The sequence below is a fragment of the Pseudoalteromonas carrageenovora IAM 12662 genome, from assembly GCF_900239935.1.
Classification (GTDB): domain Bacteria; phylum Pseudomonadota; class Gammaproteobacteria; order Enterobacterales; family Alteromonadaceae; genus Pseudoalteromonas; species Pseudoalteromonas carrageenovora.
The window spans coordinates 171,358-229,028 of record NZ_LT965928.1; the positions used below are offsets into that span (position 1 = coordinate 171,358).

The 57,671-nt window shown below is 39.6% G+C and carries 52 protein-coding genes and 1 pseudogene (2 of these 53 only partly in view); 37 read left to right on the forward strand and 16 right to left on the reverse strand.

Features of this window, described 5'->3' with window-relative positions:
- The 10 genes and pseudogenes from cyoE to ALFOR1_RS00905 form a co-directional block, all read left to right on the forward strand.
- A protein-coding gene (gene cyoE, locus ALFOR1_RS00860) for a heme o synthase (RefSeq protein ID WP_104641769.1) crosses the window boundary here: on the forward strand, positions 1–212 show its 3' end. It extends 718 nt beyond the left edge of the window; only the last 212 of its 930 coding nucleotides appear in the window; its start codon lies off the left edge, out of view; it ends in the stop codon at positions 210–212.
- Positions 209–826, forward strand: a complete 618-nt coding sequence (locus tag ALFOR1_RS00865; RefSeq protein ID WP_104641770.1) for an SCO family protein — start codon at positions 209–211, stop codon at positions 824–826. Before cyoE ends, ALFOR1_RS00865 begins: the two co-directional genes overlap by 4 nt.
- A gap of 315 nt (positions 827–1,141) precedes the next feature.
- Positions 1,142–1,414, forward strand: coding sequence for an STAS domain-containing protein (locus tag ALFOR1_RS00870; RefSeq protein ID WP_104641771.1), 273 nt, complete (start codon positions 1,142–1,144; stop codon positions 1,412–1,414).
- Between the two features lie 8 nt (positions 1,415–1,422).
- Positions 1,423–1,785: a response regulator gene (locus tag ALFOR1_RS00875; protein WP_058547942.1), complete on the forward strand. Its 363-nt coding sequence runs from the start codon at positions 1,423–1,425 to the stop codon at positions 1,783–1,785.
- 10 nt (positions 1,786–1,795) lie between these two features.
- Positions 1,796–3,889: pseudogene (locus tag ALFOR1_RS00880) on the forward strand (chemotaxis protein CheA).
- Positions 3,886–4,371: a chemotaxis protein CheW gene (locus ALFOR1_RS00885; protein ID WP_058547940.1), complete on the forward strand. Its 486-nt coding sequence runs from the start codon at positions 3,886–3,888 to the stop codon at positions 4,369–4,371. The pseudogene ALFOR1_RS00880 and the gene ALFOR1_RS00885 overlap by 4 nt, the downstream one beginning before the upstream one ends.
- A 52-nt stretch (positions 4,372–4,423) precedes the next feature.
- The gene (locus ALFOR1_RS00890) at positions 4,424–7,123 is read left to right on the forward strand and encodes a methyl-accepting chemotaxis protein (protein WP_104643594.1); all 2,700 of its coding nucleotides are present in this window, start codon (positions 4,424–4,426) and stop codon (positions 7,121–7,123) included.
- Positions 7,124–7,238: 115 nt separating this feature from the next.
- Positions 7,239–8,069 carry a CheR family methyltransferase gene (locus tag ALFOR1_RS00895; RefSeq protein ID WP_104641772.1) on the forward strand — a complete coding sequence of 277 codons (831 nt, stop codon included), beginning with the start codon at positions 7,239–7,241 and terminating at the stop codon, positions 8,067–8,069.
- Entirely contained in the window at positions 8,053–8,670 is a 618-nt protein-coding gene (cheD, locus tag ALFOR1_RS00900) for a chemoreceptor glutamine deamidase CheD (protein WP_058547938.1), read from the forward strand. Before ALFOR1_RS00895 ends, cheD begins: the two co-directional genes overlap by 17 nt.
- Positions 8,671–8,678: 8 nt before the next feature.
- On the forward strand, positions 8,679–9,707 hold the full coding sequence (locus ALFOR1_RS00905; RefSeq protein ID WP_104641773.1) for a protein-glutamate methylesterase/protein-glutamine glutaminase: 1,029 nt from the start codon (positions 8,679–8,681) through the stop codon (positions 9,705–9,707).
- Here the strand turns inward: ALFOR1_RS00905 and ALFOR1_RS00910 are convergent.
- Positions 9,697–10,734, reverse strand: a complete 1,038-nt coding sequence (locus ALFOR1_RS00910) for a polysaccharide deacetylase family protein (protein ID WP_104641774.1) — start codon at positions 10,732–10,734, stop codon at positions 9,697–9,699. The two genes, ALFOR1_RS00905 and ALFOR1_RS00910, sit on opposite strands and share 11 nt — an antisense overlap.
- On the opposite strand from ALFOR1_RS00910, the gene ALFOR1_RS00915 reads away from it, so the two are divergent.
- Positions 10,714–12,048, forward strand: coding sequence for an MATE family efflux transporter (locus ALFOR1_RS00915; RefSeq protein ID WP_173827027.1), 1,335 nt, complete (start codon positions 10,714–10,716; stop codon positions 12,046–12,048). The genes ALFOR1_RS00910 and ALFOR1_RS00915 overlap by 21 nt on opposite strands.
- A gap of 2 nt (positions 12,049–12,050) precedes the next feature.
- Here ALFOR1_RS00915 and ALFOR1_RS00920 read toward each other — a convergent pair whose 3' ends face one another.
- Complete coding sequence (locus ALFOR1_RS00920) at positions 12,051–12,320, reverse strand: hypothetical protein (RefSeq protein WP_104641775.1); 270 nt, start codon at positions 12,318–12,320, stop codon at positions 12,051–12,053.
- A gap of 9 nt (positions 12,321–12,329) precedes the next feature.
- Positions 12,330–12,905 carry a Fe-S biogenesis protein NfuA gene (nfuA, locus tag ALFOR1_RS00925; RefSeq protein WP_058547934.1) on the reverse strand — a complete coding sequence of 192 codons (576 nt, stop codon included), beginning with the start codon at positions 12,903–12,905 and terminating at the stop codon, positions 12,330–12,332.
- Positions 12,906–13,051: 146 nt separating this feature from the next.
- Here nfuA and ALFOR1_RS00930 point away from each other — a divergent pair, with 146 nt between their 5' ends.
- The 4 genes from ALFOR1_RS00930 (at position 13,052) to ALFOR1_RS00945 (ending at position 19,887) form a co-directional block, all read left to right on the forward strand.
- On the forward strand, positions 13,052–15,610 hold the full coding sequence (locus tag ALFOR1_RS00930; protein WP_104643596.1) for a M14 metallopeptidase family protein: 2,559 nt from the start codon (positions 13,052–13,054) through the stop codon (positions 15,608–15,610).
- A gap of 178 nt (positions 15,611–15,788) precedes the next feature.
- Positions 15,789–17,156, forward strand: coding sequence for an alkaline phosphatase PhoX (locus ALFOR1_RS00935; RefSeq protein WP_104641776.1), 1,368 nt, complete (start codon positions 15,789–15,791; stop codon positions 17,154–17,156).
- 112 nt (positions 17,157–17,268) lie between these two features.
- On the forward strand, positions 17,269–17,574 hold the full coding sequence (locus ALFOR1_RS00940; RefSeq protein WP_058547932.1) for a hypothetical protein: 306 nt from the start codon (positions 17,269–17,271) through the stop codon (positions 17,572–17,574).
- 192 nt (positions 17,575–17,766) lie between these two features.
- On the forward strand, positions 17,767–19,887 hold the full coding sequence (locus ALFOR1_RS00945; protein ID WP_104641777.1) for a TonB-dependent receptor: 2,121 nt from the start codon (positions 17,767–17,769) through the stop codon (positions 19,885–19,887).
- Positions 19,888–19,896: 9 nt separating this feature from the next.
- Here the strand turns inward: ALFOR1_RS00945 and ALFOR1_RS00950 are convergent, their stop codons facing one another.
- Complete coding sequence (locus tag ALFOR1_RS00950; RefSeq protein ID WP_104641778.1) at positions 19,897–20,574, reverse strand: ComF family protein; 678 nt, start codon at positions 20,572–20,574, stop codon at positions 19,897–19,899.
- Positions 20,575–20,648: 74 nt separating this feature from the next.
- Here ALFOR1_RS00950 and bioH point away from each other — a divergent pair, with 74 nt between their 5' ends.
- The 3 genes from bioH to ALFOR1_RS00965 all read left to right on the forward strand — a co-directional run bounded on the left by bioH (position 20,649) and on the right by ALFOR1_RS00965 (position 22,651).
- Positions 20,649–21,386: a pimeloyl-ACP methyl ester esterase BioH gene (bioH, locus tag ALFOR1_RS00955; RefSeq protein ID WP_104643597.1), complete on the forward strand. Its 738-nt coding sequence runs from the start codon at positions 20,649–20,651 to the stop codon at positions 21,384–21,386.
- A 90-nt stretch (positions 21,387–21,476) separates the two neighbouring features.
- On the forward strand, positions 21,477–21,785 hold the full coding sequence (locus tag ALFOR1_RS00960) for a hypothetical protein (protein WP_104641779.1): 309 nt from the start codon (positions 21,477–21,479) through the stop codon (positions 21,783–21,785).
- 5 nt (positions 21,786–21,790) lie between these two features.
- A complete protein-coding gene (locus ALFOR1_RS00965; protein WP_058547929.1) occupies positions 21,791–22,651 on the forward strand; it encodes a putative metalloprotease CJM1_0395 family protein in 861 nt (286 codons plus the stop codon).
- A gap of 250 nt (positions 22,652–22,901) precedes the next feature.
- Here the strand turns inward: ALFOR1_RS00965 and ALFOR1_RS00970 are convergent, their stop codons facing one another.
- From ALFOR1_RS00970 to greB, 4 genes are all read right to left on the reverse strand, one after another.
- A complete protein-coding gene (locus ALFOR1_RS00970) occupies positions 22,902–25,223 on the reverse strand; it encodes a Tex family protein (protein ID WP_104641780.1) in 2,322 nt (773 codons plus the stop codon).
- Between the two features lie 168 nt (positions 25,224–25,391).
- Positions 25,392–25,973, reverse strand: a complete 582-nt coding sequence (locus ALFOR1_RS00975; protein ID WP_058547927.1) for a CBS domain-containing protein — start codon at positions 25,971–25,973, stop codon at positions 25,392–25,394.
- A 50-nt stretch (positions 25,974–26,023) separates the two neighbouring features.
- A complete protein-coding gene (locus ALFOR1_RS00980) occupies positions 26,024–26,335 on the reverse strand; it encodes a hypothetical protein (RefSeq protein WP_104641781.1) in 312 nt (103 codons plus the stop codon).
- A gap of 135 nt (positions 26,336–26,470) precedes the next feature.
- The gene (gene greB, locus ALFOR1_RS00985) at positions 26,471–26,944 is read right to left on the reverse strand and encodes a transcription elongation factor GreB (RefSeq protein WP_058547925.1); all 474 of its coding nucleotides are present in this window, start codon (positions 26,942–26,944) and stop codon (positions 26,471–26,473) included.
- Between the two features lie 184 nt (positions 26,945–27,128).
- Between greB and ompR the strand changes: the two genes are divergently transcribed.
- Together ompR and envZ are read left to right on the forward strand one after the other, a co-directional pair.
- Positions 27,129–27,848 (forward strand): osmolarity response regulator transcription factor OmpR, encoded by a 720-nt coding sequence (ompR, locus tag ALFOR1_RS00990; RefSeq protein WP_058547924.1) that lies wholly within the window; start codon positions 27,129–27,131, stop codon positions 27,846–27,848.
- Between the two features lie 5 nt (positions 27,849–27,853).
- Entirely contained in the window at positions 27,854–29,170 is a 1,317-nt protein-coding gene (envZ, locus tag ALFOR1_RS00995; protein WP_104641782.1) for a two-component system sensor histidine kinase EnvZ, read from the forward strand.
- A gap of 27 nt (positions 29,171–29,197) precedes the next feature.
- Here envZ and ALFOR1_RS01000 read toward each other — a convergent pair whose 3' ends face one another.
- Entirely contained in the window at positions 29,198–31,240 is a 2,043-nt protein-coding gene (locus ALFOR1_RS01000) for a glycoside hydrolase family 97 protein (protein ID WP_104641783.1), read from the reverse strand.
- A 159-nt stretch (positions 31,241–31,399) separates the two neighbouring features.
- On the opposite strand from ALFOR1_RS01000, the gene ALFOR1_RS01005 reads away from it, so the two are divergent.
- The 3 genes from ALFOR1_RS01005 to ALFOR1_RS01015 all read left to right on the forward strand — a co-directional run bounded on the left by ALFOR1_RS01005 (position 31,400) and on the right by ALFOR1_RS01015 (position 34,912).
- Positions 31,400–32,023, forward strand: a complete 624-nt coding sequence (locus ALFOR1_RS01005; protein ID WP_104641784.1) for a cupredoxin domain-containing protein — start codon at positions 31,400–31,402, stop codon at positions 32,021–32,023.
- Positions 32,013–33,245 carry a hypothetical protein gene (locus ALFOR1_RS01010; protein ID WP_104641785.1) on the forward strand — a complete coding sequence of 411 codons (1,233 nt, stop codon included), beginning with the start codon at positions 32,013–32,015 and terminating at the stop codon, positions 33,243–33,245. Before ALFOR1_RS01005 ends, ALFOR1_RS01010 begins: the two co-directional genes overlap by 11 nt.
- A 65-nt stretch (positions 33,246–33,310) precedes the next feature.
- The gene (locus tag ALFOR1_RS01015; protein WP_104641786.1) at positions 33,311–34,912 is read left to right on the forward strand and encodes a methyl-accepting chemotaxis protein; all 1,602 of its coding nucleotides are present in this window, start codon (positions 33,311–33,313) and stop codon (positions 34,910–34,912) included.
- 180 nt (positions 34,913–35,092) lie between these two features.
- Here ALFOR1_RS01015 and speE read toward each other — a convergent pair whose 3' ends face one another.
- A complete protein-coding gene (gene speE, locus ALFOR1_RS01020; protein WP_058547918.1) occupies positions 35,093–35,956 on the reverse strand; it encodes a polyamine aminopropyltransferase in 864 nt (287 codons plus the stop codon).
- A gap of 199 nt (positions 35,957–36,155) precedes the next feature.
- Here speE and speA point away from each other — a divergent pair, with 199 nt between their 5' ends.
- From speA to ALFOR1_RS01040, 4 genes are read left to right on the forward strand one after another with little or no spacing between them, the layout of a single operon-like run.
- Positions 36,156–38,036 (forward strand): biosynthetic arginine decarboxylase, encoded by a 1,881-nt coding sequence (gene speA, locus ALFOR1_RS01025; protein ID WP_104641787.1) that lies wholly within the window; start codon positions 36,156–36,158, stop codon positions 38,034–38,036.
- Between the two features lie 60 nt (positions 38,037–38,096).
- A complete protein-coding gene (locus ALFOR1_RS01030) occupies positions 38,097–38,975 on the forward strand; it encodes an acyltransferase (protein WP_058547916.1) in 879 nt (292 codons plus the stop codon).
- A gap of 27 nt (positions 38,976–39,002) precedes the next feature.
- Positions 39,003–39,923 carry an acetyltransferase gene (locus tag ALFOR1_RS01035; protein WP_104641788.1) on the forward strand — a complete coding sequence of 307 codons (921 nt, stop codon included), beginning with the start codon at positions 39,003–39,005 and terminating at the stop codon, positions 39,921–39,923.
- Positions 39,920–41,179, forward strand: coding sequence for a mechanosensitive ion channel family protein (locus ALFOR1_RS01040; protein WP_058547914.1), 1,260 nt, complete (start codon positions 39,920–39,922; stop codon positions 41,177–41,179). The genes ALFOR1_RS01035 and ALFOR1_RS01040 overlap by 4 nt, the downstream gene beginning before the upstream one ends.
- Here ALFOR1_RS01040 and chrA read toward each other — a convergent pair.
- Positions 41,136–42,290: a chromate efflux transporter gene (gene chrA / locus ALFOR1_RS01045; RefSeq protein WP_104641789.1), complete on the reverse strand. Its 1,155-nt coding sequence runs from the start codon at positions 42,288–42,290 to the stop codon at positions 41,136–41,138. The two genes, ALFOR1_RS01040 and chrA, sit on opposite strands and share 44 nt — an antisense overlap.
- A gap of 196 nt (positions 42,291–42,486) precedes the next feature.
- Between chrA and ALFOR1_RS01050 the strand changes: the two genes are divergently transcribed.
- On the forward strand, positions 42,487–43,119 hold the full coding sequence (locus ALFOR1_RS01050; protein WP_058547912.1) for an OmpA family protein: 633 nt from the start codon (positions 42,487–42,489) through the stop codon (positions 43,117–43,119).
- Here the strand turns inward: ALFOR1_RS01050 and ALFOR1_RS01055 are convergent.
- The gene (locus ALFOR1_RS01055) at positions 43,116–44,894 is read right to left on the reverse strand and encodes an ABC transporter transmembrane domain-containing protein (protein ID WP_104641790.1); all 1,779 of its coding nucleotides are present in this window, start codon (positions 44,892–44,894) and stop codon (positions 43,116–43,118) included. The two genes, ALFOR1_RS01050 and ALFOR1_RS01055, sit on opposite strands and share 4 nt — an antisense overlap.
- A gap of 91 nt (positions 44,895–44,985) precedes the next feature.
- Here ALFOR1_RS01055 and ALFOR1_RS01060 point away from each other — a divergent pair, with 91 nt between their 5' ends.
- Genes ALFOR1_RS01060 through ALFOR1_RS01070 form a run of 3 tightly spaced genes read left to right on the forward strand, consistent with a single transcriptional unit; the run spans position 44,986 to position 46,202 of the window.
- Positions 44,986–45,384, forward strand: coding sequence for a DUF3224 domain-containing protein (locus tag ALFOR1_RS01060; RefSeq protein ID WP_104641791.1), 399 nt, complete (start codon positions 44,986–44,988; stop codon positions 45,382–45,384).
- Between the two features lie 17 nt (positions 45,385–45,401).
- Positions 45,402–45,584: a hypothetical protein gene (locus tag ALFOR1_RS01065; protein ID WP_058547909.1), complete on the forward strand. Its 183-nt coding sequence runs from the start codon at positions 45,402–45,404 to the stop codon at positions 45,582–45,584.
- Positions 45,585–46,202 (forward strand): LysE family translocator, encoded by a 618-nt coding sequence (locus tag ALFOR1_RS01070; protein ID WP_104641792.1) that lies wholly within the window; start codon positions 45,585–45,587, stop codon positions 46,200–46,202.
- 23 nt (positions 46,203–46,225) lie between these two features.
- On the opposite strand, the gene ALFOR1_RS01075 is transcribed toward ALFOR1_RS01070, so the two are convergent.
- A complete protein-coding gene (locus tag ALFOR1_RS01075) occupies positions 46,226–46,975 on the reverse strand; it encodes a MipA/OmpV family protein (protein WP_104641793.1) in 750 nt (249 codons plus the stop codon).
- A 260-nt stretch (positions 46,976–47,235) separates the two neighbouring features.
- Here ALFOR1_RS01075 and ALFOR1_RS01080 point away from each other — a divergent pair, with 260 nt between their 5' ends.
- The gene (locus ALFOR1_RS01080) at positions 47,236–47,781 is read left to right on the forward strand and encodes a PH domain-containing protein (protein ID WP_058547906.1); all 546 of its coding nucleotides are present in this window, start codon (positions 47,236–47,238) and stop codon (positions 47,779–47,781) included.
- Between the two features lie 116 nt (positions 47,782–47,897).
- Here the strand turns inward: ALFOR1_RS01080 and ALFOR1_RS01085 are convergent, their stop codons facing one another.
- The gene (locus ALFOR1_RS01085; protein WP_104641794.1) at positions 47,898–48,932 is read right to left on the reverse strand and encodes a hypothetical protein; all 1,035 of its coding nucleotides are present in this window, start codon (positions 48,930–48,932) and stop codon (positions 47,898–47,900) included.
- A 305-nt stretch (positions 48,933–49,237) separates the two neighbouring features.
- Positions 49,238–49,582, reverse strand: coding sequence for a rhodanese-like domain-containing protein (locus ALFOR1_RS01090; protein WP_058547904.1), 345 nt, complete (start codon positions 49,580–49,582; stop codon positions 49,238–49,240).
- A 273-nt stretch (positions 49,583–49,855) separates the two neighbouring features.
- Here ALFOR1_RS01090 and ALFOR1_RS01095 point away from each other — a divergent pair, with 273 nt between their 5' ends.
- From ALFOR1_RS01095 to ALFOR1_RS01105, 3 genes are read left to right on the forward strand one after another with little or no spacing between them, the layout of a single operon-like run.
- Complete coding sequence (locus ALFOR1_RS01095) at positions 49,856–50,158, forward strand: ArsR/SmtB family transcription factor (protein WP_058547903.1); 303 nt, start codon at positions 49,856–49,858, stop codon at positions 50,156–50,158.
- Positions 50,159–50,163: 5 nt separating this feature from the next.
- Complete coding sequence (locus ALFOR1_RS01100; protein WP_104641795.1) at positions 50,164–53,436, forward strand: efflux RND transporter permease subunit; 3,273 nt, start codon at positions 50,164–50,166, stop codon at positions 53,434–53,436.
- On the forward strand, positions 53,426–54,487 hold the full coding sequence (locus ALFOR1_RS01105) for an efflux RND transporter periplasmic adaptor subunit (RefSeq protein ID WP_104641796.1): 1,062 nt from the start codon (positions 53,426–53,428) through the stop codon (positions 54,485–54,487). The genes ALFOR1_RS01100 and ALFOR1_RS01105 overlap by 11 nt, the downstream gene beginning before the upstream one ends.
- On the opposite strand, the gene ALFOR1_RS01110 is transcribed toward ALFOR1_RS01105, so the two are convergent.
- Entirely contained in the window at positions 54,480–55,157 is a 678-nt protein-coding gene (locus tag ALFOR1_RS01110) for a nitroreductase family protein (RefSeq protein WP_104641797.1), read from the reverse strand. The two genes, ALFOR1_RS01105 and ALFOR1_RS01110, sit on opposite strands and share 8 nt — an antisense overlap.
- A gap of 184 nt (positions 55,158–55,341) precedes the next feature.
- Between ALFOR1_RS01110 and ALFOR1_RS01115 the strand changes: the two genes are divergently transcribed.
- Together ALFOR1_RS01115 and ALFOR1_RS01120 are read left to right on the forward strand one after the other, a co-directional pair.
- On the forward strand, positions 55,342–56,223 hold the full coding sequence (locus tag ALFOR1_RS01115) for an ABC transporter ATP-binding protein (protein WP_104643598.1): 882 nt from the start codon (positions 55,342–55,344) through the stop codon (positions 56,221–56,223).
- Between the two features lie 9 nt (positions 56,224–56,232).
- Positions 56,233–57,671: the 5' end (the start) of an ABC transporter permease/M1 family aminopeptidase gene (locus ALFOR1_RS01120; protein WP_104641798.1), read on the forward strand. Its footprint extends 2,140 nt past the window's final position; only the first 1,439 of its 3,579 coding nucleotides appear in the window; the start codon lies at positions 56,233–56,235; its stop codon lies off the right edge, out of view.

The window sequence follows — 57,671 nt, forward strand, 5'->3', positions numbered from 1 at the left end:
CCGTTGTATGTGTATTACCTTACTTAATTGGTATGTCGGGATTAATATATTTAATTGGAGCTTGTGCATTAAATGCAGTATTCATATACAAAGCCGTTAAGTTAAAAATTGCCGGAAACGATGAAACTGCTATGGACTTATTTCGTTTTTCAATCATTCATTTAATGGTACTCTTTGTCGTATTATTTATAGATAAATGGCTCCCTTTATGATGCGATTAAAGCTCTGTTTTAGTATTGTTTTAATGCTATTTTTATCAGCCTGTTCAGATAAAAATAGCCCCCCTGATGTAGATGCGTTAGTTTACGAAACCGCAAAACCACTGTCGGACTTTAAGCTCAATAATCAAAATGGAGAGTTAGTTACTAAAGCGCAGTTTTTAGGGCAATGGAATTTAGTATTTTTAGGTTATACAAGTTGCCCCGATATTTGCCCATTGACCCTTGTGAAGCTAAACAATGTTTATAAAAATTTGCACAACGATTACCCGCTACAAATTTGGTTTATGTCGGTCGACCCTAAGCGAGATACAGCACAAAAACGAAAAGCTTATATAGATTATTTTAATCCTGACTTTTTAGCTGTATCAGGTCCCCATAAAGACCTATTTCCTTTAGTAAGGGAGCTTGGCTTAATTTACGCTATAAGCGATTCTAACGAATCAGAATATGCAGTTGATCATAGCGCATCTGTGGCACTGGTTGATCAAAACGGTGCTGTAAGAGCTATTTTTAAGCCTGAATTTAAACAAGGCAGCGTACCGTTAATCAATGCCTCACAATTAACAGAAGAGTTTATAAAAATAGCTGACGACTCTAAAAACTAGTTTTTAACTTTTAATGAATTTTAAAGGAGCTTTATGCTCCTTTTTTGTATTTTTAATGCATTTATACCAATCCGCAATAATACTTAATCATTTTGCGGGGCTAAACGTATCGCTATCTGCGTTAAAAAACTCTCATTTAGAACAACTAAATAGCGAATTTTTTGCCTACCTATCAACACGTTTTTCCACCCTCAAAATAGATCACTTAATTAAGCGAATTGGTATTATAATTTTTTTTTACCCTTTTATGGCAATTTCAATAACTAGGTCTAAGCTTTTGTTATGAATTGAATTGACAGGGAAAGTCCCAAAAAAATGCTAAAGCTACCCAGTGAACTTGCCATCACGCAAGTTGAGACTCTACATCAAGATTTACTCCAAGAACTCAATAGCAATGATGATATTTGCATTGACGTTAGTGATGTTAGATCTGCTGACACTGCTTCAATTCAACTTTTATGTTCCCTACAAAAACACCTGCAAACCATCCATCATAAAATAATTTGGGTTGGCAGCAGCGAAGCGTTAACGCATACCGTTAATCAACTCGGTTTAAGTCAATATTTAATACTCGAAAGTAAAGGTTAGAGGTTTATATGAAAAGAATTTTAGCGGTTGATGATTCTGCATCAATGCGTCAAATGGTGAGTTTTACCCTAAAAACAGCAGGGTTTGATGTAACCGAAGCAAAAGATGGTAGCGAAGCTTTAGCAATTGCAAAGCAGCAAGATTTTGATGCGGTAATATCCGATGTAAACATGCCTATTATGGACGGTATTACATTAATAAGAGAGCTGCGCACCTTACCTAATTATAAATTTACGCCATTGCTTATGCTCACAACAGAGTCTGGGCTTGATAAAAAAGTAGAGGGAAAAGCCGCAGGTGCTACAGGTTGGATTGTAAAACCTTTTAATCCTGATCAGTTGTTAGCGGTAATTAAAAAGGTTATTCGCTAGGGAGCGCAGTGTGAGCATAGATTTAAGTCAATTTTTTGAAGTTTTCTTTGAAGAGAGTTTTGAAGGCCTAGATACCATGGAGGCCGAGCTTTTAAATTTGGTGCCAGGTGAGGAAGACTTAGAAACTATAAACACGATTTTTAGAGCCGCACACTCAATAAAAGGCGGCAGTGGCACGTTTGGTTTTACCTCCGTTGCCGACTTTACTCACGTGCTTGAAACACTACTTGATCAAATACGCCAAGGGGAGCGTGAGCTAAGTACCGAGCATGTTAATTTACTTCTTAAAGCAGTTGACTGTTTACGAGGGTTGCTTGCTGCATTACAAAGCGAGCAAGAGCCTGATTTAAATGAAGCCAATGCATTACGCTTACAGTTTGAACAAGTGCTTGAAATAAATAGTGACGCAGAAGCATCTGTGCAACTAGCCGGTGCTAAAGATACCGGCAGTAATACTTACCAAATAGATTTTAAGCCGTACCAGCACCTTTTTAAAACCGGTAATGAGCCATTATTTATGATCAGCGAGCTGGCTGAGTTAGGCGAATTAGAAACACATGTATTTTATGATGAAGTACCCGATATAACAGAGTTGAGCAGCGATGAATGCTTCTTACATTGGCGCTTTTTTTTAAATACAGCCAAAGATAAAAAAGCAATAAATGAGATATTTGAGTGGGTAGAAGATGACGCAGATATAAGCATTGAGCTGTGCGGCGGCCTATTTACGAACGACTCCCAAAACAATGATGTTAAACATTCAGTTGTGAGCGATGAGTGTACTTTAAAAAATGAAGAGTCGAGCACTACTCAACCTGCAGCCACTCCAGCAAAGCCTAAGGCTCAAAGCAATGATAAAAAGCCTGTAACGACGCCTGAGTCAACCTCAATAAGAGTAGGAATCGATAAGGTTGATTCGCTAATAAATATGGTTGGTGAGCTGGTTATTACCCAAGCCATGCTTAATCAGCTAAGCGAGCAAGAAATAACACCCGCCACAATTACCTCACTTCAAGAAGGGCTCGCACAGCTTGCGCATAACACTCGCGACTTACAAGAAAACGTTATGCGAATTCGTATGTTGCCGATTAACTTTGTTTTTAGTCGTTTTCCTCGCTTGGTTCGCGATATTGCACAAAAGCTCAATAAGCAGGTCGAGCTTAAGCTTATAGGTGAGCAAACGGAACTTGATAAAACGGTCATGGAAAAAATATCAGATCCTATGGTTCACTTGGTTAGAAATTCACTCGATCACGGCCTGGAAACTGTTGAGCAAAGAGTTGCAGCGGGGAAAGATCCTGTGGGCACTGTTACTTTAAATGCGTTTCATTAAGGCGGTAACATCGTTATTGAAATTATGGATGATGGCCAAGGACTCAATACTAAAAAAATTAGGGAAAAAGCGATTGCTAATGAGCTAATTACAGCCGATAGCATTTTAAGTGATGATGAAGTAAACGAACTAATTTTTATGCCTGGTTTTTCAACGATGGATGAGGTGAGTGACTTATCTGGTCGTGGTGTAGGGATGGATGTTGTTAAACGAAATATTCAGTCTTTAAATGGCTCTGTTGAGGTTACCTCAGCCCCAGGCGTTGGCTCTACATTTACGATACGTTTACCCCTTACACTCGCTATTTTAGATGGGCAGCTCGTTAAAGTAGCTAAACATACTTACATTATTCCACTCATTTCTATTGTTGAATCACTGCAAATTGATATTACAAAAGTAAGCCGAGTAGGTAAAAACCTTGATGTACTAAGGCTGCGCGACGAATACATTCCAATTTTAAGATTATACGATATTTTTAATCATCAAAATGCCATTGAATCTTTAGATAAAACTCTCCTTGTTGTTGTTGAAACAGATAATCAAAAAGTGGGCTTACTTGTAGACGATTTACTCTCTCAGCAGCAAGTTGTTATTAAAAGCTTAGAGGCAAATTACCACAAGGTTGATGGTGTATCTGGCGCCACTATTTTAGGTGACGGGCGCGTGTCACTAATTGTAGATATAAGCGGTTTAATAAAGCTATCAGGCCTGAAAAAGCCAGGAAGCCAAGAGCTTATTATTGATCAGCATATAGCTGTGGAGGCTCAATGAACGCTGAAAAAAGCGAGCTAAATAATGCACTAAGCCTGCAGCAAGAGCAGGGAATCAAACAATTTTTAACCTTTATCATGGCCGATGAAGAATATGGCGTTGATATTTTAACTGTTCAAGAAATTCGTAGTTGGGAAGAAATAACCGAACTACCAAACTCTCCTGATTTTGTAAAAGGCGTAATTAATTTACGCGGCACAATAGTACCCATAATAGATTTACGGTTACGTTTTGGTCTTTCAAGTGCGGAATATGGCTCATTAACGGTTGTTATTGTTGTAAAAATTGAGTTTGAACAAGGCAGTAAAATTATGGGAATTGCGGTTGATGCGGTGTCTGATGTTTACAGCATTGCAGAGCAGGACGCAAAAGCAGTACCTAGTTTATCTGAGTCGAATAGCTGCGAGTACGTAGCTGGTTTGGTTAATGTGGGCGAGAAAATGATCGCATTAATCGATTTGCAAAAAACAATGAATATTTAGTTAGTTAAAACTAAATATAGTAATAAAAAATAACTTAAAGGTGGTGATGGGCATGGGATGGTTTAGTAATCCAAAGCAGTCAAAATCCAGTAATGATTTAATTGTCGATGCGTTAAATAAATCATTAGCGGTGATTGAGTTTGAACCTAACGGACAAATAATTACTGCAAATTCTAATTTTTTAAGTGCAATGGGCTACAGGCTTGAAGAGGTCCAAGGCCAGCACCATTCTTTATTTGTAGACCCAGATGAGGCGCAAAGTAACGACTATAAAAACTTTTGGCAGCGTCTACGCAATGGTGAATTTATTTCTGATGAATTTAAACGCAACGCTAAAGATAATAAAGAGGTTTGGATTCAAGCAACCTATAACCCCATTGTTGATGAGAGCGGCCAAATACTTAAAGTTGTAAAGTTTGCCACAGATATCACTAAGCAAAAGTTAGTAACGGCAGAAGCTGCTGGGCAAATTAATGCTATTAGTAAGTCTCAGGCAGTTATAGAGTTTAATTTAGATGGCACTATTATTGATGCCAATGATAACTTTTTAAATACCTTAGGCTATCAACTTAATGAAATAAAAGGTAAACATCATCGTTTATTTGTAGAACCTGAATACGCTAATAGTAATGAATATAAAGCATTTTGGGATAAGTTAGCGCAAGGCGAGTTTGATTCTGGCGAGTATTTAAGAATAGGTAAACAAGGACAAGAAGTTTGGATTCAAGCATCGTACAACCCTATTTACGATATGAACGGCAAACCATTCAAAGTTATAAAATACGCATCAGATATTACTGAGCAAAAAGAGTTAGAAAAAGCTTCTCGAAAAGCGGCCGATTTAGCCAGTGCATTAAAAGTATGTCAAGCAAATGTAATGATTGCAGATAAAGATCTTAATATAGTATTTGTGAATGATCGCGTTCATTCAATGCTTAAAGCCAGAGAGAAAGACTTGCAAACGGTATTACCTAATTTTGCTGTAGATAGCTTAATTGGTACATGCGTTGATGATTTTCATAAACACCCATCACATCAGCGTGACTTATTAAAAAATTTAGAACAACCGCATAAAGCAGAGCTAAGATTAGCGGGGCTTATATTTACCCTTATTGCCTCTCCTTGGGTAAGCCATGAAGGAGAGCGCTTAGGAACTATTGTTGAGTGGGAAGATATAACGCAAAGTGTTGCAAAAGCAGAGCAAGAACGCAGCGAAGCCCAAGAAAATCTACGTGTACGCCAAGCGCTTGATACCGTTGCAACTAATACCATGATTGCTGATGCATCAAACGTTATTGTTTATATGAATCAAGCCGTTAAAAATATGATGAGTGCAGCAGAAAATGATTTACGCAAAGATCTGCCTAATTTCGACAGTACAAACTTACTTAAACAAAATATTGATATTTTTCATAAAAACCCTGCACATCAGCAAAGCCTACTTGATAAGTTAACAACTACTTACAAAGCAGAAATACTTGTTGGTGGACGTACATTTGGCTTGGTAGCTAACCCTATTTTGACCCCCGAAAACGAACGCATAGGCACAGTGGTTGAGTGGGAAGATAGAACTGATGAAGTGGCTATTGAAAAAGAGATTGCAGAGCTCATTGTAGCCGCTGGAAATGGGGAGCTGGATACGCGAGTAATTGAAGCTGATAAAAGCGGATTTTTCTTACGTTTAGCGAAAGGGTTAAATAGCCTAGTTAAAATTGTTGATGATGCAGTTGCTGATACCGCAAATATGCTTGATGCGATGGCAAGTGGTGATTTATCAAAACGCATAGAAAGTGAGTACAAAGGCTCATTTGATAAGCTAAAACGCGATGCAAATACAACCGCAGATAAACTAACGGAAGTAATCAATCGCATAAATTCTTCAGCAACACTTGTAGCAAGTGGTGCAGAGGAAATATCACAAGGGAATGCTGATTTAAGTCAACGTACTGAAGAGCAAGCTTCGTCACTTGAAGAAACAGCATCGAGTATGGAAGAAATGACCAGCACAGTTCGCCAAAATGCCGATAACGCAAAAGTAGCGAACGATTTAGCAGAAGAGACTTGTGAAAAGGCAATACAAGGCGGCGAGGTTGTAAACCGCGCTGTGACTAGCATGTCGGCAATAAACGAGTCGAGTAAAAAAATCGCAGACATTATTGGTGTGATTGACGAAATTGCATTTCAAACTAATTTGTTAGCACTTAACGCTGCCGTTGAGGCAGCAAGAGCGGGCGAGCAAGGCCGTGGTTTTGCCGTAGTGGCAGGTGAAGTTCGTAACTTAGCACAGCGCTCAGCAGGGGCCGCTAAAGAAATTAAAGAGTTAATAAGAGACAGTGTAGGGAAAGTCGCCGATGGGTCTCAGTTAGTTAATGAGTCAGGTGCAACACTTAAAGAAATTGTTGTTTCAGTACAGCGTGTTACGCAAATGATTTCTGATATTACCGAAGCATCAGAGGAGCAAAGCGCAGGTATTGAGCAAGTGAACAAAGCTATTTCTCAAATGGATGAAATGACTCAACAAAACGCTGCACTTGTAGAAGAGGCATCTGCAGCTGGTGAGTCTATGGCCGAGCAAGCAAACGAAATGCGCAGACTCCTTCACTTCTTTTCGTTAGGGCAGCAAGACATACCATTGGTGTCATCAACCATGAGTACGCCTGCTTTAACACAGCAACCGCAAAGTAGCTTTAGCCGAAGTAAACCACGAGGCGAAAACTTTGTAGATTCGGCTGAAGAGTGGGAGGAGTTTTAGTAAATAACCTGAGCTTTGATTAAGGGATTTATTATTCAAAGCGCTTGTTAAATATACTTAGCTTAGCGTAATTAATTGCGCTAAGCGCCGCTTGTTCTGTATTTGAGAGTAGCTAATGAAAGAGTTTTTATTTACTGAGCGCGACTTTAAAGAAATTGCCGCTTTAGTGTATAACGCATGCGGTATTGTGCTTGGTGAGCATAAGCGTGAAATGGTGTACTCACGTATTGCACGGCGCATACGAGAAAGAAAACTAACAGATTTTAGTACTTATTTAGCTTATTTAAATAGCCATAAAGATCAGGAGTTTGATGCATTTATTAATGCGTTAACAACTAACTTAACTTCATTTTTTCGTGAATCCCATCACTTTGATTATCTAAAAAAACAATTAGTCCCCGCTTTGTTAGTACAAAATAAAAACAGTCGACGAGTACGAATTTGGTCGGCTGGATGCTCAACAGGAGAAGAGCCATATAGCCTAGCAATGGCGTTACATGAGTTATTTCCTAGCAACTGGGACGTTAAGATTTTAGCGACAGACCTAGACTCTAATGTACTTAAAAAAGCACATACAGGTGTCTATAGCGCGGCTAATGTAAATGGGTTAGATGATGCGTTGTTAAAGCGTTGGTTTTTAAAAAGTAAAGATGGCGAAAGCTATAAGGTTAAACCAAAGCTACAGCAGTTAATTTCTTTTAAACGCTTAAATTTATTACAAAATTGGCCAATGAAAGGGCCCTTTGATTTAATTTTATGCCGTAACGTTGTTATTTACTTTGATAAAGACACTAAAGATTTATTATTTAAACGTTATGCAAAAATACTCGCTCCACATGGGCATTTATTTTTAGGTCACTCAGAAACCATGGGCAAAGAGCATACTGAGTTTAAAAATTTAGGCAAAACTATGTACCAAAAGGCCGCCGATGCACGCACAGTTTAAAGGGGTTCTTCCTGGGTTTGAGCATATAAAGCGTTATTGGGACTCTGGGCGAGAAAGTGTGGTCGCTAAAATTTTACCGGGTGAGTTTTATGTATCAAAAAATAATGAACTGATATCAACCGTTTTAGGCTCTTGCATTGCGGCATGTGTATACGATGAAAAATTAGGAATTGGTGGCGTTAATCACTTTATGTTGCCGGTAAAAAAAGGTGAGCATGTAGAAGGTGCACATAGTTTAAGCGGGCGATACGGCAATTGGGCTATGGAGTATTTAATTAACGAAGTGCTCAAAAATGGCGGATCACGCAAAAATTTAAAAATTAAACTCTTTGGTGGCGGGCGAATAATAAGTGCGATGACAGATATTGGGTTGGGTAATATAAGTTTTGCGAATGCCTACATAAAAGAAGAAGCGCTTAATTTAGTTGCTCATGATATGGGTGGACCTTGGCCTAGGAAAATTTTTTTTCATCCGCATACTGGTAAAGTGCACGTAAAAAAACTTAAAAATCTTCATAACAATACAATTGAAAAACGCGAAGTTAAATACTTACAAAATCTTCAACAGCAAGATAAAAAAACAGATATTGAACTGTTTTAGGGGTGCATATGATAAAAGTATTAATAATTGATGACTCTCCATTAATTAGGCAGTTACTTACCGAGATTTTAGGCCAAGCTAACGACATAAAAGTTGTAGGTTGTGCTGAGGATCCTTACGAAGCGCGGGAAATGATAAAAAAGCTTAACCCTGATGTGCTGACTCTTGATGTTGAAATGCCAAAAATGGATGGTATTAGTTTTTTAAAAAATTTAATGCGGCTCAGGCCAATGCCCGTAGTGATGATTTCTACTTTAACAAAAAAAGGTTCACCTATTACGTTAGAGGCATTAGAGCTCGGTGCAGTAGATTTTATAGCTAAACCCACCGTTAATGTTAAAGAACACATGAGCCATTACAGTGCTTTAGTACAACAAAAAGTAAGAGTCGCTGCAGGTGCAAGGGTAAGAGGTTTTAAAAAGCCTATATCTAATGAGCCTATTGCAGCTAACACGCAGTTTTTGTTGAACAAGGTCATTGCAATAGGAGCATCTACCGGTGGTACAGAGGCTATTAAAGAGGTGTTAATTAAAATGCCAAAAAACTGCCCACCCATTGTTATTACGCAGCATATCCCTCCAGGCTTTAGTGCTTCTTTTGCGCAAAGAATGGATCGTACATGTACCATAAATGTGAAAGAAGCAGAACAAGGGGATAAGCTAACAGCAGGCAACGCCTATATTGCTCCTGGTGGATTACACTTGAGTATTGTTAAGCGAGGGGTGGGTTTATATTGCCAGCTTGATGATAACGAGCCCGTAAATAGGCATAAACCTGCGGTAGATGTTTTATTTAACTCATTAATACAAACAGGTGCAAAAAATGTCGTCGCTGCAATACTTACAGGCATGGGGAGCGATGGTGCACAAGGCTTACTTGGTTTAAAGCAAAGCGGGGCATATACAATGGCGCAAGATGAGTATTCATCCGTTGTGTGGGGAATGCCTAAGGCAGCAATTGATATTGGGGCTGAAAACGAAGTCGTAGCGCTAGATAAAGTTACCCAGCGCCTTTTAAGCCAAGCTATTAAGGTTTAGCGTTTTCGATAACCCATGGTTGTGAAAACCAAAAGTAACTTCCTGGGTTTGAAATAGAAGGCGCAGTACAATTAAAGCGTGAACGGCCTTTATTAAGTACTTTTGGTGAGGTTATTTCTACTGTGCTTTCACTGATCCAGTTTAAATCTGCTTGGCCTACGCTTGATACGTAACAAGCAAATTGGCTTTTATGAAAATCACCCATATTAAACGTCACCGTAAGCATAGGTGGGTTTTGCTCTGTCACGCTGTCTTTGTAAGTTAGTTTAGTAATATTAAAAGCTCGTGAATTAAGCTTAGTAATAAGTGTTTCTAATTTACTATAAAAACCAGATGCCGGAAAACGCGGTAAACGGCTAAAGTTAGAATCTTTATTTACCGCCCCTGAGTGCTGGCCAATACCAATAAAGCCGAGCTCTGTTACCAGTGCTTGTAGCTCGTTATTAAACTCACCATACGGATAGGCTAAGTATTTATAATCTTGTCCGGTTTCTTCTTTTATGCGTTTTTGCGAATCTAGAATGTCTTTTTTAATACGAGAGCGCCACTGAGCATTTGTTTCGTTTTCAAGCTTGCGATGTAAGTAATCGTGTTGCCCACTGTGATTAGCAATCAAAGCGCCTTTTTTAGCGAGTTCTTTTAGTTTATCCCAACCCATAACGTAGCTCATGCCTTCATCTATTAATTTTGGGTTTACAAAAATAGTGTATGGGTAGCCAAACTTTTCTAAAATAGGCGCTGCTTGTTCGTAGTTATTGTTGTAGCCATCATCAAAAGTAATGGCAACGGTTTTATCGGGCAGGGTTTCACTTTGCTCTAGAGCACTAATCAACTCATTAAGCGCAATAACCTTAAAGTCATGCTCTTTTAAATAACTCAAATGCTTAGTAAATGTATTTGCACTAACGCTTGTTACAGCGGGTAGAGTTTCGCTAACATGATGATACTGTAAAATTACGGCTGCTTGAGCACGTACAGATACACTAATGAGGATAAATAATACTAAATGAAACAATTTCTTATACATAATAAGGCACACCATAAAAGCTTGCTGTTGTTAGCGGGTCCGATGATACTATCAAATATCACAGTGCCATTGTTAGGAATTGTTGATACCGCCGTAATAGGCCACTTAGGTAGTGCTCATTATTTAGCTGGTATTGCCTTAGGCTCCGCTGTTATTTCTATTTTATTCTGGCTCGCTGGTTTTTTAAGAATGAGTACCACGGGACTGGTTGCTCAAGCATATGGAAAAAACGATTTAACTCAGCTTGCTGCTTTACTTAAACGAAGCTTATTGCTTGCAAGTGCAGTTGCTGTGTTATTAATTGTGTTATCCCCCTTAATAAAACACGCTATAGCTTATCTTTCAGCTGCGCATAACGATGTACTTATTCAAGCCTATCAGTACTTTAGCATTCGAATTTTTAGTGCTCCAGCAGCATTATGTAATTTAGTGTTACTCGGTTGGATGCTTGGTGTGCACTATGGCAGAGGGCCATTTTATCTTTTATTAGTGACTAATATAACTAATATCGTGCTTGATATTTACTTTGTTGTGTACTTAGATTGGGCGGTTGCAGGGGCTGCGTGGGCATCACTTATTGCCGATTATACTGCTTTAGCATTTGCCTTAATTTTGGTTGTAAAACTAGCCAAAAAACAAGGGATCGAATTAAGCACGCCGCATTGGCTTAGTATTAGCAAAATGGCTGAGTTACTAAGTTTAAACCGCGATATATTTATTCGCTCTTTAATACTGCAAGTATGTTTTAGCTTTATGACATTTTACGCGGCGCGTATTGGCGAAACCACATTAGCGGCCAATGCTGTTTTACTCAACTTTTTAATGTTGGTGAGCTTTGCCCTAGATGGAATTGCGTATGCCGCAGAGGCAAAGGTAGGGCAGGCGAAGGGCCAACAAAGCGTTAAAAAAATAAGGATGTGGGTTAAAATTAGTGTATTTTGGGGAATGCTTTTTGGCATTTTATACAGTGCCTTTTTTGCATTATTTGGCAGCACTATAATCAAGCTTTTAACTAATGTACCAGAAGTAATACAAGAGGCTACTCACTATTTACCTTGGGTAATTGTATTGCCTATTTTAGCGATGAGCTGCTTTTTGTTTGACGGCGTATTTGTAGGCTTAACACGAGCTAAAAATATGCGTAACAGTATGATACTTTCTGCTGGAGTAGGTTTTTTTGGTGTGTTTTGGGTATTTATTGATTGGCAAAACAATGGACTATGGCTTGCAATGAGCTGCTTTATGTTAATGCGTGGAGTTACATTAATTATTAAGTATCAGCGCTTAAAAGCAAATAATCAACTGTTGGATTAAGCTTACTTCCACAGGTCAGGGTCGTGATTTTTAGGCCCCATATCTTTTAAAACCTGAGAAAAGCGATTGGCAAAAATACCGCTATAGCCCCAAGCAGCAAAGAAAAGTGCAGGGGTTAAAATAACAATGCCGATAATTTGTAAACTGAAGTGGGTATAGTACCCAATAGATATGAAAATCACGGCTAGCACAAACAGTACTAAGCCGCGAAAAAAGCGCTTTAAGCTCAGCTTAGGATTGCTTCCTAAGCGATAAATAAGCTGCTTTAGCATCAATAGTGCTTAATAGTAAGAGTGATCGCCTGCTTGGTGCTCTGTAATATCGGCAACACCAGTGATTTCTTCAAACTTAGCTATCATCTCTTTTTCGATGCCTTCTTTTAGCGTTACATCGATCATAGAGCACCCATTACAACCACCTCCAAACTGAAGTACAGCAATACCTGCGGCTGTAATTTCAACAAGGCTTACTTGACCACCATGGTTAGCAAGTTGTGGGTTTACTTCTGTTTCAAGCATGTGTTGTACACGTTCGTTTAATGTAGCGTCTTCGCCAATTTTACGTGCTTTAGCATTAGGTGCTTTTAGCGTTAATTGAGTGCCCATTTTGTCGGTAACAAAATCAATTTCAGCTTCTTCTAAAAAAGGTGCACTTTCTGTATCTACAACGGCATCAAAACCATTAAAGTTTAAGCGAATGTCACTGTCTTCAACAGCGTCTTCTGGACAATAAGAAACACCACACTCCGCTTGTGATGTACCAGGGTTTACAACAAACACACGAATATTGGTTTGCTGTGATTGATCTGCTAAAAGTTTAGCAAAATGCGCTTGTGCTGTTTCGGAAATAGAAATCATAAAACCGTCTATACTTGACTAAATTACTCGGATACTGCATATCATACTCCGCTCATCGTGTTGCGGCTAGTGTTGAGCGTAAAAAGTTGGCATCTATTTTAAGCAATGCTAGCGTGCAAATAACAAACATTTTTAGAGTGATTTATATGCGGTGGATAATAACAATAATGGTGGCAATGCTTAGCTTTTCAAGTATGGCAAAACCACTTTCGTACTATTTTGAACAAGATGTAAAATTTGACCCAGCAATTCCTACGCCTGAACAAGTGCTTGGTTATGAAGTTGGGCAGTGGCATGTAAGGCACGACCAACTCGTGCGTTATATGGAAATACTTGCTGATAAAAGCGATAGAATAAATTTTGAAGTTATTGGCCGTACACATGAGCAGCGCCCGCTAGTTATGCTAACCATTACTGCCGCTGATAAGCTCACAAAAATAGAGCAAATTCGTCAAGATCATTTAGCACGCCTAGATAATAAAACAAGCAACAAAACAAATTCACAAGTGCCACCTAGCGTTGTATGGATGGGCTACAGTGTGCATGGTAACGAGTCATCTGGTAGTAATTCAGCTTTGCTGGTGGCTTATTATTTAGCAGCCGCACAAGGTGCTGAAATAGAAGAGTTACTAAACAGTACCGTTATTTTACTCGACCCTTCGCTTAACCCCGACGGCTTAGCTCGTTTTGCTAATTGGGCAAACAGCAACCGAGGTATGAACTTATCGAGCGATCCTAAAACCCGTGAACATGTTGAAGGTTGGCCTAGTAGCCGCACTAATCATTACTGGTTTGATTTAAACCGCGATTGGCTATTACTACAGCACCCAGAATCACGTGCGCGTATTGCAAAGTTTCATACTTGGAAGCCTAATATTTTAACCGATTTTCATGAAATGGGGCCTAACAGTAGCTACTTTTTTCAGCCGGGTATTCCTAGTCGTAAGCACCCAATAACACCGGATGAAAATGTTAGTTTAACTAAAGCCATCGCAAACTATCATGCAAAAACACTTGATGAAAATAACGCACTTTATTTTACAGAAGAAAGCTTTGACGATTTTTATTACGGAAAAGGTTCAACCTACCCCGATGTAAACGGCGGTGTAGGTATTTTATTTGAACAAGCCAGCTCGCGCGGGCATGTACAAGAAACCATAAACGGTACGCTTACTTTTCCTTTTACTATTAAAAATCAGCTTTTAACGAGTCTATCGACCTTTAAAGCAGCTGTAGATAACCGCGTGGCATTACTTGAGTACCAAGCTCAGTTTTATAATCAAGCAATTGATTTAGCAAAAGAAGAGAGCTTTGAAGGCTACGTAGTTGAAGGTGAAAAAGACAACACCCGCATTAAGCACTTTTTAGGGCTGTTAAAGCAGCACCAAATAGATGCGTTTGCACTAACAAAACCACTTAAAGCCAAAGGTAAAAATTTTACCACTAATAGCTATTTTATACCTTTAGCTCAACCACAATATCGTTTAATAAAAGCTATTTTTAGCGAGCAAAAAAACTTTGCCGACAATACATTTTACGATGTGTCTGGGTGGACGCTTGCTCATGCATTTAATTTACCGTTTGCTGAAGTAAAAAGTAGCTGGGGCTTAAAAATTGCCAATACAGCATGGAAAAAAGCAGTTAAACCTTCTTTTGCTGCACTAAAACAAGGCTATGCGTTTGGTTTTTCGTGGGATGACTACCTAGCGCCAAAAATGCTAAATAGTCTTTTAAAGCAAGGCATAAAAGCGCGTGTTGCATTAAGCCCATTAAAAGCTAAAACACCTTCAGGCGAAGTGAAATTTGATTCGGGCAGTATTATTGTACCAGCAGGGCTGCAAACAAATAAAGACTGGGTTAGCCTGTTAAACAATGCACAAAATGAGTTTGGCATCGCTATTAAACCTATTACTTCAGGCCTTACAAGCGAAGGCGCAGATTTAGGCTCTCGTACAATGGCAGTAGTGAACGAGCCAAAAGTGTTGTTAATAGGCGGAAAAGGCATAAGCCAATACGAAGCGGGAGAAGTATGGTATTACCTAGACCGTTTTGTAGGTGTGGCGCCAACTATAGTAGAAATGCAGCGTTTAAGTACTGTTGAGCTCAGTAATTACAGCCATATAGTATTGGCTCATGGTAACTACAGCAGTCTCTCAGATGCCGAAAAAGTAGCTATAAAAACATGGGTAAGAAAAGGCGGTGTTATTTGGGGCCACAAAGGTGGCGCAAAATTTTTAGCTGATCAGCAATTATTAAAAGCCAGCTACTTATCGCGTCAAGATGTAGCAAGTGCGTTTAATACGCAAGGGTTAAACTACGCAGATAAAGATCACCTCGCTGGGCGTCAACGTATTGCGGGAGCTATTTTTAATACAAATGCTGATTTAACACACCCACTTACTTTTTCGCTCAAGCGCGAAACACTGCCTGTATTTAAAAATAGCACTTGGTTGCTCGAAGCTTCACAGGCGCCATTTGTAAATATACTCACCTATACCAAAAAGCCTTTACTAGCTGGTTTTACCGATGCTGTAAATGTAGAGCAAGTTGCAGGTGGTGCAGGGCTAATAGCACATTCATACGGGCGCGGTACTGTTATTGGCATGACCGATGACCCTGTGTTTAGAGGGTACTGGTATGGTACAAGCCGCTTACTTAGTAACGCTTTGTTTTTTGGTCATACCTTTAGAGTTAATGGCGGCTAATACTATTTATATTTAAAACAGGCTGTTAAGGCCTGTTTTAAGCCACAGAGTTTTATACATTTGTGGTTAGTTTTAAATATGACATTTCTATGAATTTACAATACAGATGCATTTTAGTCCGTCATTTTAATTTACTATTTACCCTCTTTTAAAAAGCATTATCGCTATAGGTTTAATTATGGTTTCCAGAAGACAGTTTCTTTTAAGTGCAGGTACGCTTGCATTTATCGGCCTTTCTAAAAGCGCATTTGGTAAAGTTACTTTAGCTAACTTAGTAGATAGCGTATATGCATACGGTGGTTTAATTCCTGATACAAAAAAACTACTCGATTTACCTGCTGGTTTTAGCTACAAGGTTATTTCTCAATTGGGCGATACTATGGATGATGGCTTAAATGTACCAGATAAGGCCGATGGCATGGGCTGTATAGCACTTGACGATGACACTGTAGCGTTAGTTCGTAACCACGAACTTTCCCCTAAAAATATTAAGCACGCAGCCACTAGTATTCAATCGCATAAAACACCGTTAGCGTATGATGAATTTGAAGATGGCGTGGCGTTACCTGGCGGCACAAGCCATATAATTTACAATATTAAAGAGCACAAAAAAGAGCAAGAATACTTATCCTTATGTGGAACAATACGCAATTGCTCTGGTGGTATTACTCCATGGGGGAGTTGGCTTACTTGTGAAGAAACAGTCGCTAGTCAGGCCGATGGATTAGGCAAATCTCACGGTTATATATTTGAAGTACCTGCTACGGCAAAAGGTTTGGTAAAACCAGAACCACTTGTTGCAATGGGCCGATTTAATCATGAAGCCGCTGCAATCGAACCACGTACAGGCATTGTTTATCTTACTGAGGATAGGGGGGATAGTTTATTTTATCGTTTTATTCCTAATGAATATGGCAAACTTAATAAAGGTGGCCAGTTGCAGGCTATGGTTATTAAAAAACACGCTCAATTTGATACCCGAAATTGGAGTGAAACTGCAATGCTTAAACACACACAAATGGAAGTTGAGTGGATTGATTTAGATGATCCACAGAGCCCAAAAGATGATTTAAGAATAAGAGGTCATAAACAAGGGGCGGCACTGTTTGCCCGTGGAGAAGGTATACACTGGGGCAATAACGAGCTTTATTTTTGTTGCACTAACGGCGGTAAAAAGCAGCTTGGCCAAGTAATGAAATATCAGCCATCGGAATTTGAAGGCGCTAATAATGAAAGTTCTTCACCAGGTAAAATAGAATTATTTGTAGAAAGCGAAGACGAGTCATTATTTAACTTTGGTGATAACCTAACTGTTGCACCTAATGGACACCTTATTGTTTGTGAAGACCAATATACAGATATAGTAGATAACCATTTACGCGGTGTTACACCCACCGGAGAGGTGTATACGTTTGCGCGTTTAGCTGAGCAAACAGAACTTGCCGGCGCTTGTTTTTCACCCGACGGAACTACTTTATTTGTAAATGTATACTCACCAACTAAAACGCTCGCCATTACTGGGCCTTGGGCTAGCTTTAAAGCATAGCTATACAACCTGTTAAGTGCCTATATTTATAATGCTTAACAGGTTTATTGTGCGTATAAATAATAAATTATTCTATCGACACACCTTATAGTAACGTTATAGTATATCCATTATGCAAGCATCTGTTTTACATTCACTTAGAAACCACAAAGCACTATTAAACTACAGTGCGGTGTTTTTTTTGTTGTTCAGTGTTTTTTCTGTATGGCACGATACTGCACATGCCTTAAAAACTGAGCAAGAATGTGAGCTGTGCTTAAGCTCCCTTGATTTAGAACATTCTATACCTGCCAAAGTAAGCCTGTTTGCGCTAAGCACAGATAATTTTTCTGCAATACAATTTAGTAGTCAGCACTTTTACAGTGAATTTGTGGCTATTGCAGGAAACAGAGACCCTCCAACTGTTATCTTAAATTAACCAGATCTCTATTTAAGCGACTTCTAACCAATTAAAGTAGTGTTGATATTTAAATTATTTTGCTAGCGAGGGCTTTTCAGTGCGCAAAATAAATTTATGATTCAGAGATCTGGTTAAGTTCATCAGTTAAAACATCCTTAGCACTCTTAATAATAACGAGTGTGTTTTATTGTGTACTTTAGAGATAACAAAATGAAAAGTAACTATTCACCTTTAGTAATCGCTTTATTAGCAGCAATGAGTAGCACGGCGTATGCCGATGAAAAAAACCCTCAAAAAGACGAAACAGACATTGAAAGAGTCTTAATTACAGCGTCGCCAATAAAGCGTACAGTGCTTGAGTCAAGCACTCCTGTAACAATTTTAAGCGGCGAAGAGTTAGATCAAAATCAAGCTGCAACCTTAGGCGATACGTTAAAAAGTGTACCCGGGGTACACAGCTCTTATTACGGACCTGTGGCAAGTAGCCCTATTATTAGAGGCTTAGATGGACCAAGAATTAAAGTGGTTCAAAATGGTTTAGGTGCATCAGATGCATCGCGTGTAGGGCCAGATCATCAGGTTTCAACCGAAACATCTACAGCCACCCAAATTGAGGTTTTAAGAGGCCCAGCTACGCTTTTATACGGCAGTGGTGCTATTGGCGGAGTAGTAAATGTGGTTGATAACCGCTTACCCACGCAAAGGCAAGAAGGCGTAAGTGGTGAAGTATTTGCGCAGTACGATAATGTTGCAGATGCTAAAACTCTTTCAACAGATTTAAACGCAGGTTCCGGTGATTTTGCTTTTCATATTGATGGATATACCCGTAAAACCGATGATTACAAAATCCCTGTGCCAGCAGATATTGATGAAGACGGTGGCAGTACTACACTTACAAACTCAGATATTGATGCAAGTGGCTATAACCTAGGCGCAGGCTGGATAACTGACGATATGCGCGTTGCTTTTTCGTATGGGCATATGGACTCTGACTATGGCTTACCGGGTGAAGAGGGCGTATTTATAAAGCTTAACCAAGATCGCTATCAAGGCGTAGTGGATTGGAATAATTTAGATGGCTTTATACAAGCAGTGCATTGGCAAAACGCTTATACCGATTATGAGCACTCTGAAATTGAAGGGGCTGAAATTGGCACAACTTTTAAAAACGAAAGTATAGAGTCAAGGTTGTGGGCTGAGCATGCACCTGTTTATGGCTGGAAAGGGATTGTGGGCTTACATTATAACCATAGCGATTTTGAAGCGATTGGTGAAGAAGCATTTACGCCTCCAACCAAAACAGACAGCATTGCTGCATTTTTAATGGAAGAGAAAAAAGTAGGCTCGCTATTGTGGCAAGTAGGTACTCGTGTTGAGCAGTCAACACATGATGTAGACAATGACTTTTTTACAGCCCTTAGTTCGTCTAACTCAGTTTCGTTTGACGATAAAGATTATGACGCGGTTTCAGGTTCTGCTGGTGTTGTATGGAGTATCAATGATAGACACTCATTAGCTTTTAATTACGCATATTCACAGCGTGCACCTTCAGCTTCAGAAATATATGCATATGGGCCTCATATTGGCTCTGGTACTTACGAAGTTGGCGGTGGATTTGAGCTTAGTAACAACGCCGGTCAATATAGTGTTGTTCAATCTAATGAAAGTATGGATAAAGAGGTTTCAAATAATTTAGACCTTACATATAGATATACCGGTGATACATGGAACGCTAACGTTAGCATCTTTAATAATGATATTAGTGACTATGTTTTTGAAAGTTTCACAGATTTAGTTATCAGTGATGGTGCTTTTATTTCCTCAGCCGATTACGAAAACCAAGTGGCTGTTTCAGGTGAACCTGACGACGAAGCTGATGGCTTGCCTGTCGTGTTGTTTGCACAGCAAGACGCTCGTTTATATGGATATGAAGCGCAGGTAGATTGGCATTTAAACGATGATTGGCGCTTAGAAGTGTTTACCGATTATACGCGCGCTAAATTAGACTCAGGCGGTAATGTACCAAGAATACCACCAATGAGAGTGGGCTCGTCAGTACATTATGAATATGGAAATTGGCACACCGAAGTCGAAGTCATTCGTAACGCTAAACAAGACAAAATAGCGGATAACGAAACTTCAACAAAAGGTTATACCATGCTATCGGCCTCAGCTAATTATTATCTAGATTTAGGCGATGTAGATATGACCATTTATATAAAAGGCGATAACTTAACTGATCAAGAAGGGCGTGTGCATTCATCGTACTTAAAAGACGAAGCCCCTTTACCAGGACGCTCAGTTAGTTTAGGCGTAAGAGCTCGTTTTTAATTGAAATAATTAAAGCGGCGTTAAACATGTGGTAAATGCCCACACATGTTTAGCGCCCGCTTGTTTTAAAGCCTGTGTAGCAGCATTAAGTGTAGCGCCTGTTGTCATAACATCATCAATAATAGCAATTGTTTTACCGCCCATATCTTGTGTACAAACAAAGGCATTTTTTAAATTTTTAACTCGCTTAGCTTTTGAAAGTTCAGATTGCGCTTGCGTTTTTTTATTGCGAATAAGGCTGTTATTTAGAGGTGCAACTTTAATCAATAAAGGTTGCCACACTTGGCTTACTTGATTAAAACCACGAGTAACAAATCGACTTTTATGTAACGGTAAAATAATAAAGAAATCTGGCAGAGTAGGGCTTTGCTCAAAAAACTGCTTGAGCTGCTTTTCGATGATTTGTTGTAATGCCTTTTTATAATGAATTTGGTTATTAAATTTTAGCCGTTTAAGCCAGTGTTCAAAAGGTGTTTGATAAAACGCACAAGCAAATAAAATATCAAACTCACAATTAGGAAACATTTCAACAATATCAGGTCGATGCAGTAAGTTTTTATGAGCTGTAAAATCAAATAATGGCAAGTCTTCAAGGCAAAAACTACATAACCCTAAATTAGCAGTAATAGGGCTTTGACATTGCACGCAGTATGAAGGAAATAACCAATTTAAAACCGTCTGTTTCATTGATACAACCTTCGCATTGCAATCGCCTTTTTAAACGCTATGATGAGCCTAAGTTTGGTAAAGGTTTGGTAAATATGCAAAATGAGTTAGTGCTATTGCACGGATGGGGAATGAACCAAGGCGTTTGGCAATTAATAAAGCCTGAGCTAGAGTTTTTATATTCAGCAAATGTACGTAGTCTTGATTTACCTGGATTTGGTAATAGTTCTGTTTGCCCAACGCCCTATACTTTACATGATGCGGCAGCGCTTTTAAGTGAGCAGCTAAAGCCACATTCTATTTTAATGGGCTGGTCGTTAGGTGGCTTATTTGCTCTTTATATTGCTAAGCATTGGCCAGAAAAAGTATCAAAAGTAATTTTAATTGCCTCAACCCCTTTTTTTGCTGAGTCAGATAATTGGCCGGGAATAAAAGCAAATGTATTGACGCAGTTTAAAGAGCAGTTGGTTAACCATCGAGAAAAAACAATAGAGCGCTTTTTAGCCATTCAAGCAATGGGTAGCGAGTCGGCGCGTGATGATATAAAACAGCTTAAACAATTACTAAATCAGTACAACGCACCAAAAAGTGAAGCATTGAGTGCTGGTTTAGAAATTTTACAAAATGACGATTTACGTGGTTTATTTGCACATTGCACTGTGCCTATTAAAGCTATATTTGGCCGGTTAGATGCATTGGTGCCGTATAAAGCGGTTAGTAAAATGGCAGCACTAAATACTGACTTTGAATACGAAGTGATTGATAAAGCCTCGCATGCGCCATTTATTTCTCATAAAGATGAGTTTTTATCTACCGTTAAATCAATGCTTTAAAGTAGAGAAAATATTAACATTGTTTAAAGCTTTATTTTGTATATGACCTGAGCGATAATTAAACAATGTTTAGTTGATGGAGGTTTTATTATGCCAATAGGATCTGTATTTAATAGTGGTGTTGAAGGGTTTAATCGTGTAAGCCAAGGTATAGAAAAGGCAAGCGCTGAGATTAACCGCGCCAGCATAGAGCAGCAAGACGATGCGCAATTAGCGCAGCAGCGTCAGCTTACTGCTGCACGCCCAGAGGAAGCGGTTACTGCACCCGTTGCACAGCCCGCTCGTGTTGACGAAGCTCTTGTAAATTTAAAAGTGGAAGAGTTTAACGCCAAAGCTAATACGCAATCTATTCAAACGGCCGATGACGTACTTGGCACGTTAATCGATATTAAAGTGTAGCAATAATGAATATTGTCACGCCATTTCCGTCTATCAATATAAACACCGCAAATGTTTATACGGAATCTGCACGGCGTGACAATCAACTTCGGGAAGTTATTCCTGCTCCAGCTTCAAGTAGCGCAAGCAATACTGAAACTAAAGCTCAAAGCGACGCTGAAAAAGCTAAGCTGCCAGGCAGTAATAGTGATGTATCGACTTATGATGCCACCGGTAAACTAGCTGACGATAAAGCAATTGATCAGCGTGAAGGCAATTCAGAAAATTCAGAGAGTGCTGATCAAGAGGCCGAGCAAGAAGCGTCTCAACAAGAAACTGAGCAAGAAGAGCAACAGCTCGAACAAGAGCAACAACAAATAAAAGAACTGAAAGCGCGCGATACCGAAGTACGAGTTCATGAGCAAGCGCACGCCTCTGTAGGGGGGCAATATGCTGGCTCTCCTAGTTATGAATACCAGCGCGGTCCGGATGGCACAAATTACGCTATTGGCGGTGAGGTACAAATTGATGTATCTGAAATCCCAGACGATCCGCAAGCGACAATAGATAAAATGCAAACGGTACGTGCAGCGGCACTTGCCCCAGCAGAGCCATCAAGTGCAGACAGAGCCATAGCTGCTGATGCAACACAAAAAATGGCGGCTGCCCAAGCTGAACTTTCAGCTCCTAAAGAAGAGCAAACTGAAGAAAGTGAGCAAAGCACTAAACTCTCATCAAACGAAACCAGCACAGCAGAATCACAAAGCGATACTAATACAGAGCAATCACGCGATCCTGAAGTAGACGCACGAGCCGGTCGTATTGCTAATTTTTATCAAATGACGAGCTCTCCACAAAATGAAAGTGGCTTTTCGGCGTATGGTTGATTAGGTTTAGGTTAGTTAGCATTAAAACAATATAAATAATAAAAAAGCCGCATTAGCGGCTTTTTTAGTTTAGTAAGTTATACCAATTTTATTAAAAACATGATCATTCTAGCGTATTAAATAACTCACTAACTACGTTAAAAATTATTTATATAGAACAACTATGTATCATAATTTTAGCCTTGTTATTGAGCTATTTTCTTTTTGCTATAATAGATCACTAATTTAATGCAATTGGTATTAACAGCGTTTACTTTTTAGTTTTTGCGTTAGCAAATGCATCTGCAAACGCATTACCCATCATAGCATTGCCATTATCGCGCTTTGGCTTAGCTGCGCGAGGTTGCTGTGAGTTGCTATTACGTTGTTTTTGAGGAGCAGCGGCTGGTTTATTACTTGTGTCTATGTCGTCATCTAAGCGCATAGTAAAGCTAATACGTTTACGAGCTGCGTCTACTTCAACCACTTTTACTTTTACAATGTCGCCAGCTTTTACTACTTCGCGTGGGTCTGATATAAACTTATTAGTGATTGCTGAAATATGCACTAAGCCATCTTGATGAACGCCTACATCGACAAACGCACCAAAGTTAGCAACGTTAGATACAACGCCTTCTAAAATCATACCTGGTTTAAGGTCGCTAATTTTTTCAACGCCCGCTTTAAATTCAGCAGTTTTAAACTCAGGGCGCGGATCGCGACCAGGTTTATCAAGCTCACTAATAATATCGGTAACGGTTGGTAAGCCAAATTTCTCGTCAATATAATCGTTAGCAGCAAGTTTAGTTAAAAAGTCACTGTTACCAATTAAGCTACTTACATCAAGGCTATTACGCTCACAAATACGCTTAACAATCGGGTAAGCTTCAGGGTGAACAGATGAATTATCTAAAGGGTCACTGCCATTATTAATACGTAAAAAGCCGGCCGCTTGTTCAAAGGCTTTTGGCCCTAAACGTTCAACCTTTTTAAGTTCACTGCGCTTAGTAAATACGCCGTTAGTATTGCGGTAATTAACAATATTTTGCGCTAATGTTTTGTTCAAACCAGATACGCGAGTAAGTAGCGGCACTGATGCCATATTTAAATCTACACCTACTGAGTTTACACAATCTTCAACGACCGAAATTAGGCTTTGGCCTAACTGGCTTTGTGATACATCGTGTTGGTATTGGCCTACACCAATTGATTTTGGCTCAATCTTAACAAGTTCAGCAAGAGGGTCCTGTAAGCGACGAGCAATAGATACAGCACCACGTATAGAAACATCTAAATCTGGAAATTCGTTGGCAGCAAATTCAGAGGCAGAGTAAACCGATGCACCCGCTTCGCTCACCATAATTTTATTTAGTTTAAGCTCGGTATTGGCTTTAATTAGTTCGGCAACTAATTTGTCTGACTCGCGAGATGCGGTGCCATTACCAATCGCAATAAGTTCTACTTTATGTTGACGACAAAGCTGCTCTAATGTGCGAATGGATTTATCCCAATGATTTTGCGGTGCATGAGGGAAAATAGTTTGTGTGGCAAGCAATTTACCTGTGCTATCTACAACGGCAATTTTACAGCCAGTTCGTAAGCCAGGATCGAGCCCTAAAGTAGTTCGCGGGCCTGCTGGAGCCGCCATTAATAAGTCTTTTAAGTTTTTAGCAAATACGTCAATAGCGCCAGTTTCTGCTTTTTCGCGCATTGCTGCTAAAAACTCATTCTCAAGGTGTAAGCCGAGTTTAATTTTCCATGCCCATTGCACAACATTTAAAAGCCACTCGCTTGCAGCTTTATATTTAATGTCTAAGCGGTAATGTTCAGCAATCATTTGTGCGCATAGTTGAGCTGAATTTTCTGAGTTTGGCTCTGGATTTACATTTAACTGTAAAATGCCTTCGTTACGAGCGCGTAGCATCGCAAGTGCACGGTGCGATGGAACTTTTTTAAGGGCTTCTTGATGCTCAAAGTAATCTCTGTACTTAGCGCCTGCTTGTTCTTGCCCTTTAATGAGTGAGCTTTCTATAGCGCCATTTTGGCTTATATAGCTTCTAAACTTAGCAAGTAATTTAGCGTCTTCAGCAAAGCGCTCCATTAAAATAAATTTAGCGCCATCAAGTGCCGCTTTAGTATCTGCAATACCTTTTTCGGCATTTACAAATTGTTCGGCCTCTTGCTCTGGGCTTAAATTTGCATCGTTAAATAGTGTATCGGCAAGAGGCTCTAAGCCTGCTTCAATTGCTATTTGGCCTTTAGTACGGCGCTTAGCTTTATAAGGTAAGTATAAATCTTCAAGCTCTGTTTTACTTTGTGCGCTGGCAATATCGGCGCTTAGCTCGGCGGTGAGTTTATTTTGCGATTCTATCGTCGATAAAATAAAACCACGGCGCTCTTCAAGTTCTCGTAAGTACGACAAGCGTTGCTCTAAAAGACGCAGTTGGGTGTCATCTAATCCACCTGTGATTTCTTTACGGTAACGTGCAATAAAAGGAACAGTTGCGCCTTCATCAAGTAACTTTGTTGCTGCAACAACCTGTTGCTGCTGTGCATTTAGCTCTGAGGCTAAACGTGCAGAGATATCGCTCATGCAAAAACCTTTTTATACAATAAAATAAGACCAGAAGCGTGTTACTGGCGTCGTTAATTGCTTGAATAATATCACAGGAGGTAGTAATAAAAAGCTCTTAAAGCAAGCTATTTTACTTGCTTTAAGATGGTTGGGTTGGGAGTAAATTACTGCGGTTAAAAGAGCGCCCTAGTGAGGGTGCTCAATGTTTTCTAATACTTCACTGAAAGAGTGGGCTATTGGCGTAATATGTACTGGTATGTGTAATGTTTTAGCTATTTGGCGAGCTGAAATTAAGCCGCAAATTTCGCTGCTGGCTGTTGTTACCAATAAAAACATTGTGCCTTGGTGCTCCATTGTTTGAAGCGCATCACCAATACATGCGTAGCTTAAGCTTTGCATGCTTACACCTGTAAGTTTACTAATAGGGGTCATGATGTCGCGTAAGCTCACTTCGCTTTTTGGTGTATTTAAACGCTGGGCAATAATAGTGATTTTAGAGCTTTGTAAATCAGCACTAGAAACCAGCCCAATTAATTTTTGATTTTCATCAGTGACTAAAACAAAGTCTGATTGTTGTGCACTTACTTGTTTTAGTGCTTCAGTTATCGTTGTTCCGTACTGAGCACGAATTGGCGTTTTATGGGTAAAGTTATTTACCATTTTTAACGCAGGTGATGATAAGTCAATTAATGGTTGATCGTCTGCAAATGTGCTTGCAATAACACCGTGAGATACATTTAGGGTACGTAATTCTTTAAAGTTAGACATAATAGTCACCTTAGTCGTTATAAAATTTAATTAAGTTGTAAAATAATGAATTAAATTAAATAGCTAGGTGGTCCGCGTTGGTACGCAGTACTAAAAGGTCTGTTTAAATTAGTGCTCTTATAAAAAGAGTTTACGACATTAGGAAGTGGTTGAAGCGCCCTAAAGGTAAATGCATTAACGTGAGAATCTACGTCAAGATCGAGGTTAGCTTGGTCAGGAATGTCACAAGCAATAAAGTGGTTAGCTAGCTTAGCGCTATCTATGTTTACTTCAGTGGTATTGGCATGCAACGACAAACTTACACTCATTAAAAGTGCAAACAATACGGCATTATTTAATATGCGCTGTACTACGTTTGACATGGCCACTACCTTAAAAAATTCAGGTTAACCAAGTAACCTGATTAACTCTCTTATATCCTACTCAAATAGAATACACAATAAAAAGTTAATATGATCTGAATCAAAGTTTTTATTGATAACTACTGTTATTGGGCTTTATTTTTGATATTCAATACTATTTACGTACCACTGCTTTTTACCTTGAGGTGTAACTACTTCAAAGTCGTCATCTACTTGCTTTTTAATAAGTGCGCGAGCCATCGGTGAATCGATTGATATGTAATCTTTACGATCGTAAATTTCATCAGGGCCTACAATTCTGAACTTTTTAATTTCACCTTGTTCGTTTTCTATTTCTACCCAAGCACCAAAAAATACTTTTCCATCTTGAACGGGAGAGTAGTCGATGATTTTTAAATCAGGAATACGCTTTCGCAAGTACCGTACCCGGCGGTCTATTTGGCGTAATAAACGCTTATTGTATTGATAGTCTGCATTTTCAGAGCGATCACCTAAGCTTGCTGCCCAACTTACAATTTTGGTTACTTCAGGGCGCTTTACGTTCCATAAATGGTCGTGCTCTTGCTGCAGTTGCAAATACCCTTCACGGGTCACTAAGTTTGTTTTCATGATGAATTCTTTATTAACTCTAATGGTGTGCACGTTATTAAACTTGCCAAAATTTGTCGAGCGTAAACTTTAATAATATAGCTTTGAAATGTTCAGTAACAATCTAGACTTGTAATTAGTTTTTGATTATTAAGTTTTTCATTTATATTAACTATTAATTGGAGATAAAAATAAGAAAGAGATTATGGGACACGAAACCACAAAAGTATTGGTTGTTGATGATGATATGCGTTTGCGTAGCTTGTTAGAGCGTTATTTAGTAGAACAAGGCTTTATTGTTAGGACGGCTGCAAATTCAGAGCAAATGGATAGACTCATTGAACGTGAAAACTTTCACTTAATGGTTCTCGATTTAATGCTCCCAGGCGAAGACGGCTTATCTATTTGCCGCCGCTTACGTCAAAAAGAAAACGAAATTCCTATTGTTATGCTCACAGCTAAAGGTGATGAGGTAGACCGCATTATTGGCCTTGAGCTTGGGGCCGATGACTATATTCCAAAACCATTTAACCCACGAGAATTATTGGCTCGTATTAAAGCTATTTTACGCCGTCGAGCAAAAGAGGTTCCCGGTGCGCCAGCCGCAGAAGAAAACTTAATAGCTTTTGGTAAATTTACACTTAATTTAGCAACTCGCGAAATGAGCGAAGGCGATAAAACTATATCATTAACCAGCGGCGAGTTTGCAGTGTTAAAAGCTTTGGTCTCGCACCCAAGAGAGCCACTTAGCCGCGACAAACTAATGAACCTTGCTCGCGGGCGAGATTACAGTGCGCTTGAGCGCAGCATTGATGTACAAGTATCGCGACTTCGCCGCATGATAGAAGTAGATGCGGCTAATCCACGCTATATTCAAACTGTTTGGGGTTTAGGCTATGTGTTTGTCCCTGACGGTGAAAAGTAATTTATATGGGATTTTTTCCGCGAAGTGCTTTTGGGCAAACTGTTTTTTTAGTGGCCGCTTTACTGCTAATAAACCAAATTGTGTCGTATGTTACGGTGAGCTTTTATGTTGTAAAACCCACTATAGAGCAAGTTAATTTAATGCTCGCAAAGCAAATTAAAACAGTATTTATTGATTGGGAAGATGGGGTCGAAATTAACGACGAAGTGTCGGCTAAGTTTTTTGAAATTACCGGAATTGAGGTAATGACTCAACGCGAAGCAATGCGCCAAGGGCTTGGTCAAACTCGCGAGTATTCAATGCTTTCACGTAGTATGTCTGAGCAATTAAATGGCTCTGCACGAGTGCGTATTAGCCAAACCGATCCATTAATATATTGGGTAGAAGCTCCGCAAGCACCAGGCTATTGGGTAAAAGTGCCGCTTAAAGGCTTTAAAGAGAATAACTTAGAGTTTTTAACTTTTTACTTATCAAGTATTGGCTTTTTAAGTGTGCTGGGTGGGTGGTTGTTTGCAAGGCACCTTAATAGGCCATTAAAAGCACTGCAACAAGCTGCAGTAAAAGTAGGCAAAGGCGATTTTTCTACCAAATTAGAAGAAGAAGGCTCAACAGAAGTAATAGAAGTAACGCGCGCGTTTAATCAAATGTCGCGCGGAATTGCCGCACTTGAAAACGACCGCCGTTTACTAATGGCTGGTGTATCTCACGATTTACGCACGCCACTTACCCGTATTCGCCTTGCAACTGAGATGATGGTTGATGAAGATGATTACCTTCGTGAAGGCATTATTTACGACATAGAAGACATGAACGGTATTATCGATCAGTTTATTGAGTACTTACGCCACCATAAGCGTGAAGAACTCGCCTGCGAAGATATAAACGCCTTAGTTGCTGAGGTTGTCCATTCAGAGCTACAACACCAGCGCACAATCATATTTAAGAGCAACCCAAGCATAGGCAAAATTCCATTGAGCTCTGTGGCTATTAAGCGCGTAATTACAAATATGATAGGTAATGCATTGCGTTACTCTGAGGATGATATTGAAGTCCTGAGTTACTTTAATTCAAATAAAAAATACGTAGTTATTGCAGTTAACGATAAGGGTCCTGGTATACCTGAAAGCGAGCTTGAATCTGTATTTGAACCTTTTAAGCAAGGGGATGCAGCGCGTGGCAGCGAAGGCAGTGGGTTAGGCCTTGCCATTATTAAACGCATTATTGATATGCACGACGGTAAAGTGAAATTAGAAAACCGCTCTGAGGGTGGCTTAAGTGCACAAATTTATTTACCGATTAAGGCGCTTAACTCTGCACAGTAAACTGTGCAGAGTTACTTACTCAATTACTTAAAGTGCTTTAAAGCGAATGGCTGTGCCACCGCTGGTAGCTAGTTTAAGCGTTAGTTTATCGTTTGTGGTGACTACGCGCTTTTCGATATTTAAATCATATGGATTATTTTTCCACTCTGCGTTTTTACCGTCTTGATAAATTTGCGCTTCAAACTTTTTACCTTGCTCTAAAAAGTCGAGTTTTACTTCAATAGTACGGGCTTTTTCGTCAGTTACGGCGCCTAAGTACCAATCATTACCTGTGTATTTGTCGCGTTTTCGCTCTTTACGAGCAAATACAATAAAGTCGCCCACTTCGCCATCAAGGGCAATACTTTGCTGCCAATCTGTAGGTACGTCTTGTATAAATTGAAATGCGTCAGGCTTAGCTAAATAATTTTTAGGTAAATCAGCAGCCATTTGAATCGGACTATATAGCACAACATAAAGCGCAAGCTGTTTTGCAAGCGTGGTTTGTGGGCGATTTGTATCATCCCCTAAACCACTAAAGCTCATATCAAAAATACCCGGTGTAAAGTCCATAGGGCCAGAAAGCATACGTGTAAAAGCAAGCATTGGTACGTGTTCAGGTGGGTTAGGAGGCGACCCCCATGCATTATACTCTTGCCCACGTGCACCTTCGCGCGCAATCCAATTAGGGTAGGTACGGCGCAGGCCAGTATCTTTAATAGGCTCGTGGGTGTTTATGCTAATTTTATGTTTAGCAGCCAGCTTTACGTTGTATAAATATTCGTTAACCATAAATTGGCCATCATGCCATTCATGGCGTGCAATACCGTTTTTGTCTATACGTTTTATATTACCGCCATCGGCTACGTAACCTGTTTTAACTTGGCTTACGTTTGATTTTTCGTAAAGGGCAAAAGCATCTTCCATTTGGTCATGGTAATTACTTACATTACCTGATGTTTCGTGATGACCAATGAGTTGTACGCTTTTTTGTTTGCCGTATTGAGTGAGGGCTTTTATGTCAAAGTCATCGTAAGGCTTTGTAAAATTAAATACATCACCGTTAAAATACCAATCCCCGTCCCAGCCTTCATTCCAACCTTCTACTAGCACACCGTCAAATCCGTACTCAGCCGCAAAGTCCATGTAGTACTTAGTGGTTTGTGTTGTAGCTCCGTGTTTTTTACCACTGCCCCAGGTTTGTGTGTTTATGTGCATGCCCCACCAAATACCTACGTATTTTCCTGGTTTTACCCACGAGACATCACCGAGTTTATTAGGCTCATTTAAATTTAATATAATGTCTGAATTAACTAAACCCACGGCGCTATCGGCAATTTGAATGGTACGCCAAGGAGTATTAAACGCACCTTGTTTTTTAACCGCAATACCGTCTGACCAGGGTGTTAAATCAGCCGTAAACGTACCTGGGCGGCGCTGATTAAGTACCATACCTGCGTAATCAACAAGGGCAGCTTCATGAATGCTTACGTGAGTGCCATCATTTGTTTTAAACGTAAATGGTGTGTGGGCTAACGCCGCTTCGTTAAGCGCGGTGGTGTTGTAAACGTACTCATAACGGTTCCAACCACGAGCGGGGATCCACCAAGCTTTAGCATTTTGACTATCATTTATTGCAAACTCAGTTAGTTCTTTAGTTATATATGTTTGCTCAAAGCCTGCTTGTTTAGGTACTTCGTATCTAAAGCCTACACCACTATTAAATGCGCGAAAACGAATAGTATAAGTGCCTGAGTTAGATTCTTTTTTTGTAAAGGTAACAGCTACTTCGTTATGTTTATCTGTGACTGTTTGGCGCTCTCCCCATGGCTGTTGCCACTGTGAGTCTACGCTTTGCTGCTTGATATCTTTAATTTTAAAGCCATCACTAAACGCAGCTTGAGTCTTAAATTCAAATCCAAGCAGTGATTTATTTATAACAGGATTATTTTTAAATTCTATTGAGTAGCTTGGTGTGGTGTTTTCATCAGAAATGATGACCGTTATTTGTGTGTCTGGCGATTTTAGCTCTACCGTTTGTGCGTAGCTGTTGCTAGCAAAGGCTAAAAGCACAAGTGCTGGTATTCTCATTGCGTGTCCTTAGATGAGTCGGTGGTGAAATTTAAGGATAATGACTGTTGGCTATTAATACGACTGATTACATACGTATTCAATGTTTTAAAAAATAGAAAGAATTTAACGACTTGTTCGGTCTATAATGTAAATAAATTGATAATAGCGACGACTAATATGATCAAAGTTTTAGTTTATGTATTTTTATTATGTGCCAGTGCTCAGGGCTTTACCGCCAATATAACGATAAAAAATTCAAGTAATGAGCCCTTAGCTAATGCCGTTGTGTGGTTAACTGCTAGCGGTTCTACTGAGATTACCGCGCCCGAAGCTCCTTATGCAATGAGCCAACAGAATAGAGAGTTTATTCCACGAATATTAGTTGTTCCGCAAAATGCAAAAGTAGAATTTCCAAATGCGGATTCTATCATGCACCACGTTTATTCATTTTCTAAAGCAAAAACATTCGAATTAAAGCTATATAAAGAACAGCCAAAAGCACCGATTATTTTTGACCAAACGGGTGTGGTTGAGCTTGGCTGTAATATTCATGATTGGATGTTAGGTTATATTGTGGTGGTCGATAGTACTATTTTTGCAATCACTGATGAAAATGGTCATGTTGATTTAAATGCCAATGTAGGCGAATACACGTTAAGTGTTTGGCATTCTGGGTTTAGTGATATTAGTAAGGTTGAATCTCAAACTATTACTGTGGCTACTAACCCGATCACTTATAGAGTAAAGCAGGAAATTGCGGAGCAAATTGACTTTGCTACGGATGAATTTGATGACTATTAATCGTTTAACGAGGCTGATATTTTTAGCCGGTGCTTTATGTTTTAGTAATGCATTGTATGCACAAGTAAAAGGCTTGATACAAATTAGAGCCGTGCAGGGTGACGATACACGTAGTTTCCAAGAGGGCGGCCTTGGGCTATATCGGCACGATACTAAAAGCGACGAACTTATTTTATCCCAAGGTATTTTAGATTTTAATGTTGATTTAGCATCTAGTTGGTCGGCTCATGGGGTGTTAAATGCGAATCAAGATCCTGACGTTGGCCTTGGTTTTACGCAAGCTTATATAAAGTATCAGCCGCTATCTAACAGCAACTATAAATGGCATGTGCGTGTAGGGGGCTTTTATCCACTTATGTCGCTTGAAAACCCTGATATAGGATGGACTTCTCCTTATAACTATACAAACTCAGCTATTAATAGCTGGATAGGCGAGGAAGTACGCACTGTTGGCGCAGAGGTAACTATTAAGCGCCCAGCAAAACGTTTTAACAGCGCTCATAGCTTTAGTTTTGTAGGTGCTACATTTAAAGGCAATGACCCTGCCGGTACTTTACTTGCTTGGCGTGGTTTTGCATTACACGATAGGCAAACTACATTTAACGAAAGTGTTAAATTTGCGCCTGTAGCGGCATTAAATACGTATGAATTACGCTGGCAAGCTAATCAGGTTTTACCGTTTGAAGAAGTAGACGGACGTTTTGGCTATTACGCTGGCGTACACTGGGATTACTTAAAAAAATCACAATTTCGAATTTATTATTACAACAATAACGGTGACCCAACCACACTTAATATTAGTACAGGGCAGTATGCTTGGGATACTCGCTTTACAAGCGCCGCTTGGCTTTATAAGTTTAATAATAAAACCCGCTTTATAGCACAGGTACTTAATGGTAAAACCGAAATGGGCGCTAATGCTTTAATAGATAATGCCTTTTACAGCCATTATTTAATGTTAAGCCATAAAGAAGGCAAGCATCGAGTTTCTGTACGCTACGATTACTTTAAAGTGACAGATAACGACACTACTGCGTTTGATCCTAATGCAAGCAATGGGGAAGGTTTAACCGCAACATGGCGCTACCAGCTCACTAATAAACTACAAATAGGGGTTGAAGGTTCTGCACTTAAAAGTGTTGCAAAAAATAGAGAGCCAATTGGATTTAATGAACGAATCTCGCAGCAGCAAATAATGCTAAACGCTCAATGGCGATTTTAGGTTTTATAAACTAGATTTATTATCAAAAAGGTAGGTATTAAATATGGTTTTTTTTGGAGTAATTAATGAATTTGAATAGTATCCGCGTCAAAGTCTCTTTTCCTATTGTTATTTTAGGTATTGCTATCTTGTCGTTAATTATTGGGTATTCATACTTAATTAACTTACAAAAAAATGCATTAGATGTGCAATCCGATAAATTTATTAAGGCTGTGTCTCTTGCTTTGAGTGCCGACAGGGATTTGTATCAAGCAAAGGTTGCTGAGTTAAATTTAGTCGCACATAACGACAATAAAGAAGCTTATTTGCAAAAGCATAAAGAAAATGCCGAGCAAGTAACACAAAGGTTAGAGCAGTACTTAACTTTGTTATCGGATTATCCAAAAGCTATAAATGGGCTTCGCGGTTTTGATGGTGCTTATAATACTTGGTTAAACGCTTCACTGGCCTATATGAATGATAAAACAAATCTAAAAAAACAGTCTCAATCAGAAAAAGCATTTGACGAATTAAGAGCTACGCTTGATCAAGCTGGTGAATTAGCAGAGCAAACATCGGTTGAAGAAGTTCAAAAACTATCAGACACAATTGCTTCAACTAAGTTAACTATGCTTATTTTTGTCATATTAATTTTATTAGTGGCGTGTTGGTTTAGTTATCTTATTCCTAAGCAATTAACGCAGCAAATTAACTATGTAACTTCTCGTATTGACGATATAGCCTCTGGTGATGGCGATTTAACTGGTAGGATCGCTATAACGTCTAAAGATGAGTTTTCTGAACTTGCAACGCAGTTCAATCGTTTTCTCGACAACTTACAGCAATTAATTCGCGATATTTTAGAGCAATCAAAAGAGCTAAGTGAATTAGGTGGTGAGTTAAGTCAGGTTGCAAATAAAAACAATGCGGTAAATCAAACGCTCAGCCAAGCTTCTGAGTCGATAGTAAGTGCAGTGCATGAGATGAGTGTAGCAAGTAGAGAAGTTGCAGGTGTTGCTCAGCAATCATCAACAGAAGCTGATAAATCGTTAAATTTAGCTCAGCAAGGATTAACAGCGGTTGCGCACTCTAGTTCTCGTATTATTTCTTTGTCGCAAAATATGGAGCAAGCTATGGCGCGCTCTACAGAGCTACAACAAAGCTCTGATAACATTGCCAAAGTACTTGAGGTTATTCGTGCCATTGCAGAGCAAACAAACCTACTGGCGCTTAATGCTGCTATTGAAGCCGCGCGAGCTGGTGAATATGGCAGAGGTTTTGCTGTGGTAGCAGATGAAGTAAGAACATTGGCTACACGCACGCAAGTTAGCACAAACGATATTCAAAAAATGATAGAGCAATTTGCAACGAGCGTAGAACAATCAATTAAAGCGATAGATGAAGGTAAGCAATTTGCAGATGATGCGGTTGGCTCGTTTAGTCAAACTAATGATGTGCTTAATGCAATGCAAAGCTCGTCTACTAAAGTAAATGATATGGCGATGCAAACAGCGCAAGCGACTGAAGAGCAGACAACGGTTGCAGATGAAATAAGTCAAAACCTATCATCATTAAACGATCAAACTTTAGAAGGGGGATCGCTTGCTCGAACTACTGAAGATGTATCTAAAAAAATGGAACAATTGACTGATGAGTTAAATCACTTAGTGCATCGATTTAAAGTTTAAATAAGCTGATTATCTGGTTAGATAACTCTTTAAGGTTTTGAAATATAATTGTACTTATATTATTTGCTAGCTAGGGTTCTGCTTGAATCGTCATTATAAAAATAAAAAGGGACTTTAAAAGTCCCTTTTTTAATGCAATTTTAACCCTGGAAAGTCAACAAAGCCTAAAGTGCATTAGCATTACTTTTTATCAAACGCGCGTTTCATGTAGTTAGGTGTAGCTAGTGCACCATGGTGAATACCGCTGTTGTAGTATTCACTTTGCTCGGCTATTTGTGCTGCGCCGTCTTCTCTAAAGCCGTTAAATGTCTCTGATTTACGAGCAAGTGTTACTGACCATAAACCGCTTGGGTAAATTGGTTGTGGGAATGGCAGTGTTTGTAAATCATTAAACCCTACACTTAACATAGCTTCACGCATTTCAACTAACAATGGCATGTGCATAAGTGGCGATTCACTTTGCTGTACTAAAATACCGCCTGGGCGAAGTGCATTTAGGCAACTTGTGTAAAACGCATGGTTAAATAAACCTTCACCTGGGCCTACTGGGTCTGTGCCATCAACAATAACAACATCGATAGACTCACCAGCGGCTTCACGCATATATTTAATGCCGTCGTCAAACATAACGTTAGCACGAGGGTCGTTGTTTGATTCGCAAAGTTCTGGGAAGTACTTTAACGACATTTGCGTGACTACTTCGTCTATATCTATTTGCGTTACGGTTTCTACACCTGGGTGTTTTAATACTTCGCGTAATGTACCGCAGTCGCCGCCGCCTATAATCACTACGTTTTTAGGATTCGGGTGCGCTAAAAGTGCAGGGTGGCTGATCATCTCATGGTAAAAAAAGTTTTCGCGGGTTGTAACCATTGTACAGCCGTCGATGATCATTAAATTACCAAAGTCTGTGGTTTCAAACATTTCTACTTTTTGAAAAGGAGACTGTTTTTCGTCTAGCTTTTTGTTAATACGTAATGAAAATGCGCTGCCATCGCGGTCGCTAATTTCAGTAAACCACTTACTTTGATCTAAATTTGCCATAGTTGCTTTTACACTTTTTAGGTTGAGTATGAAAAAGGGGCAATTCTGCCAGTGCTTGGCGTTTTGCTCAATGATATTTTAACCGATTTAACGAATAAAGTTAGCTAGGGATGAGTGAAAGTTCAATTTTTGTTAGCCTAGCCAGTACTGACGTATTAAAATGCGCCTTTATAGCTAAATTGACTAAAGAAGAGTTGCCATGACCTGGGGTTTAGAAACAGCACGCGCTACTTATAACGTTGCTCATTGGAGTGATGGTTATTTTGATATAAACGCACAAGGCGAGTTGGTAGCCTACCCAGATGGTGACCAAACCAAAAGCGCTATTTCTTTAACACAATTAACAGAGCAGTTTAAACAACAAGGTTTAACCTTGCCTGTACTTGTACGCTTTACTGATATTTTAAAAAACCGCGTTGATACACTTACCAATGCTTTTACGCTTGCGCAAAGCAGCTGTGAATACCAAGGTAAATATACTTGTGTATACCCAATAAAAGTAAACCAGCAACGCTCTGTGGTAAGTAAGTTACTTGCCCATCCTAGTGGTTTAGTAGGCCTTGAAGCTGGCTCAAAGCCGGAGCTTATGGCTATTTTAGGCGTTGCAAAAGAGCCAATTACTATTGTCTGTAATGGCTATAAAGACAGTGAGTTTTTGCGTTTAGCGTGTATTGGTCAAGCTATGGGGCACAGCGTTAAAATAGTGGTAGAAAAACTATCAGAACTCACTACCTTACTTGAAGAAATAGACAACTTAGGCATAGATCCTGCTATTGGTATTCGTATTCGCTTAAACTCAGTGGGTAAAGGTAAGTGGCAAAATACCGGTGGTGAAAAAGGTAAGTTTGGTTTAACTGCAGGGCAAGTGCTTAGTGCTGTTGAAGTACTTAAGCAGCATAATAAGTTGCATTTAATGCAAATGGTGCATTTTCATATTGGCTCTCAAATTGCCAATATACGTGACATACACCACGCCCTGCGCGAATGTGCGCGTCACTTTGCGGAACTTACTCAGTTAGGTGTGCCACTTAATACGGTTGATGTCGGTGGTGGTTTAGGCGTTGATTACGAAGGCTCAGGCTCTCGCAGTGCGTGCTCGATGAACTACACAGTAGAAGAGTACGCACGTAACGTAGTAAATGCCTTTGCTGAAGTGTGCGACCAGCATAACCTTGCACACCCGGCCATTATTACTGAGTCGGGCCGCGCTTTAACGGCTCATCACGCTGTGTTAATTACTGATGTAATTGATGTAGAAAAAGCGCCTAATCATTTAAACCCAGAGCCACCTATTGAAAATAGTGCCCTAGTACTTGATGAAATGTGGCAGTGTTTACAACGATTAAACCCGCGTATGGCGCTGGAAATTTATCACGATGCGATGCACCTATTTAGCGAAGCACACGATCAATACGTGCATGGTTTAGTAAGCATGTTAGAGTGGGCAAAAATAGAGCAGTTATACTTTACTATTTTACATCGCGTACGTGCATCGCTTAGCAATAATGCCCGCGCACACCGCGAAGTACTCGACGATTTAAACGAAAAGCTTGCTGATAAACTGTTTGTTAACTTTTCACTGTTTCAATCGTTACCTGATGTTTGGGGCATTCAGCAGTTATTTCCGGTTATGCCAATAGAAAGCCTAAATCAGCCTTTAACTCAGCGCGCAATTATTCAAGATATAACCTGTGATTCTGACGGACAAATTCGTGAATACGTAGAAGGTGCAGGTATAGAAACCAGCCTACCTATTCCTGAGTACAAACCCGGCGAGCAATACCACATTGCTATGTTTATGGTGGGTGCGTACCAAGAGATTTTAGGTGATTTACATAACCTATTTGGTGACACCGACTCAGTACATGTTGAGCTAAATGACGAAGGTTATGTACTAACCAATGCCATTAAAGGTGATAGCGTTAAGGATGTATTAAAGTTTGTTGACTATGATAGCGCCATTTTGGCGGATAACTTTGCTTATCAGGTTAATAAGTTAACTGTATCCGAGCAATGCAAAGAGGGATATTTAGCAGAGCTTAATGCAGGCCTTGAAGGCTATACCTATTTTGAAGATTAATTTATACGTAAATATAAGCGCAGTATTAGTTGCTGCGCACTGTTTAAAGGAATGGAAGTAATGTCAGTTATTCGCAGTGTATTTAGTATTATTTTTTACACAATAAACACGCTTATTTGGTTTGTGCCCATTTTTGTTTGTGGGTTATTAAAGTTAATTCCTATCAAACCCTTACAAAAACTTTTAAGTTGGGTTGCTAAGCAATGTGCCACTATTTGGGTGTCGTTTAATAGCTTAAATCAGAGCCTTTTTACACCCACTAAAATTAATGTAACTGGCCTTGAAGAAACCAAACTAAAAGATTGGTATTTAGTCATTGCCAATCACCAAAGCTGGGTAGATATTTTAGTACTGCAGCGAGTGTTTAATCGCAAAATTCCATTTTTAAACTTCTTTTTGAAAAAAGAGCTTATTTACGTGCCAATTTTAGGTTTGTGTTGGTGGGCGCTCGATTTTCCATTTATGACTCGCACCAGTAAAAGTCAGTTAAAAAAGAACCCTAAATTACGTGGTAAAGACCTAGAAACAACCCGTAAAGCCTGCGAAAAATTTAAAGAAATGCCAGTAAGCGTTGTTAATTTTGTAGAGGGTACTCGTTTTACAGAGCAAAAACATGCGCGTCAAAGTAGCCCTTTCCCACATTTGTTAAAACCAAAGGCGGGCGGTATTGCATTTGTAATGCAGGCGATGGGTGAGCAAATTTCTAAAGTGGTTAACGTAACCATACATTACCCAGATGGCATACCTACGTTTATGGATTTTGCAGGTGGTAAAGTGAAGCAAATTAACGTACACGTAGATATACGCCCAGTAAGCGAAGAACTAATTGGTGATTACACTGGCGACTCTGAATTTAGAGTGGGCTTTCAAAGTGAACTAAACCGTTTATGGGAAGAAAAAGAGCAAACGCTACAGCAGCTTGAGCAAAACCATAAATAATAAGGCAAATATAATGAGCTTACAGTTATGCTAAAAAAGTGGTTACCAAATTGGCTTAATGGCTTAATTGTAGGCTGTGTATTGTTCTCTAATGTGATTATTTTTGGCACTCTAGTGCTACTGTTTGGGCTGGTAAAAATGCTGCTCCCTTTGGGTGTAATAAACACTATTTTACACCGTGTTTATCGTGGTTGGTGTAATGGTAATAGGTTTGGCTTGTGGTTAGGTTGCCCTAATATTGAAGTAAATATAAATGGCGATTTAAACTTGCAAAGTTGGTACTTACTTATTTGCAATCATATGAGCTGGTTAGACATAGCCGTACTTAGCTCATTGCATAAATTACCTGCCCCAAAGTTTTTTTTAAAAGATGAATTAAAGTATGTGCCTTTTATTGGCTCAGGTGCATGGGCTATGGGCATGCCATTTATGAAGCGCGTGAGTAAAGCACAGCTCGCTAAAAACCCAAAACTTAAAGGTTTAGATGTTGAGCGTACAAAACATAGTTGCCGTAATTTTAGACGAAACCCCACTACAATAATCAATTTTGTAGAAGGCACCCGCTACACACCAGCAAAACATACAAGTCAGCAAAGTCCTTTTAAACATTTGCTTAAACCTAAAGCTGGTGGCATCGCCTTTGCGCTTGAGGTACTGGGTGAACAATTTGACGCTATGTTAAATTCGAGCGTAGTGTACAGCGGTAAAACCAGCCATGTGTGTCGTAATATTTTAACAGGTGAGCTTAATTCAATTTATGTCTCTATTGATGTGACACCTATCAATGAGCAAATGCTAGGCAGCTATCAACACGACAAAGCATTTAGAAGCGATTTTCAAAAGTACGTTAATGAGCTATGGGTTGCTAAAGATAGGCAGCTCACCGGCATTTATGCTCAACAAGATTTACCTGAACCACAAGTCAGTAAGGAAATTGAAACACTATGACCAACACACACCTTCAGGATTTAATTGCCCCTTGGTTTGAAAAAGTCCCCGATGCTAATTTTCTTAGCTCAATTACGGCAGCTTCAATTGGCATTTTATCATTATTAATTGTGTATTTATTTACACGCCGATTGATGCTTCCGGGAATTCAAAAGGTTGTTACTAAGTTATCTCCTGAGCGTATTGGTTTACTCTCCCCGTTGCTTAATAAACTCAATAAACGTATTGCAGGTATGCTATGTAGTGTACTTTTTTTAGCAACCTTTGATAGCGTGTACCCAGTCAATGAGCTAACCGCCGAAATTTTAAAAACGATTGGGCAAGGCATACTGATTATTCACGTAGGCTTTATTTTTAGCAGTATAGTGAGTATAGCTGGTGCTATTTATAACCAGCTAGATTTTGCACGCGAAGTGCCTATTCAGGGCTTACTACAAGTCGTAAAACTTATTACGTTTATTGTATGTGCAATATTAATAGTGAGTATCGTACTTGAAAAATCACCTACGTATATTCTCTCTGGTTTTGGTGCAATAGCCGCTGTTACCTTATTAGTATTTAAAGACACTATTTTAGGCTTTGTAGCGAGTATTCAAATTGCGGCAAATCGCTTAGTTACTTACGGTGATTGGATCCAAGTAGAAAACTATGGCGCAGATGGTGAGGTTATAGATTTAGGTTTAAATACTGTAAAAGTGCGCAACTGGGATAACACCATTACTACTATTCCTACTTATATGCTGGTTGCGGGTTCGTTTAAAAACTGGCGTGGAATGCAAGAATCAGGCGGTAGACGTATCAAGCGCTCACTAAACATAGACATGCATAGCATTTGTTTAGTAAGCGACGAGTTTAGAAAGCAAATAGATGCGGCTATTCCGCTGCATGAGTATATACGTGTTGCGTCATTACCTGATCCGGTCTCTAACTTAGGTCTATTTCGTCGTTACGCAGAGGGTTACTTAAAGCAGCATAATAAAATTAATACATCGCTCACGTTAATGGTACGAGAGCTTCAGCCATTAAACCATGGCTTACCTATTGAGTTTTACTGCTTTAGCGAAGATAAACGCTGGATTTCTTATGAGCATTTACAAGCCGAAATTATGGACCACTTGCTTGCGGTACTGCCGGTGTTTGGCCTTAGAGCATATCAGAGCGTAAGTGGGCAATTAAGCCAACCTAACGCTCAACAAACAGATAAGCCTACGTTCAAAGTAGTGGCAAATAGTGCTGAGCAAGGCCCACAGCAATAAATAAAGCTAAGAGCCACCAAATAGGTGGCTTTTTAAATCGTAGCCATGCAAAGGCCACAATTACCAGCCCCACTTGCCAAAGGTTATGCACCGATGATGTCCAAATTGGTGAGTACAATGCAGCCGCTAAAAACCCCACTACCGCAGCATTAAGTGCCGCTATTGAGCTTGCAAAACGTGGTTTATTAGCCAAATTTAACCAGCTTTTTTGAAATGCTAATATTAGTAAAAAACCCGGTGTGAAAATAAGTAATGTTGCGATTATTGCGCCAATTAAAGGCTGCTCTGTAGTTAGTTGAGCCCCTAAATAAGTGGCAATGGTAAACATTGGTCCAGGTATAGCTTGAGCGCTGGCGTAGGCACTTAAAAACTGCTCATCACTGAGTGCTGGTACACCTGCCTGCAGAACAGGAAGCACAACATGTCCACCACCAAATACCATGGCACCCGCTTGGTAAAAAGGGGTAAACAAAGCAAATTCTCGCCCTAAAGGAATAAAACTAATACACAGCAATAAAGCAAATAAGCCTAGTGGAAGCCAATTTACAGTGTTTTTGGAATCACTTGTTAGCGCCGCACTTGTGTTTAATTTTAATAAAGGCCAAACCGCGCCTATTGTTGCAGCAATTACTAAAATAGCGATTTGGGTGCCCATCATTGGCAATAGTATTAAGGCAAGCGTACTTAGTACTGCAAGTAACTTTAAAGTAATGCTTGTACAAAAGCTTTTAGCCATACTTAGCGTGGCATCGGCAACAATTACCACTGCAAATAGCTTTAAACCGGCAATAATTGCAAAGTAAACGGCATCAAACTGATGCGCACTAATAGCAAGTAGCACCATAATTAAAAATGAAGGCAGTGTAAAACCAATAAACGCAGCTATTCCGCCAAGTACGCCCGCTCGCTCTACACCAATAGCAAAGCTTACTTGGCTAGAGCCTGGCCCTGGAAGAGCTTGGCTTAAGCTAATAAGCTGGGCATAACGAGTGTTGGTTAGCCAGTTTAATGTATCTACAAAATGGCGTTTAAAATAGCCTAAATGTGCGGCTGGGCCACCAAAGCTCATACACCCAAGCAAAAAAAACTGCCTAAAAATAGCTAATAACATTGAGCTAGAGTCCTTTTTCAAAATTCATTAAATTGTCACAAACTAGTATGACATTTTTATTAAAAACACACTGCTGAGTTTACCGCTTTATGCGTTGCTAAAGTTAATTTTACTTAAAAATTAACAGACACTTCATAGTTTGTTCATAGATGTATTTGCATACTCTTGGTAATTCTAGAACGAACAGGACATCATCATGACATTAACTAAATCACTAATAAGTGCATCAGTTATCGCAGTATTACTAAGCGGCTGTGAAATGAATAATACCGGCAAAGGCGCGGCTATTGGCGCAGCAGCCGGTGGCGTATTAGGCAAAGCAACAAGTAACCATAAAGATAAGCGTATTTTTATAGGCGCTGCCATTGGCGCACTAGCTGGCGCTGCAGTTGGTAATTACATGGATAAGCAAGAAGAAGCATTTCGTGATGAACTTGCAGGCTCGGGTGTTGAAGTTGTACGCGAAGGCGATAACCTGCGTTTAGTTATGCCATCTAATATTACCTTTGCGACTGATCAATCTTATATTTCGTCTGGCTTTAACGACACCTTAGATGCGATTGCTAAAGTGATGAACAAATACGAAAAAACGTACCTAAGTATTGAAGGCCACACAGATAGCACAGGTAAAGATAGCTACAACATGAACCTATCGCGTGAGCGTGCTCAAAGCGTTAAAAACTACTTAGTTAATCAGCAAATTATGGCTGAGCGTGTAAGTACTATGGGTTATGGCGAAACACGTCCAATTGCGACTAACGATAGCGCAAATGGCCGTGCTCAAAACCGCCGTGTAGAAATTCAAATAGTGCCAAACACTGAAGATTAATTTTTGTTGAACTGCAATTCACAAAGACGCTGATACAAAGGGGAGCTTACTAGCAATTGCTGGTGGCTCCCTGTTGCTTTTATTTCCCCATTTTTCATTACTACAATTACATCTGCATGCTTAACCGTTGCTAGCCTATGGGCAATAATTAACGTGGTGCGATTTTGCATTAAGTGCTCAAGCGCCGCTTGTACATGATGCTCACTTTGCGCATCGAGTGCGCTGGTCGCTTCATCTAAAAGCAGTATTTCAGGGTCTTTTAAAATAGCGCGCGCCAGTACAATTCGCTGCTTTTGCCCACCCGATAGCCTTACCCCTTGCTCACCTAAAAAGCTATTATAACCTTGCGGTAATTGTTTAATAAATTCATCAGCATGGGCATGTTTTGCAGCGGCGTATACTTGCTCGTCAGTGGCATTTGGGTTGCCGTAACGAATGTTATGCATTACGTCTGAACTAAATAAAATAGGGTTTTGAGCCACCATGCCCATTTTACCTCTGAGGGTATTAAGCGATAAGTCTTTAATGTTTACATCATTAAATTTAATCGCGCCATTTGCTGGATCGTAAAAGCGCTGTAGTAATTCAAATAACGTAGTTTTACCTGCGCCAGAGGGGCCAACAATGGCAACGGTTTTACCTTGCTCTATAGTTAAGCTTATTTTGTTAAGGGCGCTTACATCGGGGCGAGATGGGTAGTTAAAGCTAATGTTTTCAAGTTCGATAGCCGGGCTATTAGTGTTTACTAATAGCTTATCGTCTTGTGAAGTGATTGGGTTTTCTATTTCGCTTTTAACTGCAAGTAGCTCTAGTAAGCGCGCCGCAGCACCTGCTGCACGTTGCAGCTCGCCGTAAACCTCTGCAACGGTTGCCACCGACATAGCCACCATAATAGCGTAAAACACAAAGGCGCCTAGCTCACCGCCAGTCATAGTACCTGCCAATACGTCACTACCGCCTACCCAAAGCATTGCGCTAATAGCGCTAAAAGTTAAAAATATGACCGCTGCAATTAAAAATGAGCGTTGCTTAATACGGCTTTTGGCCACACTAAAGGCTTTTTCGGTTTCAAGTGCAAAAGCGTGCTGCTCTTGCGCTTCATGGCTATAGCTTTGTACTACTTTAATGTTTTGAATGATCTCGCCGGCATAGGTGCTTATGTCGGCTATTGCATCTTGGCTAGAGCTTGCAAGTTTTCGCACCTTTTTACCAAATACCATCATGGGTACTAATACCAGCGGCACACAAGCAATAACGACAAGGGTAAGCTTTAAGTTAGTAACTAACAGCATTACTAAGCCACCCACTAACATTAATGCACTGCGCAGTGCCATAGAAAACGATGAGCCAATAATCGATTGCAATAAAGTGGTGTCGGTTGTTAAACGCGACATAAGCTCGCCACTGCGGTTTTCTTCAAAGTAGCTTGGGTGCAAGGTAACAATGCGATTAAACACCGCTTTGCGAATATCGTTACTAACGCGTTCGCCAATCCACGACATTAAATAAAAGCGGCTAAACGTGCCCACGGCTAATAAGCTAATCAAACCAATAAGTACCAATACAGCTTGTTGTAACTGGGCTTGGGAGCCTGCGATAAAGCCATGATCTATGACAAATTTAACGCCTTGCCCTAATGATAAGTTAACACCTGCTGTGACTAAAAGAGCAGCAAGCGCCGCTACTACCATCCATTTATACGGTTTAATAAACGCAAAAATAGGTAATAAACTACTAAAGGCGGCTTTTTCGGGCTTAGGTGTTGTTTTTGACATAGTGGATTCTTTTTAAAGGTTAAGGTATAGATATGGCACTAAGATAATAAAAATCAATACTTTTAAATATTAGCCTCAATAAGGAAAAGTTATGACTACAGCAACCGTAAGTGGAGAATTTAATGTAAACCTAGCCCCTATAGAAGGCTACGCAAGCGGCCAAAATGGTATTAATTTAGGGCGTATGTCGATAGATAAAACTTTTAAAGGTAGCTTAAATGCCACCAGCCAAGGCGAAATGCTAAGCGCCATGACACCCACGCAAGGCAGTGCCGGTTATGTTGCCATAGAGCAAGTAATAGGCGAGCTTGAAGGTAAAAAAGGCAGCTTTGTATTACAGCATTTTGGTACTATGGATAAAGGCCAAGACAGCCTAATTTTAAATGTAATTCCCGACTCAGGCACTCATGAGCTAGAAGGGTTAACGGGCAGTATGAAAATACGTATTGAGCAAGGGATTCACTACTACGATTTTGAATACACGTTATAAGATACACAAGGATTAAAATGCAAAAAGTAATCGAATTTAGAAAGACTCGTTTTTTGGGTGGCGTAGATATAGCCGCACTGAATGACCGCATACAGGAATTAAATCAAGATGGTTGGAAAGTGTTAAACGCAGTGCCATTGGCAGGTTTTTATGGGCAAGTGCATGGCTATACGTTACTTATTGAAACTGACGAGCTTTAAATGACATTTTCAGTATGGTTAAGCCTAGCGGCTATTTGCATGATGGGCGCAATGTCGCCAGGGCCAAGTTTGGCGGTGGTTTTAAAGCACTCACTTAACGGCAGTATGAAAAACGGTATGCTTGCCGCACTCAGTCATGGCACTGGCGTTGGCTTGTATGCCGGTGCATCGTTATTAGGGTTAGGCGCTTTAATGACGCAGTTTCCAACAGTTTATCAAATACTCGTTTACTTAGGTGCGGCCTATTTGGCGTATTTAGGTATAAAAATTTTGCTAGCAAAACTAAGTAATAGCGAACTTGAAGTACAAAAATGTGAGGTGAGTGCAGCTAAAGCATTACAAGATGGCTTTGCCATTGCATTTTTAAACCCAAAACTCGCTATTTTCTTTTTAGCGTTGTTCTCACAGTTTATTGACCCGCAAAACCTTACTTTAAGCATTGGTATTATTATGTGCTTAACGGTATTTGTAATTGATACCGGCTGGTATTTACTGGTGGCGTTACTGACAGAAGTTTCAAAAAACCGCTTTGGTTTTACCAAGCAAAACCCATGGCTTGATAAAATACTAGGAATTATATTTATTGCCCTTGCTGTTAAAGTAATTATTAGCGTGTAAATATTTGTCACACGCTAATAATATTAAAAACGATAGTTAACCGACATCATAACGGTAGTAGTGTTATCGGTATCAATAATGGGTGAGTCTTCAATGTCAGAATCGAGCTGTTGATAGTTAACCATAGCGTTTACGTTCCAGTTTTTATTAATGTAATACATTAAAAATAAACCCGCATTGTAGTTAACTGTAGAACTAAGTTCGTAAGGCGCATAGGTGGTAGATTCACCGGTTGCTACACCATAATAATAGTTAGATACATCACTGCTATTTAGCTCAACACCCACAGAAGGAATAAGCATTAATTGCTTAGATAACTTAATAGGGTAACTGTAATTGGTTTTAAATTTAGCGCCATCACCGTGGCCTATTACATCATGAGTAGCACTGGCGCTTATTTTACCAAAGCCTGCAGAGTAGCTAACCTTAGTGCCAGCATAAAGAGACAGTTTTCTGTCGTCTAAGGCTTTAATGGCTGCAAGGTTTGAATCTGAGGTATCAAAGTTATCGCCTGGCTCTAAAACTAATGACCAATTAAAATCTTGCTCCTCCACTAATTTATAATCAAGTGACAAACCTCTAAAACTAAGTCTTTCACCTTCATAGGTAATGATAGGTAAAAAAAGTGTTTCACTGTCGGTTCCCGCATAAGGGGAGCTGGTAGAAATAACGCCGCCCCCTAATGAAAACTGCGACTCAGCCTGAGCAGCAATACTACAAAGCGTTAGAGTGCCAACTAATATCCGTATTGAGTTTTTAATATAAGTGTTCATTAAAAGCCTTAGGTGTTAAATAAGTAAAAAGATAAATTGCTGAGACAATTTAAGTGCATCTCAAAACTAATAGGCTTTAGTGTAGCTATATTTACTGTTGGTGTTTGTAATAGAGTGTGTGAAAGTATATTTGAATGTAAGTGGCTAAATTGCATTGAAGCCGTTGATCACGTAAGTTTAATACAGTAAGCGTGTTTAACTATCTCAATCAATAAAGACACACTCCCTAGATTTAATAAAATGGGTATGAGGATAAACCAATGAGCAACCCTATTTTAAAAAGTGCCAGCTTTGATCCCAAAGTGAAGCAATACTGGATGACTACGGCATGCCTTTTTAGCGCCTTAGCCTTGGTGACTATTCCGCTCATACCTGTGGTGTTAATTATTGTTTGGCTGGTGGCAGGTAAAATTTTAGCGGCTATGTCGGCGCAATTACTCACGCAAAAACTGGTTGTTAAACGCGGTATTTTATTTAAAGAAGAAAAATCGATACCACTTGAAAAAATAACCGATGTTGGGCTGAGCCAAGGGCCTCTTATGCGTTTATTTGGCTTATACCGCTTAAGCTTTGAAACCGCCGGGCAATCTGGTCATGGTGCATTGGTGTCATTACTTGGTGTTGTAAACGCCAGTGAGTTTAGAGAAGCCATACTTGAGCAAAAAGATAACTTAGCTGCGCAAGCACCGGCAAAGTTTTCAAATGCAGAAAGCCCGAAAAATCAATTAGAGCTAATACGCGCACTTACTTATAGCGTAAAAAATATCGAGCAAATGTTAAGCACGTTATTAGATGAGAAAAAGTAAGAGATTTAATAGCTTTAGTAAAGAAATAGAAGAAAAAAGGGGCGTGTTTAATTATTAAAGCTTGAATGACAGGTAGTTATTGCTACCCGTCATTTAGCGAAATGATTATAGAAGATTTAACAAGATACCTTAATTGTAAGTATTTTTACTTCATTGATATAATAATGTTTTTCGCAAACTTGATTATCCCAGCCGTCACCACCTCCAGAGCTAGGTGGAGAGGTGTTTGATGGTAGTGTTTGATCTAAAGCATCTTGAAGGCATTGGTCCACAGTATTAATCGATGTTGTTTTAAGCTGGTTTAAGGTAATCCCATCTAAATAAGTTAAATAGGGGTTCACTGATACGCTAAGTGCACCAAATTCTTTAATCCACTTTACTGAGAAAACGACGTCGTACTGACTTGTACCACTCAGGGGAGCTTCTTGGTTTTGAGTAAAACGTACGTGTGTATTGAAGTTCTTACTTACTTTTTCCCAAGTGCCTTGGTACAAAATTCCGCCTACACCAATTGAAAAACCTTCACTACTAAATTCCTTAGCAAGAAAAAAGCGTTCTGGGTATTTAAAATCAGTTTTAGCTTTATTGTTTAGCCTATTCTGTAATTGGGATGCGGTTCGTCCTTCAAGTACTGCTTTTACTGCATCGGTTATATGTGGAGGGCAGCTGTCTGCCGTATTTGGACTAGTCATATTAAGTGAAGTATATTGACTCACTTTGAGCGGTGATGCACTTATCTCTGTCTGCATTTCTTTTAAAAATGTAGAGAAATTTTTAAAAGTTGTTTTTAACCTTAATATTGCGGTTTTATCATTGGTGTTCAAAGATATCGATTCAGCATATTTATTAAGATAAAGCTTACTTGAGCCTTGATTATGATGCCTAACCATAAATGCAAAATGCTCTTTACCAAGTAAATCTGCAACTATAACCTTTTTAGGCGTTGTGTAGCATACCTGATTATCAATTGTGATTATTTCGTTTGGGTCTGATGAGTAGCATTGAGTTAATGGGGGGTTATCTTTTGCTAACTGATAGGCTTCATCGTAATTACAGCCCTCGCACATAAATAAAGTAACGTTGTTATCATTTGCTTCTGCAATATTTGCAAACATAAGCAACAAGGCTACAAATGTGATTAAACATTTCATTTATTTCTCTTTCCTTAGATGTTAATTTCGTACCTTTTTCGGTTAAACCTTGGCAGCTCAAATACTAATAGTCAATCTTGTTAATAAGTACTTTTTACATCAAGAGCAATAAAGGTTGTACTGTTTAGATTCAGTTAATGTGGTATTTGAAAAGTAGCGCAGCTTTTCGACATTTTTTGAAGCGGACTAAAAATATTATATATAGGGGGATGAAAAGAGTAATGGCGATTGTTAGATGCTTTTAAGTAAATCGCTGTGTAAACAAAGTTGCGGCGATCATGACTGACCGCCTAGCTAATTTTAACTTAAAAGACCTCATGCACTTTTTCTACATTACAAGTAATAACCGTTACGTTTTCGTAGCCAACGCGAGTTAGTGCTTCTGCGCTTAATGTGGCGCGCGCACCGCTGGCACAATGCAAGTAAATAGGGCGGGCTGCGTCTTTTTCTATTTCCATTAGCTTCATTTCAAGTAATCCGCGAGGAATATTAATTGCCCCAACCGCAGCTACATTGGCATGCTCAGCAGGTTCGCGCACATCAATAAGCAGCCCTTTATTTTGCTCAAGCTCTTGCTTTGCTTGAGCTGCATCAATGCGGCGCTGGTTAGGCGTGATAACTTTTAATAAATCAGGGATTGAGGTAAGCATGTGTTCGTTCCTTAACGCCAAATTGCGTAGTAGTTTGATCATTGAGCGCCTATAGCTAGAGGCTGATTACATATACTTTAGTGTAGTAAAAATAGTTAGGCATATTTCGTTCGTCACTAAAGGTATAAGTATTCAGATAGCCAAATTAACTGTAGCCGCTCGTGTTGACTTTTAATTACTATATTGTTTTTTATTACATTAGTAAATTCTAATATTAGACATTTCTAATATATATATTTATACTTTATTCACTTCTTATAATAAGAGCATGTTATGAACATCGACTTTACGGCAATGGCTGGCAATGTAGCGCAAGCCGAACAGCTATTAAAAATTTTGGCTAATAAAAATCGCTTAATGATTTTATGTTCATTGCAAGATACAGAAATGAGCGTATCGCAACTAAACGAGGCTGTACCCTTGGCACAATCGGCACTTTCTCAACATTTAGCTGCACTTAGGAAAGCTAAAATAGTGGCTACTCGCCGCGAAAGCCAAACCATTTATTACCGGGTTATTGACGATAATGCGGTGCAATTACTCGGCATGTTATATGGCTTGTTTTGTAAGGATTAATACTTGTGAGCATAATTGATAACGCAGTAAAAAGTAGTTTGAGTGGCCGTTTGCCGATCATTATTTTTGTGTTATCGGTTGTACTCGGGTTATTTGCACTTAAGCAAACAGCCCGTGAAGAAGAGCCACAAATTGTGGTGCCCATGCTCGATATTTACTTATCTACCCCAAATGTAGAAGCCCCCGAAGTGGCACGCTCAGCTACCGAACCGCTTGAAAAGTTACTAGCGCAATTGCGAGGCGTTAAACATATTTACTCTACTACTCAAACTAATGGTGCAGTAGTAACACTTCGTTTTAAAGTTGGCCATAGCCGAGAGCAAGCCATACTCGATACATATGCAAAGCTTTATAGCTATGAACATACAATGGCCCCTATTATAAGTAGTTGGCAAGTGCGCCCGGTGGAAGTGAATGATGTGCCTATTATTATGCTTGGGCTGTACAGTAAAGATCCAAAACTTTATAGCGACTATGAACTCACACGTTTTGCTAATGAGATAGCAAATAACCTCCAGCGTATACCTAGCACTAGTGAGGTTAAAGTAATAGCTGGGCGCGAACGGGCTTTAACTATAAACCTAAACGCAGCTGCATTAGCGGCGCACCAAACTACATTAAGCGACGTCTACTTTGCATTGCAAGCCTCTAATCAGTTGGCGCAAGTAGGTAGTGTTATTGATGGGCAACAACAAATAATGCTGCAAGCGGGTGATGTACTTAGAAATAAAACAGCCATTGAACAGCTTATCGTTAATGTTGTTAATGGTAAAAGTGTATACATAAGTGATATAGCAAACGTAATTGATGGCCCCACTGAGCCTACTAATTATCAATGGTTAGCCCAATCAAATAAACATCAAAGTTTACCTATGGTAACAATGAGTGTGGCCAAACAAGAGGGTGCTAACGCTGTTACAGTTGCTGATAATGTACATAGCGCAATGGCGCAACTTAAAAGTACTTTATTACCAAATGAAATTGATTACACGGTATTAAGAGATTACGGAAAAACAGCTAACGAAAAGGTAAATAACTTAACCTCTAGCTTAGTATTTGCGGTATTTACAGTTGTATTATTTGTAGGTGTATTTTTAGGCTGGCGTGCGGCTATTGTAGTGGGCCTTGCGGTACCTATTTGTTATGGGATTACGCTTTCGCTTGATTATGTATTTGGCTATAGCATTAACCGCGTGACCTTATTTGCACTTATTTTATCTCTTGGTTTGCTAGTTGATGACCCTATTACTGGCATCGATAACATGAGCCGCTTTATAAATAAAAAAGGTGATAAAAAAAGCAATATTGTGGCGGCAATCAGCGAAATTCGTACACCGTTATTAATGTCTACGCTGACTATTATGTTTGCTTTTATACCTTTAGCTTTTATAAGTGGAATGATGGGGTCGTACATGGCACCGATGGCGTTTAATGTGCCAATAAGTGTAATGGTGTCTACTTTGGTGGCATTTTTAGTCACCCCTTGGCTTGCAATTAAACTCTTAAAGCCAAACAGCGGCAAGCCTTTAACAGCAGATAAAGTAAGTATTTATAAACGTGTACTCACGCCCTTATTACATACTAAAACCCGTGCTAAGTGGGTACTCTGGATCACGCTATTGCTCTTTATTATTAGTGCATTATTACCTGTATTACGCTTAGTCCCACTTAAGCTTTTACCCTTTGACAACAAAAATGAAGTTCAAGTATTAATAGACATGCCAGAGGGCACAAGTCTAGAGCAAACAGCTGCATTTACTCAACAAGTGCAAGCACTTACATGGCAGCTGAATGAGGTTGACGAAATAGCTGCCTACATAGGTAAACCTTCAAGTATGGACTTTAACGCAATGGTTCGAGGCTATTACCGAAGAGACGCTAGCAACTTAGCAGAGCTTAGAGTATTACTACTTGATAAAGCTGATCGCGAGCAGCAGTCGCATGGTGTAGTTATGCGATTACGTAAACAACTAAGCCCTATAGCCGCTAATGGTATAAACATAAAAGTGGTTGAAGTTCCTCCTGGCCCGCCAGTATTAAGCACTCTAGTTGCCGAGGTTTATAAAGACCCATTTATTGATGCAAATACGCACACTTTAGCCGCACAGCAAGTAGCTAAACGACTTCAGCAAGAGCCACATGTTGTTGAAGTAGATACCTCAATAGCTCAAAGCGCACCTCTAAAACGATTTATTACAGATAAAGGTAAAGCTGCGTTATCGGCAATATCAACCCAAGACATTGTACAAAGCTTACAAATTGCATCGCAGGGTATGGAAGTAGGTGTTATGTATGTAAGCGGCGAAACCAAGCCAGTTGCTATTAACTTACAGCTTCCATACCAGCAAAAAAATCAGTTTTCACAATTATTAGCTCTACAAATTAGAGGTGATAGGGATGTAGTTAAAAGCAGTAGTGAGTTTGGCTTAACAAGTGCGGCGCGGCCTTTAGTATCACTCTCGGAAGTGGGTGAGTTTAGCAATTTAGAGGTTGCTAAGCCTATTGTTAGAAAAGATCAACGAGATGTGATTTACGTTTTTGCAGAGTTAAATGGTCGTACTCCTGCCGCTGTTATTGCCGATGTAAATTCAGACTTTAATGCAAACCAAGAATCATTTTTGCAAAACGATTGGCCTAATAGGCACTTTTTAAATAACGGAGGGACCGCTGTTTGGCAATTACCACAGGGTACAAATGTTACCTTTAGTGGCGAAGGTGAGTGGCGTATAACCATTGATGTATTTAGAGATATGGGCATTGCATTTGCGTTCGCACTGAGCGCAATTTTTATTATTTTGCGCGTACAAACGAAATCGGTGAGTTTATCGTTAATTATAATGTCGGCTATTCCACTAACGGTAATTGGTATTATGCCAGGGTTTTGGTTATTAAATCAGTTTGGTGAGCGCACTATTGCACAAGCCCCAGAGCCGGTTTTATTTACCGCCACTGCGATGATAGGCATGATAGCGCTGGCTGGTATTGTGGTTCGTAATTCACTTATTTTAGTCGAGTTTATAAACCAAGCACGCGTACAGGGTATGGTAATTAAAGAGGCGCTTATAGCGGCTGGCACACACCGAATGCGCCCAGTCCTTTTAACTGCAGGCACAACTTTATTAGGTAATTTAGTGATTACCCTCGATCCAGTTTTTAGTGGGCTAGCAATAGCTATTATTTTTGGCATTGTGGCATCTACATTATTTTCGTTATTTGTAGTTCCCCTTGTTTACTATTTAGTGTTTGCAAATACAGAGGAAAATACTCATGCAGGGTAAATCAAAAATTTTAGGTTTAGTGTTTGCCTTATTTGTGATCATTATTGCAGTGTTATATATGGCAGGAAGCTTTACACAAAAGCAAACAGCGGGTTTAAAAAATATTGAAGCGCAAAGCTATAGTGGTAAACAAATAACAGTAGCACTTGAACCTATACAGCTAGTAGAGCGTGTACCTGGTAGTGTAATTGCAAAGCAAAATACGCAAATTTCCTCACGGGTTATGGCGCAAATAGAAAAGTTTAACGTACGCGCCGGCAACAGAGTATCAAAGGGGGATGTGCTTATTACGCTGCAACAAGATGACTTTAAAGCAAAGGTTACACAAAGTAAGGCGCAAATCAGTGCAATTCAAGCCTCTCTTACTCAGGCAAAGAACCAGCTTGCGCGCGTAAAAGAATTGAGTGATAAAAAGTTGGTGTCGGTAAGTGAGCTCGATGATGCACAAGCCAAATTTGATACCTTAACAGCTAATTTAGCTGTAGCTAAGCAGCAGCAAGAGCAAGCTAAAATAGCACTAAACTTTACGTCAATTACTGCGCCTATTGCTGGTGTAGTGGTAGAGCGATTAGCAGAGCCCGGTGATACTGTAACCCCAGGTACTGCACTTATGGCACTTTATAACCCACTTCAGTTACAAGTAGAATTTAACATACGAGAGCGACAAGCTGTAAAGCTTAAAACTGGGGATGAGTTATCCGTTTTTTTCCCTTCTTTAAATATTCAAAGCCAAGCGATAGTAAGTGAAATAATTCCCGTGGCCGATAAAGCTGCACGAAGCTTATTGGTTAGGCTCGATTTTGATTCACAGTTAGGTTTGATCCCTGGTTTATATGCGCAGCTAGTTTTACTATTGAATAAGCACCAAGGTATATTAGTGCCTGAAGAGGCAGTGCATAATTTTGGTGAGTTAAATATGGTGTACGTTATAGAAAACCAAAATATTCAAAGGCGCTTTATACGTTTAGGAGACATTATAGACGGGCGGCAGCATATTATCGCAGGACTCAACCCCGGCGATAAGCTTGCTATTGAATACGACCCTAAATAAAGGTCGCAATTTCATTAAGCGATTTTTTATCAAGTGCATGGGCAGGTACTGTGGCATCATCGCTTGGGTAGCCTGCAATAAGTAACATGTAAGGGCGTTCGTTGTCTTTGTCGCGCTTACATATATCGGTTAAAAAGCTCATTGGTTTTGGAGTATGAGTAAGGGTAGCTAAGCCCGAACGATGCAAGGCTTGAATTAAAAAGCCGGTAGCTAAGCCAACAGACTCATGCACATAATAATTGGTGTTTTTATCATCGGTGTTTACGCCGCCCTTTTTTTGACTAAACACTGCAATAAGCCAAGGCGCGTATTCTAAATAAGGTTTACTAGCATCGGTGCCTAACGGTTTTAGCGCATCAAGCCACTCTTCTCCTGCTCTGCCTTCGTAAAAAGAACGCTCTAGTTTTTCGGCGGCCTCTCTTATTTGTTTTTTTACATCGCTACTGTTAATAGCCACAAAATGCCACGGTTGGTGATTGGCCCCACTTGGCGCAGTACCAGCTGCCTTAATACATGCTTCAATTATATTTTTAGGTACTGGACGGTCGCTAAAGCTGCGAATACTATGGCGGCGCTGACTAGTTTGTAAAAACTCATTTGCACGCTTTAGCATTTCATCGTGAGGGTATTCGATAAAGTCGTTTAGTGGTTGGCTTTGATGTTTTTGCATGGCTTTACGCTTCTTATAAAGTGTGTGTATGGTTTTTATACCGACTGAATAAATGCTAGGCAAGTATTTTTACTTGTCTTGTTTATTTATTGTTACAAAATTAACCAAGCGGTAACTTATGTTCCTTTTTTTTATGTGGTATAAAAACGCAATAAAAAAACTATTAGAATTCAAGGAAGTAAAAATGCTATCAATAACAGGGTTATCTAAAACCTACGATAATGGCGTACATGCACTACAAGGTGTTGATTTATCAATAGGAAAAGGGATGTTTGGGTTGCTTGGCCCAAATGGCGCGGGTAAATCATCACTAATGCGCACTATTTCCACGTTGCAATCTGCCGATTCGGGTTCAATTACTTTTGATGGTATTGATGTTTTTAAAGACCCACAGGCTCTGCGTCAACGTTTAGGTTATCTACCGCAAGATTTTGGTGTATACCCTCGCGTTAGTGCTTACGACTTGCTGGACCACATGGCTGTTTTGAAGGGCATTCATAACAAAGGCGAGCGTAAAGAGTCGGTGGAAGGCTTGCTTGCACATACTAATTTATATCAACATCGCTCAAAAGCCGTAAGTGGCTTTTCGGGCGGTATGCGCCAGCGTTTTGGTATTGCACAAGCCTTACTTGGCGACCCTGATTTACTAATCGTTGATGAGCCAACTGCTGGGTTAGACCCTGAAGAGCGAAATCGCTTTCATAACTTGTTAGTAAGCTTAGGCGAGCAAAAAGTCGTTATATTATCGACCCACATAGTTGAAGACGTAGCAGAGCTTTGCCCAAACATGGCCGTACTGGCAGGCGGAAAAATACTATTAGAGGGCAACCCAATTGCCCTTACCGATAAACTCCAAGGACAAATTTGGCGCAAAGCCATGAGCCAAGAAGAAGCGCTAGAGCTTGAACCGCAACTGCCTGTTATTTCAAAACGCTTATTTGCTGGGCAAACCATATTACATGTATTAGCCAATGAAGCCCCTGAAGGTTTTGAACTCAGCAGTGCAAACCTAGAAGATGTGTATTTTTCTACATTGCTTAATCATCGTAACAGCCAAGTAGTATAAGGGGGCGCTATGTTTTTTAATATGCTCGCGTTTGAGCTGCGCTATTTTGTGCGTCAGCCTTCGTTTTATGTGACCTCATTAATCTTCTTTTTTATGGCGTTTTTTATAAGCTCCAGTAGTAAGTTTCCGCTAGGTGGGGCTAATGTTCATATGAACTCGCCTTATACCATTATGCTTTTAACGGTTACCTTTTGTACGCTTGCTATGTTTTTAGTGGTTAACTTTGTTGCAAGCTCAGCGATTCGCAACAGCGAGACCAAAATGGATGAGCTGGTGTTTAGTAAGCCCGTTAACCCGCTTACTTATCAATCAGGACGTTTTTTTGGTGCTTACTTGGTTGTGCTCGTTGTTTTTTTAACTGTGCCATTAGGCGTGTTTTTGGGAACTCAATTTGGTTTGTTGGTTGGCTGGCTTGATAGTGAGCTAGTAGGCCCTAATAAGTTTATATATTACGCAGCGCCTTTTTTATATTTAGCAGTGCCAAGCTTATTGGTGCTCAGTGCTATTTTTAATAGTGTGGCGGTTTACTTTAAAACCATGATGGCGGTATATGTAACGGCCGTGGTGGTTTATATAACCTACCAATTGGCGAGTATCTATTTTGACGATTTAGCGTTTAGAAATATTGTTGTTTACGCCGACCCATTTGGCACAGGGTCGTTAATTGACTTAACCCGTTACTGGACTGTAAGTGATAAAAATACTGAAGTGTTAACGCTTACGGGCGATTTTTTAATTAACCGTATTTTATGGGTAGCAATAAGTTTAGCGATGTTTTTTGGCCTCGGAAAGTTAGGTAATCGCGTAGTCACTAAAAAACAGAAAAAGCAATTTGGTGTCTCTACGTTTGTAAAAAATAAACAAGCAGCACTTATTAGCAGCGCTAAAAATTACAAGTCAAAAGGGGTAAATACAAAATCGCAATTAGTAATGCGCAGCTTATTTGAACTTAAGCAAGTTATATTAAGTGCCCCTTTTATGATTTTAGCGGGTGTCAGTATTACTATGTTACTCGCACCACTTTTTGCGCCTATTGGCTCATATGGCACAACGGATTGGCCGCTCACACAAAACATGGTGGGTATTATTCAAAATTCCTCCGCTTTGTTTATGTTTATCATTATTGCTTATTACAGCGCAGAGTTGGTTTGGCGAGAGCGCCACAGTGGTATGGGCGATATTGTTGACAGCTACCCGGTGCATAACAGTGTGTTTTGGGTATCTAAAATTATCGCGTTAATCACTGCGGTTTGTGGTCTTTATTTAGTAGGCATGATGTTTACCATTGCAGTGCAACTATTTAAGGGGCAATTTAACCTAGAGCTTGGCCAGTACTTATTTAGGTTGGGTTACCTTACATTACTGCCTTTAATTATGATGGCTATATTGGCGTTCTTTTTACAAATAATTAGCCCTAATAAATACATAGGTATGGGTTTGTTTATTCT

Coding starts and splice junctions, on each gene's coding strand:
- ALFOR1_RS01030 (WP_058547916.1), top strand. CDS start 38,097: ATGTCAGTTATTCGCAGTGTATTTAGTATTATTTTTTACACAATAAAC.
- ompR (WP_058547924.1), top strand. CDS start 27,129: ATGGGACACGAAACCACAAAAGTATTGGTTGTTGATGATGATATGCGT.
- ALFOR1_RS01090 (WP_058547904.1), bottom strand. CDS start 49,582: ATGCTTACCTCAATCCCTGATTTATTAAAAGTTATCACGCCTAACCAG.
- ALFOR1_RS00870 (WP_104641771.1), top strand. CDS start 1,142: ATGCTAAAGCTACCCAGTGAACTTGCCATCACGCAAGTTGAGACTCTA.
- ALFOR1_RS01115 (WP_104643598.1), top strand. CDS start 55,342: ATGCTATCAATAACAGGGTTATCTAAAACCTACGATAATGGCGTACAT.
- ALFOR1_RS01065 (WP_058547909.1), top strand. CDS start 45,402: ATGCAAAAAGTAATCGAATTTAGAAAGACTCGTTTTTTGGGTGGCGTA.
- ALFOR1_RS00875 (WP_058547942.1), top strand. CDS start 1,423: ATGAAAAGAATTTTAGCGGTTGATGATTCTGCATCAATGCGTCAAATG.
- nfuA (WP_058547934.1), bottom strand. CDS start 12,905: ATGATTTCTATTTCCGAAACAGCACAAGCGCATTTTGCTAAACTTTTA.
- ALFOR1_RS01110 (WP_104641797.1), bottom strand. CDS start 55,157: ATGCAAAAACATCAAAGCCAACCACTAAACGACTTTATCGAATACCCT.
- bioH (WP_104643597.1), top strand. CDS start 20,649: ATGCAAAATGAGTTAGTGCTATTGCACGGATGGGGAATGAACCAAGGC.
- ALFOR1_RS01000 (WP_104641783.1), bottom strand. CDS start 31,240: ATGAGAATACCAGCACTTGTGCTTTTAGCCTTTGCTAGCAACAGCTAC.
- ALFOR1_RS00945 (WP_104641777.1), top strand. CDS start 17,767: ATGAAAAGTAACTATTCACCTTTAGTAATCGCTTTATTAGCAGCAATG.
- ALFOR1_RS00950 (WP_104641778.1), bottom strand. CDS start 20,574: ATGAAACAGACGGTTTTAAATTGGTTATTTCCTTCATACTGCGTGCAA.
- ALFOR1_RS00885 (WP_058547940.1), top strand. CDS start 3,886: ATGAACGCTGAAAAAAGCGAGCTAAATAATGCACTAAGCCTGCAGCAA.
- ALFOR1_RS00970 (WP_104641780.1), bottom strand. CDS start 25,223: ATGAGCGATATCTCTGCACGTTTAGCCTCAGAGCTAAATGCACAGCAG.
- ALFOR1_RS00890 (WP_104643594.1), top strand. CDS start 4,424: ATGGGATGGTTTAGTAATCCAAAGCAGTCAAAATCCAGTAATGATTTA.
- ALFOR1_RS00975 (WP_058547927.1), bottom strand. CDS start 25,973: ATGTCTAACTTTAAAGAATTACGTACCCTAAATGTATCTCACGGTGTT.
- ALFOR1_RS00920 (WP_104641775.1), bottom strand. CDS start 12,320: ATGCTAAAGCAGCTTATTTATCGCTTAGGAAGCAATCCTAAGCTGAGC.
- ALFOR1_RS01050 (WP_058547912.1), top strand. CDS start 42,487: ATGACATTAACTAAATCACTAATAAGTGCATCAGTTATCGCAGTATTA.
- ALFOR1_RS00980 (WP_104641781.1), bottom strand. CDS start 26,335: ATGTCAAACGTAGTACAGCGCATATTAAATAATGCCGTATTGTTTGCA.
- cheD (WP_058547938.1), top strand. CDS start 8,053: ATGCACGCACAGTTTAAAGGGGTTCTTCCTGGGTTTGAGCATATAAAG.
- speE (WP_058547918.1), bottom strand. CDS start 35,956: ATGGCAAATTTAGATCAAAGTAAGTGGTTTACTGAAATTAGCGACCGC.
- ALFOR1_RS01060 (WP_104641791.1), top strand. CDS start 44,986: ATGACTACAGCAACCGTAAGTGGAGAATTTAATGTAAACCTAGCCCCT.
- ALFOR1_RS01015 (WP_104641786.1), top strand. CDS start 33,311: ATGAATTTGAATAGTATCCGCGTCAAAGTCTCTTTTCCTATTGTTATT.
- ALFOR1_RS00930 (WP_104643596.1), top strand. CDS start 13,052: ATGCGGTGGATAATAACAATAATGGTGGCAATGCTTAGCTTTTCAAGT.
- ALFOR1_RS01095 (WP_058547903.1), top strand. CDS start 49,856: ATGAACATCGACTTTACGGCAATGGCTGGCAATGTAGCGCAAGCCGAA.
- ALFOR1_RS01070 (WP_104641792.1), top strand. CDS start 45,585: ATGACATTTTCAGTATGGTTAAGCCTAGCGGCTATTTGCATGATGGGC.
- speA (WP_104641787.1), top strand. CDS start 36,156: ATGACCTGGGGTTTAGAAACAGCACGCGCTACTTATAACGTTGCTCAT.
- ALFOR1_RS00865 (WP_104641770.1), top strand. CDS start 209: ATGATGCGATTAAAGCTCTGTTTTAGTATTGTTTTAATGCTATTTTTA.
- ALFOR1_RS01005 (WP_104641784.1), top strand. CDS start 31,400: ATGATCAAAGTTTTAGTTTATGTATTTTTATTATGTGCCAGTGCTCAG.
- ALFOR1_RS00895 (WP_104641772.1), top strand. CDS start 7,239: ATGAAAGAGTTTTTATTTACTGAGCGCGACTTTAAAGAAATTGCCGCT.
- ALFOR1_RS01075 (WP_104641793.1), bottom strand. CDS start 46,975: ATGAACACTTATATTAAAAACTCAATACGGATATTAGTTGGCACTCTA.
- ALFOR1_RS00965 (WP_058547929.1), top strand. CDS start 21,791: ATGAATATTGTCACGCCATTTCCGTCTATCAATATAAACACCGCAAAT.
- ALFOR1_RS01035 (WP_104641788.1), top strand. CDS start 39,003: ATGCTAAAAAAGTGGTTACCAAATTGGCTTAATGGCTTAATTGTAGGC.
- ALFOR1_RS01055 (WP_104641790.1), bottom strand. CDS start 44,894: ATGTCAAAAACAACACCTAAGCCCGAAAAAGCCGCCTTTAGTAGTTTA.
- ALFOR1_RS00910 (WP_104641774.1), bottom strand. CDS start 10,734: ATGTATAAGAAATTGTTTCATTTAGTATTATTTATCCTCATTAGTGTA.
- ALFOR1_RS01010 (WP_104641785.1), top strand. CDS start 32,013: ATGACTATTAATCGTTTAACGAGGCTGATATTTTTAGCCGGTGCTTTA.
- ALFOR1_RS01040 (WP_058547914.1), top strand. CDS start 39,920: ATGACCAACACACACCTTCAGGATTTAATTGCCCCTTGGTTTGAAAAA.
- ALFOR1_RS00935 (WP_104641776.1), top strand. CDS start 15,789: ATGGTTTCCAGAAGACAGTTTCTTTTAAGTGCAGGTACGCTTGCATTT.
- greB (WP_058547925.1), bottom strand. CDS start 26,944: ATGAAAACAAACTTAGTGACCCGTGAAGGGTATTTGCAACTGCAGCAA.
- ALFOR1_RS01080 (WP_058547906.1), top strand. CDS start 47,236: ATGAGCAACCCTATTTTAAAAAGTGCCAGCTTTGATCCCAAAGTGAAG.
- ALFOR1_RS01105 (WP_104641796.1), top strand. CDS start 53,426: ATGCAGGGTAAATCAAAAATTTTAGGTTTAGTGTTTGCCTTATTTGTG.
- envZ (WP_104641782.1), top strand. CDS start 27,854: ATGGGATTTTTTCCGCGAAGTGCTTTTGGGCAAACTGTTTTTTTAGTG.
- chrA (WP_104641789.1), bottom strand. CDS start 42,290: ATGTTATTAGCTATTTTTAGGCAGTTTTTTTTGCTTGGGTGTATGAGC.
- ALFOR1_RS00940 (WP_058547932.1), top strand. CDS start 17,269: ATGCAAGCATCTGTTTTACATTCACTTAGAAACCACAAAGCACTATTA.
- ALFOR1_RS00915 (WP_173827027.1), top strand. CDS start 10,714: ATGAAACAATTTCTTATACATAATAAGGCACACCATAAAAGCTTGCTG.
- ALFOR1_RS00905 (WP_104641773.1), top strand. CDS start 8,679: ATGATAAAAGTATTAATAATTGATGACTCTCCATTAATTAGGCAGTTA.
- ALFOR1_RS01085 (WP_104641794.1), bottom strand. CDS start 48,932: ATGAAATGTTTAATCACATTTGTAGCCTTGTTGCTTATGTTTGCAAAT.
- ALFOR1_RS00960 (WP_104641779.1), top strand. CDS start 21,477: ATGCCAATAGGATCTGTATTTAATAGTGGTGTTGAAGGGTTTAATCGT.